Origin of the sequence: Thalassolituus maritimus (assembly GCF_900156675.1) — a bacterium.
In the GTDB taxonomy this organism is placed as follows: domain Bacteria; phylum Pseudomonadota; class Gammaproteobacteria; order Pseudomonadales; family Oceanobacteraceae; genus Thalassolituus; species Thalassolituus maritimus.
Genome location: NZ_FTOH01000005.1, coordinates 288357 through 343675, shown reverse-complemented (window position 1 = coordinate 343675; position 55319 = coordinate 288357). Strand labels below are relative to the sequence as shown.

Genomic DNA, 55319 nt, shown 5'->3' with positions numbered 1-55319 from the left:
TTCTCCGGTAACTAGTTGCCGCTAGCTACGGGCTTCACCTTATATATAAAACTGTCGAGGGAATAGCGGTTAACAATGAAATTGAACCATACAAGCCGCTGAAATTCGTTACGGCCACAAAAAGCGTGGCGGGACGCGCCCAAAGGCCGAGCGTTATGTTCTTAAAGAGATAGAAACATGAATATCAGAGAAGCTACAAAAGAAGATTGGGAATTAATCTGGCCTATTTTTCATGAGATAGTTAAAGCTGGTGAAACCTATGCCTATGAAACTAATACAACAAAAGAACAGGCAGAAAAGATATGGTTAGATGCTCCTCGTAAGACATTTGTATTTGAAGAAGATGGGGCAGTTTTTGGTACATATTATTTAAAAACCAATCAAGCTGGCCCCGGCAATCATGTCTGCAATTGCGGTTATATGGTTTCATCTTCGGCAAGAGGTAGAGGCTTAGCAACTTCAATGTGTGAGCATTCTCAACAAATTGCATTAGAGCTTGGGTATAAAGCAATGCAATTCAATTTCGTAGCATCAAGCAATGAGGGGGCAGTACGTTTATGGGGTAAGCTGGGCTTTGAAACTGTCGGTCGCTTACCTAAAGCCTTTAACCATTCTATAAAAGGCTACGTTGATGCATTGGTAATGTTCAAGTGGCTACAAACATAACAAGCACATTCAAAATAGACACCTGTATTTTGGCGCGTTTTTACCACTCCCTCATCCCTGTTTCCGGGTAGTATTTTGGCCACCTGCTGAATCTCAGTACGGATGCATTTATTACCTTAAGGGATAATCCTATGTCAGCCAGAGCCAACCAGATCGCACTCGATGCCGCAAACGACGTCGGAACTCAGTATTACTGGGCTTCTTTTATGAACGCAGGTGCTATGTATGATTGGGCAACCGGTGGGCTGGCACTCAATTTAGTTGGGCAGTCTGAAGATCACGCGATCTGTTGTTTTGAGTATCCAATGTTACTGGCAGCACGTCGTGGTTACCTGTCCGCAGACGACGCACGTAAGATTATTGGTGCGCTGATGGACTCTGGCTTTAACGCTGAGAGCTTTGAAACCACCTGGACAAAGGTTTGGAACGACTGGCCTGATTTCCCGTTTTCAGGTACCTACTGGCGTCCTCGCCGTGGTGATCTGGTGTTCTATCGCAGTAATACGGGCATTGGTGGTGATACCAACCACGTTGTTTTATCACTCGGCCCTGATAATGCGGACAATATTGAAGTTATTTCGTTTGGTGAAGGTTTGCAGAATCCTACGCAGGCTGCCGTCACTCGCTCTACGGTGAATGGTCTTCGTCAGCAAGGGCACTCTGCTGTTAAGTACGTTGCTCCGCCTTGGTATTGAAGGGTTTTAATTAGCACACTGCTACACCCTCTGCGAAAGCTGGCGAATATCTTTCATCGGCGGTGCCCCAAACAGACGGCTGTATTCTCGGCTGAATTGTGAGGGGCTTTCATAGCCAACTTCAAAGGCCGCTTTTGAGGCATCGAGGTGTTCGGCCAGCATCAGTCGACGCGCTTCATTGAGCCGCATTTTCTTCTGAAATTGCAGTGGGCTCATCGCAGTCATACTGCGAAAGTGGTTATGAAATGCAGAGACGCTCATTCCCGAGTTATTCGCCAGGTCTTCGACTTTTACTGGCTTACTGAAGTTTTCTTTCAACCATTCGATGGTGCGGGCAATCTGGTAGCCATGGTTGGCGTTCGAGGTAATGTCGCGTAGGCGAGGGCCCTGGTCGCTTTTCAGTAATCGATAAAAAATTTCCTGCTGAATCAGGGGAGCGAGAGCTGCGATATCCTCTGGCTGACTTGCAAGACTAAGAAGTCTGCAGAAGGCGTTATTCAAATTTCCGGGCAGCCGGCTGACTCCGATTCCGCAGCGGTCTGTCTGTTTCTTATTTGGCGCTACCTGGTTATCTATCATAAGTTGTGAAATCAGGCGAAGGTCGAGCTCCATGGTCAATCCCAGATAGGGCTTCTCGGGTGAGGCTTCAATAATTTGCGTGACGACAGGCAGCTCAACTGAGGTAATCAGGAAGTGCTCGGCGTCGTAGATGAAGGTCTCTTCTCCAAGGAATAAGCGTTTACGTCCCTGGCCGATCAGGCAAATGCTGGGGGCAAGCATATAACTGGTAGGGTCGGTGGGTTCGGTCCAGCGGTGAAGACTCAGTCCTGGTACATCGGTATCTATGCGGGCTTTCTGTCCGATAAGGCTGGCAATGAGGCCGCTCAGCTCGTTGTCTGAGGTACTATGTGAACTACTTATTGGGGGGCTTGTGGACATTCGCTCGCCCTGTCGGCTGCTTTCAATTCAGTCTCTTTATATTAGCACTGGCTTGAGGGCAGAGTTGAGGCTCTCTGTTGTTGATTGTAGTAATAGGCAAGGATCAGCAAGTTATTGGCAAGGTTGATTTCTTTGGATGCCTCGAATCAATTGATCTCTGTCCATCTCTTTGCATGAGTGGAGAATCAGGCAAAGAACCAACAGAATCTGGATAAAACCCTGAGGCACTCTCCCGTTTAATAAGACTCACAAAGCGTACATCAACGCATGGGAGAGTTTTATGAGTACCGGATCATCGTTTGGCAAAGCCGCTTTAATTGCCCTCACTACACTGGTCAGTGAGGGCGCTATCTCGAAGGAACAAGGTTCAAAAGGAACTGAAGGGCAGATTCACTACCCACTGGGATCTCAGCCATCATTCACCGGCCCTGAAGATAAGTTCACGGGTGATGTCAGTGTTCAGGTGTTGTTTCCGGGGACCGACGAGACCGATTACTCCGGCGCGTACGTTACCTTCTCTGCCGGTGCTCATACTGCCTGGCATTCGCATCCCGCAGGGCAGCATATGGTGGTGACTGAGGGGAAAGCGCTCACCGGCACACGTGATGGCAAGGTCTACGAGTTCTCTGAGGGCGAGACTGTCTGGTGTCCTTCCGATATTGATCACTGGCACGGTGCCACACCGCACAGTTCTATGACCCATCTGGTGATCACCAACAGCAAAGACGGTGAAAACGTTAGCTGGAAGAAGACGCTTTCCGACGACGAATATCAGGCAGCATTGAAACAGATCGCGCAAGCCACTGATATCGAAGGCCTCTCAGTGCAGGAGCATAATCTGGTTCGTGTTGCTACATACGCCGCAGCCGATCAGCAGGAGGGTCTTAAAATCGCCCTGAACGATGCGCTGGATTCAGGCGTTACGATCAGCGAGCTGCGCGAAAGCTTAATTCATCTTTACTCCTACACAGGCTTCCCTCGTTCACTGAATGCCCTGGGCAACCTGATGGGCGTGGTTGAGTCGCGTCGTGAGGCGGGCAAAAAAGACACCATGGGTGCAGAGCCATCGACCATCGCCGCGGATAAAAGTAGTCGCGAAGTCGGTGAACAGGTTCAGACTGAGCTTGTCGGCCAGAAAGTCTCAGGCCCACTGTTTGAATTCGCACCAGGTATCAATGACTACCTCCAGAGCCACCTGTTTGGCGATATCTTTGCCCGTGGTGTGCTCGACTACAAACAGCGTGAACTCCTGACCGTTGCGATACTGGCGAGCCTTGAGGGAACAGACTCGCAGTTAAATGCCCACATCGGTATCGCAACGAATACAGGTGTTTCACAAGCCCAGCTACAAGGCGTGGCAGAAACATTGGCCGTGTACAAAGGGCGTAAGTATGCCGCCCGTGTCACTGGCGCTGTGGATTCCGTTTTAGGCAAGCAGTAATCCGACAACCTTAATTGTGACAGGAGAGATTGATGAATAATCAGGATTCAAAAAGCACCAAACGTAGCACTGATCATGATAATTCGAGCCGCGAATTTATTCAGAACTCTGCACTAGTAGGCTCTGGTCTGATGATGGCCGGTGGGGCCTCATCGATGTTTGCTGCAGGTTCAAAATATGGGCCGGAAGTGCACACTCAGAATGTTCCGTCGCGGGGTTATGCTGCGTTCGATACCTCCGGCGTACTCAAGCCCTGGAAGTTTGAGCGCAGACCTGTCGGTGACAACGATGTGCTTATCGACGTGAAATTTGCCAGTATCTGTCACTCAGATATTCACCAATTGAAAGGCCACTGGGGGTCTCAGCAATACCCTCAGGTGCCCGGGCACGAAATTGTCGGCATCGTGGCGGCAGTAGGTAAAAACGTGACTAAATTTAAAGTCGGTGACCGCGCTGGTGTTGGTTGTATGGTCGATGGCTGTAAAAACGGCACCTGCTGTGAGGAACATGGAGAGCAGTACTGCCCCGACACCGTGTTTACTTATGGGTATCCGCAGGAGAGTTCGCCAACGGGTATCTCTCAGGGCGGCTATTCCAGTAACATCGTGGTGAACGATCACTTCGCTGTGCATATTCCTGAGAACATCAGTTTTGAAGAGGCAGCGCCTCTGCTTTGTGCTGGCGTTACGACCTATTCGCCTTTACTCAAATTTGATCTGAAAAAAGGCGATAAAGTCGGTGTTGCTGGTATTGGTGGTCTTGGCCATCTGGCGGTCAAGCTGGCGGTATCAAAAGGCGCAGAGGTCACAGCCTTCACCACAACGGCTGATAAAGTCGATGGCATCAAAGGCTTTGGCGTTAAAAATGTGGTCGTTGTGGATGACGAACTTAAGGCCTTAGGCGACTATCGCGGCCAACTTGATTACATGATTAATACCTTCCCTGTGGATTACGACGTTGCGGCGTATGCAGCTGCGGTGAAACCGTTCGGTACCTACACTCAGGTCGGTATGCCAGAAGGCTTCTCTGTGTCTGCCAACGCTCTTGGACTCGCCGCCAGTCGCGTTAACTTCAACGCCTCTTTGATTGGCGATATGAAAGAGACGCAGGAAGTTGTTAACTATTGTGCTGACAACAAGGTGCTCCCTGAAATACAGGTAATCAGTGCCGAGCAGATTAATCAGGCGTGGGAAGATGTTGTCGCGAAAAAAGCGCGCTATCGCTATGTCATTGATGCAGCGACATTCTGAACGCAGTTCTAAACGGCAACCTCATCGGTACAAGTGGCTTACCTTAGGAGGTCGCTTTGCTTCTCGGGGAGTAAAGGCAGTGTCTGGCAGTGTAAAACTGATTCAGGCGCTGCTTTTTCTGTTCTTTATTTCAGATCTGAGTGCTGAGGAAACAGGGAATAATTTATCGATGAAGATTCGTCTGGTTATTGGGGATAACAGTGCCATCGCGACGCTTGACGATATTGCGGCATCGCGTGACTTTTATAATATGTTACCTATGACACTCATGTTGGAAGACTACGCTAGCACCGAAAAAATAGCGTATCCCGAACGCAAACTTGCTACCACTGGCGCACCTGAGGGTTACGACCCTTCTGCCGGAGATATTACCTATTATGCCCCCTGGGGAAATCTCGCGCTTTTTTATAAAGACTTCAGTTACTCCCGAGGCTTGATACGACTGGGTGAATTCGATGACGGTGGCGCGCTGCTGAAATTCCGAGGAAAAGCAAACGCGCGGTTTGAAGCTGTACCTTAATTGAATCTGGTTTTATTTAGAGGCTTCAATCAGAGTGTATCCAGCGGATCAACATCGATGTGCCAGCGCACTTTGTTGAAGCCTTTTAATTCCTGAAGTTGTTTCAGTGCCGCATCCAGCGTCTGGTGAAGGGCCTTACGCTCGCTGCAGAAAACCTGCAACTGAAAACGGTAGCGACCGTTCCGGCGCTCCATAATTGCAGGCACCGGACCGAGCAGAGTGACGGGGGCATCTTTCTGGCCGTATTGTTTTAACCAGTGTTGCAGTATGTACCGGGCCTGTTCGAGAAAGCGTTGAGCCATCGCTCTGTCTTCGCATTCGCTGCGTAGCATGGCCATGTGGGAGTAGGGCGGCAGTTGCTGATCTAAGCGCTCGCGCAATATAGAAAGTGCTAGCGCATGATAACCGTCATCGATTAACAGGTTGAGTTGTGGGTGGTCGGCATACAGGGTCTGAATCCAGACATCGCCGGGAGACTCTGCCCGGCCAGCACGCCCGGCGACCTGTTTTATTAATTGTGCCGAGTGTTCCATTCCCCGGAAATCCGCACTGAATAATCCTGCATCGCTGTCGAGAATTACGACCAGTGTGACATCGGGAAAGTGATGGCCTTTGGCCAGCATTTGCGTGCCGACCAGAATGCACGGATCACCGGTATGAATTTCTTCAAATAAATCATCGAACGCCTGCTTCGTACGCACGGTATCACGGTCAACGCGCTTTACGGGTGTTTGAGGAAATAACGCGGACAGATGGTCTTCAATGCGTTCGGTGCCCTGACCGATGGGTTCAATATCCGGCGAGTGACATTCCGGGCACACTTTCGGCACAGGTTGCTGATAGTCGCAGTGATGGCAATGCAGGTGCGGAGGATATTGGTGCAGTGTCATGCGCGCATCGCAGCGTCGACACTCCGCATTCCAGCCGCATTGTTTACAGGCTAATAAGGGGGCAAAGCCACGACGGTTTAAGAATACCAAGACCTGCTTGCCGCGATTCAGGTGCTGTTGCATGGCGGTGAGCACGGGTTCGGCAAAGCCGTGCACCAGAGGTTGATGCAGAATACTGTGCAGTTTCATGCCCGGTGGTCTGGCATTTCCGGCACGGCGGGTCAGTTTTAAATGCAGGTATTTGCCTGTTAATGCGTTATGAAGACTCTCCAGCGACGGCGTTGCAGAGCCAAGCAAGACAGGTACCTGAGCCTGATGAGCACGCACGAGTGCAAAATCCCTTGCCGAATAGCGCAGGCCATCCTGCTGTTTAAAGGAGCCGTCGTGCTCTTCGTCGAGAATAATCAGGCCAAGGTCCGGCAGGGGGGTAAACACCGCTGAACGGGTACCGATCAGAATCCGAGCCTGGCCTTCACGGGCTTGTCGCCAGCCTTGCAGTCGTTCACGATCATTCAGACCCGAGTGAAGCAGTGCGACGGGCACATTAAAACGTTCCTGAAAGCGGCGCACAGTTTGCGGTGTCAGGCCGATTTCGGGCACCAGCAGCAGTGCCTGTTTTCCCTGTTGAATCACTTTGTCGATAAGCTGGAGGTAGACTTCAGTTTTGCCCGACCCCGTCACGCCTTCAAGCAGACAGGCCTTAAATTGCCCCAGTACGTCAGAGACTTTTTTCACCGCCGACGCTTGCTCGTCATTTAACTGCAATGCCGGTCGGACGGATTCAGGTAGTGCAGGGACTGGCAGTCGCGTCTGTTCCTCGATTAATCCGAGTTCGGCCAGCTTACGGCACTGGGCCAGCGAAAAGCCCTGAGCTGTCAGAAATCGATGAGCAATGTATTCCTGTCGCTGAAACTGCTGCCACAATGCCAGCTGCTTGCTGCCTTTGAGTGCTGGCTCTGTATTGGGTGAGGCGATACGTTGCCAACCGCTCTCATCGGCTTCGTTCAGTCCGGCTCCGCGCCGCAGCATGGTTGGTATCCAGTGTTCGAGCACGTCACCCAGGCTGTGGTGATAGTAATCTGACATCCAGCGGGCAAGACTGAGGTCACGCGGAGCCAGTAACGGTGCGTCATCCAGCCGTGCTAACAAAGGTTTGAGCTTATTCGTGGGAACTTCACTGCTGTCACGAGTGCCCAAGACAATGCCAGTGAGCAGCTGTCTGCCAAAGTCTGCACGAACCCGCTGACCGGGTTGGTAGTTTTCTCGGGCGTCACCCTCTACCGGCAGGTAGTCGAAGGTGCGTAACAGGGGGACGGGCAGAGCGACGTCGACAACATAAAAGGACATGAAAAAGCTTGCTGATACGGAATGCTCTGGTATTATGCGCGTCCTTATTGCCCTTGCAAGGGCATATTGTATCTATAACAAGCCAGTAGCGCGGTGCATACCGATATTGGGCCCAGCCTGAGAGATCAGGCGAAGAAAGTGGTCCCCGGGATGTGGCGGCGCGAAGACTGTGAGGTGATTTATGAAAGACGGTATTCATCCTGAGTACGCTACCCTGGAAGCAACCTGCTCTTGCGGTAACGTAGTTAAGACTCGCTCGACCAAGCCAGGCACTATGTACCTGGACGTATGTTCTGCATGCCACCCGTTCTACACTGGTAAGCAGAAAGTTCTGGATACTGGCGGTCGTATCGACAAGTTCCAGAAGCGTTTCGGTGGCTTCGGCGGTAAGAAGTAATCGACGCGTTCTGAAAAAGCCCGCTTCTGCGGGCTTTTTTGTGCCTGCTATTTCTTCTATATCTATCTTTTCGTTCGTCATCTTTTCTTAGCCACCTTTTGTAAGCGCTTACTGACCACTTTGCGCTCTGGTATCTGAGTCTTCTGATTTGATACTCTGAAACACAGTCGGGACGGCCCGGCCAGCATTCTGCTGAACACCACTGGACGGCCAGTCACCCTGAAACCTATGGGAGACTGATATGCAAAGCCGCACCAATCTTCACAAGCAAACACCCCTCCGTCGATTCTCATCCATTCCTGTGATTGATATTTCAGGTTTGTATTCCGCTGTGCCTGCTGAGCGTCAGGCGGTAGCAGACAATATCCGTGATGCCGCAAGAGACGTTGGTTTTTTCTATGTCTGCGGACATCGCGTTCCCGAGGCAGCGACCGATGATCTGGTCGCGTCTGCTGAGCGGTATTTTGCTCAGCCATACGAACAGAAAATGCAGAACTACATCGGTTTGTCACAGAACCACAGTGGTTACGTTCCAGAGGGCGAAGAAGTCTTCTATAGCCCGGGTTCAAATGCAGATGTGAATAAACCCCGGGATCATAAAGAAGCGTATGACGTTAACTACGACCTGGGTGATCTCAGGTATCGGAGGCCGATGCTTGGCCCAACGCTCTGGCCCGACGATGCCGATTTCAAAGCGAAAGTGAGTTGTTACTACGGCCACGGAACAGAGCTCGCAAAGGTTCTGTTCAGGGGCTTTGCTCTTGCACTAGGGCTGGAGGAGACCTTTTTCGATGGCAAGCTGATTCGCCCACCGAATCAACTGCGCTTGATTCATTACCCTTACGACCCGGGCCTGCAAGATGCGCAGGGTATTGGCGCGCATACGGATTACGAGTGCTTCACCTTACTGCTACCCACCGCCGATGGCCTTGAAGTGTTGAATGGTGAAGGTCGCTGGATTGATGCTCCGGTCATACCCGGGAGTTTTGTCGTTAATATTGGCGACATGATGGAAATACTGAGTAACGGCCATTTCAGAGCAACGACCCACAGGGTGCGTAAAGTGAAAGAGGAGCGTTATGCATTCCCGCTCTTCTGTACCTGCGATTACGATACGGTCATTGAGCCCGTGATGGCTCCTTGTGAAGGGGCTGATAAACAGTATCAGCCGGTCAGGTGCGGTGATCACTTGTACGCTCAGACCATAGATACATTTGACTACCTTCAGAAGCGACTGCGTTCGGGTGACATTGAACGCCCGGAGACTCAGCCAGACGTTGGTTTTGGCCGGGAGGAGCGGGCTCTATGAAGCGTAAACGATGGATAGAAAGCCTGGTGGATATCGCTTGCGCGCAGGGCGCCGTCTGGCCAAAGGATTCGGTTCCTGAGTGGATGTGCGGTGCTTTCAGGCGGCGGTGCATCAGCTTTGCTAATGGGTTAACTGATACAGACACACGGGTGTTCTGGCTTCAGTCTGGCGCGCTGACGATAGATCTGCGTTTGCCGCTCGAATACGAACAGCAGGCGGAGCCTGATAATAAGGCGGATTACGAAGGCTGGTACGCGCACAGTGTCTGGCAACATAACCTGCTCGACTGGCAGGGAGGCGTGTCTTCGCTGAGTGAAAACCGTTGGCCCGAGCCCGCAGAGCTAAGGCGTGTGGGCAATTGCATGATGGAGTTCGCGCCAAGCGGCGCCTATGTTGAAGACTGGCGCTTGTTAAACAGTGTGCCGGGGTTATTCGTTGGTCTGGAGTTGATCGGTGAAGAAGACCTTACGACCGGTGCCAGCCGCGAATTACAGGGAGCGCTTATCCTTGCTGGTGACTGCATGGGCGCTGTTTTAAACAGATCAGCGGAAGAGTTTATTACGGACATCGGCGAGCTTGAGGGCGATGAGTTCGTCGTCCGCCACTCCCGCGACATTCATAGAACAGGGAAGCTGATGTTCAGCGCTCTGTTCGAGGCTGACGACGGAGAATTTTTCTACGATACAAGTCAGCCCGAACAGATACGGCTGGTGGCTGGTCAGAAGTCCTGGTCGTTTCGTATTGATACTCTTGTTGGTGACTTTCACTTCGCCCCCGGTACATCTCAGTCAGAGAGTGCAGCGCGCTGGTTTAAACAATTTCAATCAACGCTTGGCCGTTACCTGAGACGGGTTGTCTGAGTGCTCTGTCCGGATGACCTGTCGGGGTCAGTTAGCCCATGCCGGGCAATTCTTCCAGCGGCTGCTATGCTTAAAAGTCAGGTAAAGCAGTTGGGTTCTGGAGCCTCCAATGGAAGACGAAAAAGAGTTTGATCTCAGTGAAGGGCAGCGTATCTCGCTGCTGGAGCGAACGGTGTCTTTCAATCGAAAGGTTGTGATTGTACTTGTGGTGCTCTCGGTCGTTGGGTTATCAGCGTTGTCGACATTGGGCATTGTTTCGTTACTGAAAGAGGATATCGCCTACGCGAAGGCCGCAGAGCTTGAACTGGTGAAAAAAGAAAACGAAGCGTTGCGCATTCAGATGGCGGCCTTTGAAAAATCATTGGTGCAATACCGTAAGATTATGGACACCAGTCAGGCGTCTGGCTTTAAAGAAATTCTTCTCGATCAGGAGCAGAGCTACCAGACGCATCTCAGTGCGTTAAAACAGGGGATGCGTGATCTCGCGAAAATGATGCCGGGTTCTCGTACCTGGTTGGAGATGTATGACGAACAAATGGATATCGCATTGGAAGAAAGCCGCCAGCGGGTTCAGGAACTGGCGGCCATTCAGACATCTGAGCTCAGGAAGAAACCTGCAGCAACGACGCCCTGAATAAAGATAAGTACTCAGCCGCGATGGTCAGAGACAAAAGGGTTGTGCTGACGTTCGTGGCCGAAGGTTGAATTCGGGCCGTGCCCACAAATAAATTCAATATCGTCGCCCAGCGGAAACAGCTTCTCGCGGATGGAAGAGACCAGCTCTTCGAAATTTCCTTTTGGAAAGTCAGTACGACCAATCGACCCATTAAAAATAACGTCGCCGACCAGGGCTTTTTTGCTGTCTTTATCGAAGAAGACAACATGCCCTGGTGTGTGGCCGGGCGCATGGATAACCTCAAGTGTCACGTCACCCACTGTGACCGTATCGCCATCGTTCAGCCATTGATCGGGAGTGAACGACTCAACGTTGGGAAATCCGAACATCATAGATTGCTGCGGCAACGATTGAATCCAGAAGTCGTCTTCCTTATGAGGACCAATAATAGGGAGGCCGAGGTCACGAGCTAAAGCCGCAGTGCCTCCTGCATGATCAATGTGCGCATGCGTCAGCAGAATTTTGGTGGGGTTCGCACCCATTTTTTCAATCTGCGCTTTGATTTTATTAATTTCACCGCCGGGGTCTACGATGGCGGCTTCTTTGGTGTTGTCACACATCAGAACAGTGCAGTTCTGCTCAAAAGCAGTGACAGGAACAATGGCGATCTGCAAAGCCATGAAGGCCTCCTTAAAATACTTCTACTACGTCAGGTGACTGGCCCGCGAACTGCGGCATGGTCATTCCTGCACGCGCGTTAATATAGGTCGGGTCAGTCACTGTATATTGGCGGCCATTATAAACGACTGCGTCGCCTTTCACTTGACCTGTAAATTCAACGGCTGCGGCCACGTGCCCCGGATAATCCAACAGTACGACGGGCAGGCCCAACAGGTCATGCACCAGCAGCGAGAACAATGCGGCTCTGTCTTCGCAGTCTGAGGCAGCATAGTGCAGGGTTTCGAGTGGGAACAGGTAGTTTTCAGTATTAAACTGCTGCTCATCGGTCTGATATTCGAAGGCGTTCTGAACAAAGTTGAGCAGTCGATTGACCGCGACTTCTTCAGAGTGCCCCTGTAACAATGGCTTCAGTTGTCTAGTGAGCTCGGCCCGTGTCGCAGCGGGCAGATCCAGAATCGGATAGCGTGGCAGGTTCAGCTGGGGCATGGAATCCAGATAACGGATCTGCTCCGCTGGGTAACTGACGACAACATTCACTGTTTCTTCGCCCTCCTGATAACTGAGCGTCCGCTTGCGGATATCTCCCGCACCGTTGAAGCGTTCAGGCACTTTGAAGGCCACCGCACGTGACGCTGTCTCGTGTTGCTTGCCGTAGGTGTAGACCTTTCCTGCAATTCGTACATCACCATTGAGTGGCAGGGCGTAGTAGCGTTCACCACTGAGAGTAAAATACGTGACGCCATACACATCGTCGTCAGCAGGCATTAGCAGGTAAAGGCGGTCGTTGTAGGCAAGGCGGGCGTCATAGCCGAGTTTTACGAGCATAAACCAGCTCAACATAATGCGGCTGTCGGCATTTCTCGCTACGGCCTCAGAGTAGTCGGAGACAAGCCGTGCTGTTGCCCAGTCGCTGAGCGACAGAGACGTCTTAGTGGCACTGAGCTGCTCTAAGGCGGGTTTGAAATCACTCCGTGCTAACGCTTCCCACGCTGAGGCAATAGCGTCGGAGGAGGGCCTGGATGAAAATGCACGTGGCATGGCTTTGTTGTAGGGCAGACGTAAAGCGTGACCATAAAAGTTAATACTGGCGGCAGGGCCTTTAATTTGCGGCTGCGGGGCAACTTTGACCGGCGTTTGCTCTGGCGTTGTGTTGTCGGGTTCGCGCGTCGGTGTCGGAACAGGCACACTTACGACTGGCGTAGGTTCGGTTGCTATGTCTTTAGGCTTCTCTTCTGGCGCATCAACAGGCGAATAAATCGGCGGTGCTTTTGGGATGTTTGTGGGTTTTGGGGCCTGATCTTCTTCCTCGCCTGATTCGGTATCGACGGGTTCCCAACGCTGCTTCAGAAATCCGATAAAGGCTTTGTCGTTTTCGTCGAGATAGCTCTGAAATTCTTGCTGAGTCGTGGCGCGCCAGCGTTCGTAATCGCTCATACCTGGGTTCGCGACGACAGAAAGAGTAGCTGCGCTGGCGACGACACCGCTGGCTATCAGGGTGCAACGGATAAGATGTTTCATTGGATCTCCCCCAAAACAAAAAACCGGTACAGAGTTACCCCGGTACCGGTCTGGATATCATACGCTGAGCTGACTCAGTTCATGTTCAGCATTTCTTCGCGCATTTCGTCGAAAGACTTCTGAGCCTGAAACTTCTGCCACAGAGCTTTCTCGTTGTTCATTGAGGTTTTCAGGGCCTCTTCTGCCAGCTGGTTAACGGTGTCGGCGTCGAGACCAACGAGAACCACCATGCCGCCGCTAGGGGTTGGCATCTGACGGAAGATCTTGCTGCCAGTCAGTGTCTGCTTGGTGATCTGCTTGGTTGTCACAGAGTTAACCTGATCAACGGTTTCGTCGTCAGCTGTACCCGTGGTTTCAGCGTATTGTTTGATCATGTTCTGAACTTCTACCTGCATGGTCTGAGCAAGTTCAACGCGCGCGGCGGTTGCTGCCATTTGCTTCATGAAGTTTGCGCCAGCGGCAGATTTATCGGCGTAACCGACGGCGGTCAGGTCAACGCCATCAACAGGGGCACCACAGACCCACGCAGGAGCAGGCTGCATGCTGCCATCGGCGAAGACACACTCAGCAACTTGAGGTGCCGGTTCGTTAGAAGAACACGCAACCAGCAGAGTGGCGGCAGCGGCAGTGAACAGGTGACGGATATTCATCCTTAATCTCCTACAGGTATTTTCAAAAGACTCATTCGAGAATAGCCGAAGCAATATTAAAATACTACCGCACTCCGGCGACCATTCTCGCTGCTTGTGACCTGAGTCAGAATCAGTGCTGATGGCCGCCAATGCCGTGGGCGTGGCCGTGATCAAGCTCTTCTGCAGTCGCTGTACGAACGTCCAGAATCTCGACGTCAAAATGTAAGGTTTTCCCGGCAAACGGATGGTTAGTATCAACGTCTGCCATGAAACGACCGACCTTAACGATGGTCACCTGACGCTCGCCCTGATCTGTGTGTACAGAAGCGACCATGCCTTTGCTCCATTTCTTTGAGCCCTGCAGGTGCTTGACTGGTACGCGCTGCACCGAACCTTCAACGCGGTGCCCGTAGCCATTTTCTGGTGTTACTGTGATTTCGAGTTTGTCACCGGCCTGCTTGCCTTCGACAGCCTCTTCAAAGCCCGGGATCATGTTGTTGTGGCCCTGCAGGTAGGCAATCGGATCATGGCCCGCAGTGGACTCAATCTGTTTGCCATCGGCATCTTTAAGGGTGTAATGCAGCTGAACAACCGTATCTTTGGCGACAATCATGAGCGTTTCCGTAGTCTGTGTATGGTGTGGTTAACTGTGATCATTAAGGCGCGAAGTATCCGGTATCCGCGTGTTTACTGCAACGCTGGCGCCTCTGTGCGATAATCCACCCCTGTCCGGACTGGCAAATTTGTCTTGCCAGTCTCAGGAGGGGAACCCGGTGAAAATCCGGGGCTGTGCCCGCAACTGTAAACAGTGGCTTTTATCCGGTCGACTGTCAGCCAGATTGCCTCCCGGACGTGCAAACCAATTTCTATGATCGAGCGGGTTACTCGATGATGAGCTCTCTGTTCGGGCGGCTTAGGCTGCGTTCCCGAAGTGCGTCCATCATCCGTATTCCGCCCATAATGTGACGATTAGCGTGACAATATTTGTACCGATGCGCGGATACCAATGGTGAATCAGTCCTCAAACAACAGCTACACCTCTGGCGATGCTGAACTCGCGCATATCGCTGTTGAGCACTTATCGCTGACTATCGGTGCGAAAGCTACGAACGCTATTCTGCGGGATATTTCGTTCGCTGTGGAATGCGGTAGCCTGGTTGGTATTGTCGGGCCGAATGGTGCAGGTAAATCGTCGTTACTCAGAGCAATCTATTGCCATCGCTACGATCAACCGGCCTCGCTGGCGGGGCAGGTGATGATTGCCGGGCACCCGGTACACCTGATGAGCAGACGCGAGCGAGCCTGTAAAATCGCGGTTGTGCTGCAGGAATCGGCACTGCCTTTCGAGGTGACTGTGCGCGAAGTTCTTGCAACCGGCCTGACGCCTCGTAAGCCACTGCTGTCGTTTACCAGCAAAGATGACACCCGGTTAATAGAAGGTATAGCAGCCGACCTCGACCTGACGCGTTTTATTGATCGTGATTTCGGCTCTCTTTCAGGTGGAGAGAAGCAGCGGGTGTTGATCGCCCGCGCACTGGTACAACAACCTCAGATTCTTCTTTTAGACGAACCTACCAACCACCTCGATATTCAGCATCAGATAGAGACGCTAAGCCTGGTCCGGTCATTGGGTGTTACGGTACTTCTTACCATTCATGATCTGAACATGGCCGCGGCTTACTGTGATCAATTGCTGGTATTGAATAAAGGTCAGCTGGTGGCCAACGGTGAACCCTTCCAGGTGCTTACCAGCGAATTAATCCAGGATGTATTTCAGGTTGCCGCAGATGTTGCTGTGATCCGTAACACTTATACGCATGAACGCCGTATTCGTATTGCCTACGATATGCCTCCGAGTCGGACTATTGCTCCCGGATCAGCTGGAGAGCGCAGGAAATGAAAATGCCGTACGGGTTAACTGTTGCAATAACTTTCTCTGTGCTTTGCCTTTCGGTCATTGGCGCAGCGGCGCAAGGCGCCTTCGATCTGTCGCTTCTGAATGTTTTTCAGGGCGTCATTATCTGTCCATGGACGAATGATTGTGCGTTGTCGCCGATCGAACAGCAGATTCTTACGGATATTCGCCTGCCGCGGATTTTTATGGCTTTACTAACGGGCGCTGGTCTGTCGATTACTGGCGCTATTCTGCAATCAGTAACCCGTAATCCGCTGGCTGATCCTTATTTATTTGGTATTTCATCCGGGGCCGCTTTAGGTGCGGTGTTGGCCATGTCTGCTTTCACTGGGGCCTTTTCTGGGTTTCTGGCGGCGACGGGCCTGAGTGTCGTATTTAACGTGACCACCGGGGCGCTTGCGGGCGGAGCGCTGTCTGTTTTTCTGATGTTGACGCTTGCGGGGAAGTCGGCGGTTCAGGTCGAAAAGCTGCTGCTTTCCGGGGTGGCAGTTTCTTTTATGCTCAGTGCATTTACCAGCCTTGTGATTTATTACTCAACGCCAGAAACTGCGGCCACGTTATTGTTCTGGCTGATGGGCAGTTTTTCGGGCAGCAACTGGGCTGATCTTATTTTGCCTCTTTTGGCTGTGGTGCTTGGCAGTGGTTTGTTTTTCATATTTTCGCGCTGGCTCGTTGTGATGCAGCTGGGCGAAGAGAGTGCCGCCACATTGGGAGTGCCCGTGCATAAATTGCGGTTGGGGATGTTGCTGGTGTGTTCAGCAGTGACTGCAATTCTGGTTGCTGAGGTTGGTGGCATTGGCTTTGTCGGACTTATGATTCCTCATATCGTGCGACTGCTGGTCGGCGGGCAGCTGCACAGGGTATTGCTGATGTCTCTGTTGATCGGTGCGACCTTTATGATCTGGGTTGATGTCCTGGCTCACTCTCTACTTCAGGATCAGGTTCTGCCCGTTGGTATTGTGACATCAGCGCTCGGCAGTCTTTTCTTTTTTATTATTCTTAAGCAACGACAGAGTCGTTGATGGCAGGTGTTATGTTTTCCGTTTCTCCGGTGTCCCGCTCAAGGGATGCTGCCATTCAGCAGCGTATTGATATGAAAACCAAGCCGCCCGGCAGTCTGGGGCAGCTTGAATCATTAGCGGCTCAGCTGGCAGCGATCACCGGTGTCGAAAAAATCCGGCTGCAAAAGCCTGTCATGATGGTCTTTGCCGCAGATCATGGCATCGCAGAAGAGGGGGTAAGTATTGCGCCTCCGGCGGTGACGCAGCAGATGGTTAAGAATTTTATTAATGGCGGTGCGGCAGTGAACTGTTTCTGTCAGGTTGCCAGCATGGCTTTGTACGTTATTGATGCAGGCATCCTTAATGCCGTTGAGAGTAGCCGCGTTATAAATCAGCGCCTGGGAGCGGGCACTAAGAATATTGCTAAAGCGCCGGCAATGGCACGCGAAACCGCAGAATCAGGACTAGTATTGGGGGCTGAAATAGTGCGTCAGCGAATCGCAGAAAGCAGTAATGTTTTTGCGTTTGGTGAGATGGGAATTGGTAATACGTCGGCGGCATCGGCGGTGCTCGCTGCTATTCTTGGGCGCTCAGTCGAAGAGACTTGTGGTCGTGGTACAGGCATTGATGATGATGCCTTTGAACGCAAAAAATCGCTCATCGCTGAGGCACTTGAGCGTCATCAGTCGACGCCTGAACCCGAGGATACGATGAATATTCTGGCTTCTCTTGGTGGCTTCGAAATAGTTCAGATTACCGGGGCTATGTTGGCCGCGGCTGAGAAGCAATGCATCGTTATGGTTGACGGATTTATTGCTTCAGTAGCGGCGCTGGCCGCGGTCAGAATAGCCCCGGAAGCACGGTATTATATGGTCTTCTGTCACCACTCAGAAGAGCAGGCTCACACTCTGATCCTGGAGGCTCTCGATGCCAGGCCATTACTCGATCTCGGATTGCGACTGGGAGAAGGAACCGGCGCAGCGCTGGCATACCCGCTATTGCAATCGGCACAGTCTTTTTACAACTATATGGCCAGCTTTGATGATGCAGGTGTCACTGCGGTATGAACAGGTTGGGTGAACAGCTGAACCTGTGGTGGATTGCCTTGGCCTTTTTTACGCGGATACCGGTGCCGGCCTCGGTCGAGTTCAGTCAGGCGAGCCTTAACCGCGCCAGCCGTTATTTTCCTGCCGTTGGGTGGTTGATCGGCGCTCTCTGTGCGACGGCCCTGTGGTTGTTGATGTTGGTCTTTCCTCAGGATGTCGCTGTCTTGATTTCCATCGCAATCAGTTTGCTGCTTACCGGGTGCTTTCATGAAGATGGCCTGGCAGACACCAGTGACGGGCTGGGAGGCGGATGGACCCGCGAGCAGAAGCTCAGCATTATGAAGGACTCCCGCATCGGCACGTACGGCGCTGCTGCTTTATGGGTGTCGCTCACGCTGAAATTCGTTGTTTTATCCCAGTTGATCAATCCGGTTCTGGCACTTCTGGTCGCGCACCCTTTGAGTCGAATTATTCCGACAGTATTTATCGCTGCTATGTCTTATGTCTCTGACGTTGATACCTCAAAAGCCAAGCCTTTGGCTGAGTCAGGCTCGGGTGCGGATACGGCTATTGCGATAATCACAGGTTTAATCGCGCTTATGTTTATCAACAACCCGTTCATTATTCTGTTCGTCTTACTCGTGTTGGCAGGCGTTGCGTACGTATTTCTTAAGCGTCAGATTGGCGGGTTTACCGGCGATGCCTTAGGAGCAGTTCAGCAGGTCAGTGAACTGGCTATTTATCTCTCGTTACTGGCTCTGAGCGGGAGCTTCTCTTGATTCACTTAGTGACGGGCGGAGCCCGATCCGGAAAAAGTCGTTATGCCGAACAGCTTGCTAATGAGCGGGCTGAGGTTACCTATGTGGCGACAGCGACACCGGGAGATGACGAAATGGCGGCGCGCATTCAGCGTCACAAGAAAGATCGACCGGCGCACTGGGCGCTGGTTGAGGAGCCTTTTGAGCTGTCCTCGGTCGTGAGTGCGTCGTCGTCAACGCTCCTGATTGACTGCCTGACGTTATACCTCACTAACTGGCTCTGCAATGAACAGCGTTGGCCCGACTTTGAGCAGGAAAAATCCGAATTGCTGAGCGCATTGAAAAAAGCCTCGGAAGTACCAGGGCAGGATATTTTTATTGTCACCAATGAGGTGGGGAGCGGCATTGTTCCCCTTGGTGAATTAAGCCGCCGGTTCGCTGATGAGGCAGGGTGGCTGAATCAGGCCGTAGCCGCCATCGCCGATGACGTTACTCTGGTCGTTTCCGGGTGCCCACTGGCATTAAAACGTAATGGAGTACTGCTTCATGGCTGATGCTCATACTTCGTTGCCGGTAAAAGGCTGCCTGATGGTTCAGGGCACAACGTCTGATGCTGGCAAGAGCCTGTGTGTGACCGCGCTATGTCGGATACTTAAGCGCCGGGGTATTTCGGTGGCGCCATTTAAGCCTCAGAACATGGCATTGAACAGTGCGGTAACGAACGATGGCGGAGAAATCGGGCGGGCTCAGGCGCTTCAGGCCGAAGCCTGTGGTTTGCCTCTGTCGACGGACTTCAACCCGGTATTGTTGAAGCCGAATTCGGATATGCGCTCTCAGGTCATTATTAATGGTAAGGCCGTCAGCGAGCTCGACGCACGACGTTTTGGCAACATTAAAGAGCTCGCATTTGATCATGTATTGGCGGCATTTCAGCGACTCAAAGAACAGTACGATGTGGTGATTGTTGAGGGTGCAGGCAGTCCGGCAGAAGTGAATCTTCGCAAAAATGATATTGCCAACATGGGCTTTGCCGAGGCGGTAGATTGTCCTGTCGTTCTGATATCGGATATCGATCGCGGCGGTGTGTTTGCGCATCTTACAGGTACGGTAAATATTCTTGCGGCCAGTGAACAGGCAAGAATTAAGGGCTTTCTGATCAATAAATTCCGCGGCCGGATCGAGTTACTCCAGGACGGCCTCGACTGGCTGGAAGACTACAGTGAGAAACCTGTACTGGGAGTACTGCCGTACATTATGGATCTGCGTCTTGATGCTGAAGACGGAATAAACCGGGCTCTGCATGAAGAAAATCTTAATCAGTCAGACCAACAGCGCATTGTTATTAAGGTGCCGGTGCTGCCACGTATCAGCAATCACACCGACTTTGAACCGCTACTTCAGCATTCTGGCGTTGTGCTTGAGTATGTCACTGCTGGTGGTGATCTGTCGGGCGCTGATCTCATTATTCTTCCGGGCAGTAAGAGTGTTCAGGCTGATCTGGCTTACCTGAGGGAGCAGGGGTTCGATCGACAGATTCTTAAGCACCTGCGCTACGGTGGCAAAGTGCTGGGTATCTGCGGTGGTTTTCAGATGCTGGGTCAGAAAATTTCTGACCCGGAGCAGGTCGAGGGCACGATCACAGAGTCCGAAGGTCTTGGTTTACTTGATGTCAGTACTCGACTCACCGCAGAAAAGCAGCTTAAGAACGTAGACGGTGTGCTGGTTAACTTCGGGAATAAGATCAAAGGGTATGAAATTCACTGTGGTATCAGTGAGGGGGCGGGCCTGCAATCTCCCTTTTGTTGCCTGACTGATCAGCAGGGCAATTCATACACAGACGGTGCTATATCCGATGACGGCCAGGTGATGGGGACATATGTACATGGCGTATTTGACCACCCGGAAACCTGTGAGTTTATTCTGGGGTGGGTGTCTGGCTCACCGCTGTCTGGCTCACCGGTAAGGGCAGAAGATTGGCAAGCACTGCGTGAACGTGAAATTGAACGTATCGCTGATATTTATGAAGAGCATATCGATATGGACGCCCTGTTGAATATCATTCGGTAGGGCAGCTATCACAGATCATTTTTTTAAAATAGAAATTATCAAATATACGAGGTCGGGTAATGTCGAAGTCAGAAGAAGAGTTGAAGCAGGAACGCCATAAAAAGAAAGCGCAGAAACAAAAAGAAAAGGTTGATGCCAGTATTGCGAAAGCGACGGAAGAGCGTGGCATCGTAATCGTCGTAACGGGCAATGGCAAAGGCAAATCAACCTCTGGCTTCGGTACGGTTGCACGCGCTGTGGGCCACGGATACAAAGCGGCGGTTGTTCAGTTTATTAAGGGGCAGTGGGACTGTGGTGAAAGAAACCTACTCGAGAATAATGGCGTACCTTTCGCCGTCATGGGCACAGGCTTTACCTGGGAAACTCAGGACCGAACGTCTGATATTGCCGCAGCCGAAGAGGTCTGGGCGCATGCTAAGGAGTACCTGGCTGACCCTCAGTACCATGTTGTTCTGCTTGATGAGCTGACTTACATGCTCGGTTACGATTACCTCAATAAGGAAGAGGTGTTGAATGCCATCCGCAATCGTCCTGAAAATCAAAGTGTTGTTGTTACCGGGCGTGGCGCAATCAAAGAACTACGAGATCTGGCAGATACCGTCAGCGAAGTAAAAGATGAGAAGCACGCATATCGCGCGGGAATAAAAGCCCGTAAAGGTGTGGACTGGTGATCCGCTGCATCCTTGCTTTCGCACTTATGCTTTGTGCGTGCTGTGCTGTAGCATCCAAACCGATAGAGCGAATCGTTGCCCTGTCCCCGTCTTCGACCGAGATGCTGTTTGAAATGGGGATTGGCAGCAGGGTTGTAGGTACGGTCGAATGGGCAGACTTCCCTGAAGCGGCAAAAGCTATTCCGCGCATTGGCAGCTACGCCGGTATTAATATCGAGGCGCTTATCGCCGTGCAGCCGGACCTGGTTGTCGCATGGAAAAGTGGCAATAAAGAGTCTGACCTAAAGAAGCTTGAAGCGCTGGGGGTGAACGTTCTTTATATCGACCCCAAAACGATGGATGCCGTAGCCGATGATATGGAGCGGCTTGGGGAAGCGGTCGGAGAAGCTCGGGCCGGCAAAGAAGCGGCAGATCGCTTTCGTGACCGCTACAGCGCACTAAAGCGTCAGTTTGCTAACGCCGATCCTGTCCGGGTTTTTTACCAGTTATCTTATGAGCCATTGCGCACGGTCGGACAGGGCAGTTGGGTTGATGCTCTGATCAAGGATTGCGGCGGAGATAACGTGTTTGGAAAAGCACCGGCACACTACCCGGTTGTGGCTTTTGAGAGTGTGATTGCTCGCGACCCTGAGGTCATCATTATGTCGAGCCACACGAACGTGGTGAACTCGAAAGAGGCTTTATGGAGTGAATGGCCATCCGTCGCTGCTGTCAGGGAGGGGCACCTTATCCCCGTAAACAGCTCAGCGCTGCTACGTTCTGGCCCGCGGGCGACGGAAGGCCTGGCGCTACTCTGCAACGCGATCGACCAGGCGCGCTGACCTGTCTAACTGTTACCGGCAGATCTTCTGCTTGAAATGCCGGTTTCCGCCCCCATCTGTATCGAGAGCGACACATCATTTACATCTGAGACACAAGGTACAGAGTCATGACAACGATTGTATCCGTGCGCCGTGGCGACGAAGTCGTCATTGGAGGCGACGGTCAGGTTTCACTGGGCAATACCGTAATGAAAGGCAATGCCCGCAAAGTCCGCCGCTTATACGACGGTAAAGTCCTCGCGGGTTTTGCTGGTGGCACGGCTGACGCTTTTACCCTGTTTGAAAAGTTTGAAGCCCAGCTACAGCAGCATGGTGGTCAGTTGACCCGTGCAGCCGTTGAGCTGGCAAAAGAGTGGCGCTCAGACCGTGCTCTGCGCAAGCTTGAAGCTATTCTGGCGGTGGCAGACCACACGGCCTCTCTGATTATTACCGGTAATGGCGATGTACTGCAGCCTGAAGACGACCTGATCGGTGTGGGATCGGGTGGTAATTATGCACTGGCTTCGGCTCGTGCCTTGCTGGAAAACACTGAGCTTGGCGCTCGTGATATCGTCGAGAAGAGCCTCAATATTGCTGGCGAAATCTGCGTGTTCACCAATACCAACCTGACCATTGAGTCGCTGAAAGAGAGCGATGTTACCGGCGACACTTCAGGAGCAAATGCATGAGCCAGATGACACCACGCGAAATCGTCCACGCACTGGATCAACACATCATCGGTCAGAATGATGCCAAGCGCTCTGTGGCTATTGCCCTGCGTAATCGCTGGCGCCGTATGCAGCTTGAGCCAGAGCTGCGTGATGAAGTCACGCCAAAGAATATCCTGATGATCGGCCCGACCGGTGTGGGTAAAACTGAGATTGCCCGCCGTCTGGCGAAACTTGCGAATGCGCCATTTATCAAGGTGGAAGCCACCAAGTTTACTGAGGTAGGTTACGTCGGTAAGGACGTAGAATCCATTATCCGTGACTTAGTCGAAACCGGGATCAAGCTTCTGCGTGAGCAGGAAATGAAAAAGGTACGGACCCGCGCCGAAGAACTCGCTGAAGAGCGTATTCTTGACGTGTTATTACCACCGGCTCGCTCGACCACCAGCTGGGACACTACTGAAGAACCTAAGCAGGAAGACAGCTCTGCGCGCCAGGTTTTCCGTCGTAAACTGCGCAACGGTGACCTTGATGATAAAGAAATCGAGATCGATGTTGCTCAGGTGAATACTGCCGGTGTAGAAATCATGACACCTCCAGGTATGGAAGAGATGACCAGCCAGTTGCAGAACATGTTTGCGAATCTGGGCGGTGATAAAAAGTCCAAGCGTAAGATGAAAATTGCGGATGCCTTTAAGCAGATCTGCGATGAGGAAGCCGGCAACCTATTGAACATGGAAGAGCTGAAAGTCCGTGCGCTGGAGTTGGTCGAACAGAACGGTATCGTCTTTATCGATGAAATCGATAAAGTCGCTAAACGTCAGGACAGTGGTTCTGGTGGCGATGTTTCGCGTGAAGGCGTGCAGCGCGACCTGCTGCCGTTGATCGAAGGCTGCACCGTCAGTACCAAGCACGGTATGGTGAAAACAGACCATATTCTGTTTGTTGCCTCGGGCGCGTTTCATCTTGCACGTCCTTCGGACCTGATTCCCGAACTTCAGGGTCGTCTGCCTATCCGTGTTGAACTTGCGGCGCTCACTCCGCACGATTTTGAACGCATTCTGACCGAGCCTAACGCGTCTTTAACAGTGCAGTACAAAGCGCTGATGAAGACCGAAGGGTTGGACATCGACTTCACTGCGGATGGTATTAAACGCCTGGCGGAGATCGCTTATCAGGTCAATGAGAGCACCGAGAACATCGGTGCCCGCCGCCTGCATACACTAATGGAGCGCTTGCTTGAGAGTGTGTCGTTTGACGCAACGGATCTGACCGAACAAGTGACCATTGACGGCGCTTACGTCGATCAGAAGCTGGGTGCTCTGGCACAGGATCAGGATTTGAGTAAGTTTATTCTCTGATAATGCAGCACTTATAAAAAAGCCCCCGTTTAAACGGGGGCTTTTTCGTTATCTATATTCTGAAACGAGCAATCTGCTCAGACAACCTGTCGCTGCATTCCGCGAGTCTTTTGCCCCTATCATCCGAGCGCGACATATTATTACTGATGTCATTGGATGAGCCAGCAATCCGGTTAATGCTTTGACTGATTTCGTTTGCAGCAACACTTTGTTGTTCTACTGCACTGGCCACGCTTAAGTTCATCTCTGTCAGAGTCACGACGGCATCACTGATGCGTGCAATAGCCTCGCTGGCTGATTGAGACATCTCGCTGGTTTCTTCAGAGTGGTTGGCGCTGTTTTCCATCGACTGAACGGTTGCTTCGGCTTGCTCCTGTAAGCGCGAAATCGTGCGATGAATTTCTTCAGTAGATTCCTGAGTGCGTGATGCCAGTGTTCGTACCTCATCAGCAACCACGGCGAAGCCTCGACCCTGCTCACCAGCCCGTGCAGCTTCGATGGCAGCATTCAGGGCCAGTAGGTTGGTTTGTTCTGCAATGCCACGAATGACTTCAAGTACAGTCCCGATGCTTTCTGTTTCAGAGCGAAGGCTTTGGATAGAGGCGCGTGACGCCTGAATCTGATCCGCCAGGTCGGCAATGTGCGCCTGCGTATTCTGCATGGTCGTTAAGCCAGCTTTCGAGTTACCTTCGACCACTTTCACCGCATCAGCAGCCTTGTCAGCGTTATCAGCAATTTCCTGAATGGTCTGACTCATCTCGGTTGCGCCTGTGGCGACGTGGTCGCTTTCCTGCATCTGTTCGTCGGTCAGTTTTCGTGTCTCTGAGCCCATTGCCGCGATCTCACGTCCCAGTGATGCGACTTCGTTGGTGGCATTCACACTTTCACGGATAATGTCGTGAATCTGACTGATAAACTGGTTGAACGACTGGCTCAGACGCGTAATTTCGTCATCGCCCGTAATAGGAATCCGTTGGGTAAGATCACCGTCTCCTTTGGCAATACTACTCATGGTGTGACGCAGTTGGGTGAGCGGCACTTCAATACTGTTACTGATCAGGCGAATAATGATGGCCATTAAGCCTGCAAAGATAAGAGTCATAACGGCGGCGGAAGCCGCTGACGCCCAGAACGCTCCTGCGATATCGCTCGGGTAGGTGCCAGAGCCGATGTACCAATTCCAGTGGTCAAACTTTCTGACATAGCTGACTTTTGTACTGGCGTCGTTCTCGCCCGGCCTGGGCCAACTGTATTCGACAGTTCCACCTTCAGATGATGCGTCTGCGACCTGAATCACTTCGCGGAATACCTTCTTACCGGCTTTGTCTTCGAAGTTTCCGACATTTGTCCCTTCGAGTGATTCGACGACCGGATTGAGCAGCATCACCGGGGTACGGTCGTGCACCCAGAAATAGACATCGCCATCGCGCAGAGAGCGCAGGGCATCTAAGGCAGCTTCTTTGGCTCCCTCTTCCGTCAATACGCCTTCCCGAACCATACGTTGATACCGTTCCAGCAGGCTATGGGCACTGTTCACGAGTGACTTAGCGGTGTTTTCTTTGGCGGTGTATTCGGCAGCGAACATAACGTCGTACTGACTGCTCAGTGCTTTTGCTTCGAGTAGTACGATACAGATCAGTGCAGCGGCCATTATCAGCCATAAGCGGGCGCGAATGGACAGGTTTCGCAGAAATGTCATGGCGTAGCATCTCCGGGATAGTAAACTTAGGGGGTGAAATGAGTATAGAAGTTGAAACCAGGTCTGCTGGTTAAATTGTAATTTGGAGTCTATGTGATCCCAGAAGCCATTAAAGTAAAGAAATCCAGCCGCTGCGTTGCACTGACTTACGCCGGAGTTGAGTATCAGCTCAGCTTTGAAATGTTGCGCGTGCTGTCACCGTCAGCCGAAGTGCGTGGGCATGGTGTCGGCAATGAAGTGCTGCAGTTTGGCAAGAAAGACGTGGGCTTGTTGAGCATGGAACCAGCGGGCAACTATGCACTCAAGCTGAATTTTGACGACGGGCATGACTCCGGGCTGTATGACTGGAAATATCTGCATCATCTTTGTCTCAATCAGGATGCGCTCTGGCAGGACTACCTTGACAGGCTGGAGGCCGCGGGTAAGAGCCGTGAATCTTCACAGATCAATTTCAAGGCGTTATGAACCCGGACGTAGCTTGTTGAGCCTTCTGTGCCTGCATGGGGCCTTTGAACACTGCGCCCGTGCTGTATACTGACCCAAACTTTTCCTTCCAGGAGTGATCGCTTGAGCGATACCAAGAAGACAAAAACCTTCAAAGACCCGAATGCTGCCGCTGAGGCTGAAAAATACGACAACCCGGTGGCGAGCCGCGATGCACTCTTGATGGTGCTCGAAGATGCGCCCAGCCCCCTGACACACCCTGAAGTCTGTGAAGTACTTGGGGAAACCGACGAGGACCGCGTTGAAGCAGTGCGTCGTCGTCTGATCGCCATGTGTCGGGATGGCCAGCTGATCAGCAATCGTCGTAATCAGTTTATGCCGATGAAAAAGGTCGACCTGGTACAGGGAACCGTCATGGGACATCGTGATGGTTTCGGTTTCGTACTACGCGACGAAGGTGATGATGTCTATCTGTCGAATCGACAGATGCGCAAGGTCTTTCATGGTGACAAGGTCGCTGTGCAGATACTGGGGCTGGATCGTCGTGGTCGCCCGGAAGGAAAGATCGTTGAGGTTTTACAGCGCAACACGCAACAGATCGTTGGGCGTTACTTCGAAGAGTCGGGCGTCGGCATTCTGCAACCCGACAACAAACGCATTCCGATGGAAGTTCTGATTCCGGCGGATGGCCGTAACGGCGCCGAGCACGGTCAGTTCGTTGTTGCGAATATTACCCGCCAGCCGTCGCCGAAAGGCCTGCCGGTGGGCGAGGTGATTGAGGTGCTGGGCGAACATCTGGCGCCGGGTATGGAAATCGACGTGGCGATCCGAAGCCACAATATTCCTCATGAATGGCCAGAGGAAGTCGAGGCTGAAACTAAGAAAATTCCGGATCAGGTAAAAGCAGCAGACAAGAAAAACCGCATCGATCTGCGTCATTTGCCATTCGTCACTATCGACGGTGAAGACGCCCGCGACTTCGACGATGCTGTGTACTGCGAGCGTAACAAGAACACTGGTGGCTGGCGCTTATGGGTGGCCATTGCCGATGTCTCGCATTATGTGAAGGTGAAATCCCCCCTCGATAATGAGGCGTATCAGCGCGCGACGTCGGTGTATTTTCCGGGCTTCGTTGTGCCTATGCTGCCAGAGAAACTGTCTAACGGTTTGTGCTCTCTGAACCCGCACGTTGACCGCCTGACCATGGTCTGTGAAATGACCATCTCCAAAGCCGGGCGTATTTCAGGCTACAAGTTCATGGAAGGGATTATTCACTCCCATGCCCGCCTGACGTACAACAAAGTCTGGGACATGATTAATCCGGACGCCGACAACGAGATTCAGGGCCAGTGGCGCGAACATTACGCCGACGTAGTGCCTCACGTTGATGAGCTGTATCGCTTATTTCATATTCTTCGCGAGCAGCGTGAAGTCCGTGGTGCGATGGACTTTGATTCGGTCGAAACCCGGATCGTGTTCGATGCTGAACGCAAAATTCAGGAAATCGTACCGACCGAACGCAACCATGCTCACATGCTGATTGAAGAGTGCATGCTGGCGGCGAACGTCTGTGCCGCTGATTTCTTCAGCCGTTATGAGATTCCGGCGCTGTACCGTGTACACAAAGGTCCGAGTGCTGAAAAGCTCGAAAACCTCGGCGCTTTCCTGGGTGAAATGGGCCTGACCATGCCGAACGGTAAAGACCCAGCGCCTAAGGATTACCAGACGCTACTCAGCCAGATTGAAAAGCGCCCGGATTCGCACTTGATACAGACGGTGCTACTGCGCTCACTTAGTCAGGCGAAGTACGAGCCTGAGAACGAGGGTCACTTTGGTCTGGCGTACAAAGCGTACACGCACTTCACGTCACCGATCCGTCGCTACCCGGACCTTCTGGTTCATCGCGGTATCCGCAGCGTGATCCGCAGTGAGCAGGAGTGTAAGCACGTACTTCGCGCAGAAGGCACGAAGAACATGGCCAAACGTACGATTTATCCATACGACCTGCAGGCCATGGTCAATATGGGCGAGCACTGCTCGATGGCCGAGCGCCGCGCAGACGATGCCACCCGAGATGTCACCGACTTCCTGAAGTGTGAATATATCCGCGACAAGGTGGGTGAAGATTTTGAAGGTGTAATTTCCGCCGTGACAGGGTTCGGCCTATTCGTTGAACTTAAAAATGTTTATGTCGAAGGTCTCGTTCATGTCAGCACACTGCAGAATGATTTCTATCAGTTCGATGCGGTTAAACATCGCCTTATCGGCGAGCGCACCCGTCGCAGCTTCCGTCTCGGTGACAATATCTGGGTGAAAGTGGTTGGCGTTGATCTGGATGATCGCAAGGTCGACTTCGAATTAACTACCGCACCTGTTAATGCCGGACGGAGCGCTGATAGCCTGGATATGCCGAAACCCGCTCGCTTACCGCGCAAGCGCCCTGCTGGTGGCAAGGCGGGCGAGAAAAAGGGCATGACCAAAGAAGAGCTGATGAATCCGGGTAAAAAGATAGCCGGTTCAGGTAAATCAGGCGGGCCGGGTTCGACCCGAGCCGACAGTAAAAAAACATCGAAGAAAAAGCCCAGTAAACGCCAGAAGCTGAACGCTAAGAAAAGTGCAGGAGCATCGGGCAAAGCTGCTTCTAAATCGACCGCTAAAAAGAATCCACGTAAGAAAAAATAAATGAAGCTTGAATCGGTTTACGGCATCCACGCCGTTACAACACTGCTGCAACGATCTCCTGATCAAGTGGTGGAAATCTGGGTTCAGAAAGGTCGGGTTGATGCAAAAATGCAGAAAATCCTCGATCTGGCAGAGGCCGAAGGCTTGTCCGTTATGGAAGCCGATAAAGGGTTGCTTAACCAGAAGGCGGAAGGCAACCATCAGGGCATTGTGGCACTGAGGAAACCCGTACAGGGGAAGTCAGAAAAACATTTGCCGGATATTCTCGATAACATCATTGGCGACCCGTTTGTCTTGATCCTTGATGGCGTGACAGACCCTCATAACCTGGGGGCGGTATTACGCACCGCCGATGCCGCGGGTGTTCATCTTGTGATAGCTCCGAAAGACAAGTCGGCACCGTTGACGGCAGTGGCTGCGAAAGTCGCTTGTGGCGCTGCAGAAGCGGTGCCGTATATTCAGGTAACGAACCTGGCGCGCACTATGAAAGACCTGCAGGAGCGTGGCATCTGGATTATTGGTACGGCGGGCGAAGCGACCACCACGATTTACCAGCAGGACTGCAAAGGCCCTCTGGCGCTGGTCATGGGCGCTGAAGGCCCGGGCATGCGTCGTCTGACGCGAGAGCATTGCGACCACCTTGTGAATATCCCCATGGCCGGTGAGGTCAGCTCACTGAATGTGTCGGTAGCAACAGGTGTCTGTCTGTTCGAAGCGGTGCGCCAGCGTGGCAGTGCCTTGGGTAATACGTCCGGATAAGTCAGGAAGACAAAGCAATGGAAATATACATGAGCTGGTGGAACGAACTGGCGAGCCAGGACTACGAGTGGTTCTGGAATGTCGGTATCGCCCTGACTCTGACAGTGATAGCAGGCCTGTTCTGGCGCATGTTGCGTAAGCGTCTGGTACAGCTTGTCGCCAGCACAGAGAACCACTGGGACGACGTGGTCATCAATGCGATTGCAGTGCCAGTCAACTGGATGATTGTCGCGGTTGGCTTGACCTGGGCCGGAGACATCACCGCCGCGTATTACGATAAAGAGGTGCAGGGCAGCATCTCGGTGGTACGCCAGTTATCGCTGATTATTCTTGCCGCCTGGGCCATGTGGCGCTTAATTAATCGCGTCGAAGAAAAACAACTCGAAGGTGGCATGGACCCGACGACGGTTCAGCTGGTCGGAAAACTGGCCAAGCTCGCCGTGACCATCCTCATCATACTGCCGGTATTTCAGTTGCTGGGGATTTCAATCTCCGGGATTCTCGCCTTCGGTGGTATGGGCGGCCTGATTGTTGGTCTGGCAGCGAAAGATTTGCTGGCGAACTTCTTCGGCTCGCTGATTATCTATCTCGATAAGCCATTCAAGGTAGGTGACTGGATACGTTCACCGGATCGTTCCATTGAAGGTACGGTCGAGAGCATTGGCTTTCGCGTCACGCGGATTCGTACCTTCGATAAGCGACCGCTATACGTACCTAACTCTGTATTTACCAGTATCTCAGTAGAGAACCCGTCGCGGATGCTGAATCGTCGCATCTATGAAACCATTGGTGTGCGCTATCAGGATGCGCAAGTCGTACGGGGCATCATGGAAAAAGTACGCGACATGCTGCGCCAGCATGATGAGATCGACCAAGATCAGACCATGATTGTAAATTTTAATGCGTTTGGTGCGTCGAGCCTTGATTTCTTTATTTACACCTTCACTAAGACTACTGACTGGGTGCATTACCATGAGGTGAAGCAAGACGTACTGCTCAAAATAATGGATATCATCCATGAGAGTGGTGCTGACTGTGCCTTCCCGACAAGGACATTGCACCTCGAAAGCATGCCTGCGGAACTCTCACGCAGAGAGACTGCCGCACAGGGTGTCACACAAGGGTAATCCTGTGTTGGTAGCTTGATAGGCTATTGCTATCAGATGGTTTGAAAAGATCAATTTAACGTATAAGCTCCATGCTTCTAGTATGGAGCTCGTTCAAACATAAACCTAATGGAGAAACACCATGATCGATACAGAAATTAAGCCATTTAGCGCAACGGCATTCAAAGATGGCGAATTCGTTGACGTAACTGACGCTGACGTAAAAGGTAAGTGGGCTATCTTCTTCTTCTACCCAGCTGACTTCACTTTCGTTTGCCCAACTGAACTGGGTGATGTGGCTGACAAATACGAAGAATTGCAGAAGCTGGGCGTAGAGGTGTTCTCTGTTTCTACCGATACTCACTTCGTACACAAAGCATGGCACGATGCTTCTGAAACCATCGGTAAGATCAAGTACTACATGCTGGGCGACCAGAACGGCACTATCACCAACAACTTCGGTGTAATGCGTCCAGGCCAGGGTCTGGCAGACCGTGCTACTTTCCTGATCGATCCAGACGGTGTAATCCAGGCAATGGAAATCACTGCTGAAGGTATCGGCCGTGACGCTGACGATCTGATGCGTAAAGTGAAAGCAGCTCAGTACGTTCGCAACAACCCAGGTCAGGTTTGCCCTGCTAAGTGGAAAGAAGGCGACGAGACTCTGGCTCCTTCACTGGATCTGGTTGGCAAGATCTAATTCTGGCCTCGCTGAGACGCGATCTGCGGTGTTATTTTTTCGCTCGTCCCTGCGCCTACCAATCTGGTATGTCTTGGGTACTCGCTCAAAAATGCCTTGCAGCTCATCGCCTCAGCTGTGCCAGATGATCTGAGTTAGCGCCTTGTCGCTAACGCTCAGATGTGTGATGAAAACCCTGGCTTCTGCTGGGGTTTTTCTTTTTGGGTACTCGCTCAAGGATGCCTTGCAGCTTATCGCCTCAGCTGTGCCAGATGATCTGAGCTAGCGGCGTTATCGCTAACGCTCAGACTGAACTAGCTGAGTTGCCTGCGCGGTGTTAAAAGTTGGTTTCGGAATGCTCATTTAGGTGAACTAAACTCCGCTTCCTCAACCAACTTTTGCCTTGCGCAGCCTGCCTCGCAAACGCTCAGATAAAAGACTGAAACCCTGGCTTAGCCGGGGTTTTTCGTTTCGGTTTTTGACATTGCGGATGATGAGTACCAATATATACCAATAATTGGTATTGAGGGGCGAGGTTATGGCTAAGAACACCAGCGTTACGCTTGGCGATCACTTTGATGGTTTTGTTGCTGAGCAGGTACAGAGCGGCCGTTATGGCTCGGTCAGTGAGGTTATTCGTGCCGGTTTGCGCAAGCTCGAGGATGATGAGCAGGCATTAGCGATGCTGCGCAGCGAGATAGCGAAAGGTCTGAACTCGTTAGAAGATAATGGCAGTAAGCCACTGGATATGAATTCGGTGAAGGCTCGGGGAAGAGCAATGCTGAAGAAAGATAGTTAGTATCTGATTGCAGTTAAGCCAAACGATAGGGAATGTCCGATGCTTAATATTGAAGTTTCTCCTGAGGCTGAAAACGATCTGTTGTCGGTCTGGCTGTATATCGCAGAAGATCAGCTAGCTAATGCTGATCGCTTTCTGGATAAGTTATTGAAGGTTATTGAACGGCTCGCTGAGTTTCCTTTGATGGGGATTGTGCGGGAAGAGTTGGCGTACGGGCTCCGTAGCTTCAGTGTTGACCGCTATGTTCTGTATTACCTGGTGTCTGACGAGTCGCTGACGATCGTCAGGGTCTTGGCTGCGGATATGGATACTCGTCAGCAGTTTGATGCAACATCCTAGGGCGGTGACTTCAGTCTCTAACTTTAATTGAATGCTATTGGGAGTTTGACTCCCGTTGCTTGTTTACCGCTTTGAATTTTACTTTTCCTTTTGGTGTCGACACCATTGCGATTAACGCAATGGTAATCAGCGCCGCAGTCGCTTTGGTACCAGTGTCGAACCCCAAGTGATAACAGAGTCCGACCCAGAACATGCCCGTTGCTCCCAGGCCAAACCAAACGATAAACCTGAGGGATCGCTGCTTTCCCAACACCCCGGTTTCTTGAATAGGCTGGTTAAGCTTCTTTCTCAAACGACCATTCTTCACAGTCACTCCTTAACTTCTCTGGTCTTGAGCGGGATCATCACCTTGTGCTCCCGTCATGCTAGCTTAAATCGCACTATAGGTTATAACTATGGTCGGGCTTTAGATAATACCTATCACCCTCTTAGAAAAGATTGATTTATCTTATCAATACTGAGGCGCTACTATAATCCTGTACTTTGAATTAAGGCGCTTCCGGCACCATACAAGTAGCAGCCAGAAGCCGAATCTACATAAAGGAAACCATCATGCTTGATGCAAACATGAAACAACAGCTGGGCGCATACCTTGATAACCTGCGTAACCCGATTTCACTGCTGGTCGCTGTGGATGGTTCGCCTAAGTCGAATGAACTGGAAGAGCTGGCGCGTGAAATCGCAGAGCTGAACGATAAGATTTCTGTCAGCACGACTGAAGACAAAATTAATGGTCGTGCACCGGTGATGGCGATTGCGAAAGAAGACAACGCTCCGCGTGTATTCTTCGCGGGTATTCCTCTGGGCCATGAGTTTACGTCTCTGGTTCTTGCACTGCTGCAGGCAGGTAGCCACCCATCGAAGGAAGACCAGGCATTACAGGATCAGGCGAAGGCACTGACTAAAGAGCTGAACTTTGAAGTGTACGTGTCGCTTTCGTGCCACAACTGCCCGGATGTCGTTCAGTCGATTAACCTGATGGCGGCTCTGAATCCGAACATTACCGCAACCATGATTGATGGCGGTGTATTCCAGGAAGAAGTGACCAGTAAAGACATCATGGCGGTGCCTGCGCTGTACCTGAATGGTGAGCCACTGGCGAACGGTAAGCAGACTCTGGCAGACATCATTAACCTGGTTGATGACGATGCCGACGAGAAAGCCGCCGCTGCACTGAAAGACAAAGATCCCTTCGACGTTCTCGTTGTCGGTGGTGGCCCTGCAGGCGCGTCTGCAGCGATTTATGCGGCTCGTAAGGGTATCCGTACCGGTGTCGTTGCAGACCGCTTTGGTGGGCAGGTCGCAGACACTGTGGGAATTGAGAACTTCATCTCTGTACCTTACACCGAAGGTCCGAAGTTGGTGGCGCACCTCGAAGAGCATGTCAAAGAATATGACGTTGATGTGATGAAGGCCCAGAAAGCCGTTGGTGTTCGTAAAACAGACAGCGGCCTGACCGAAGTTGAGCTGTCGAATGGCGCTGTGCTCAGTGGCAAGTCAGTGATTCTGGCTACAGGAGCTCGCTGGAGAGAGATGAACGTTCCGGGTGAGCAGGAATACCGTAATAAAGGTGTGGCGTACTGCCCACACTGTGACGGTCCTCTGTTCAAAGGCAAAAAAGTGGCTGTGATTGGTGGTGGTAATTCAGGTATTGAAGCTGCAATTGATCTCGCAGGTATCGTTGAGCATGTAACTGTACTTGAGTTTTCAGACACACTGCGTGCAGACGCCGTACTGGTGAAGAAAGCAGAGTCTCTGCCGAATGTTGAAATCATCAAACAGGCAATGACCACAGAAGTACTGGGCGATGGTCAGCGTGTTACCGGTCTGCAGTATAAAGACCGCGAAACAGACGAAACTCATATCGTCGAGCTCGCTGGTATCTTCGTACAGATCGGTCTGGTGCCAAACACTGAGTTCCTTAAGGACACAGTGACACTGACTGAACGCGGCGAAGTGGTGATTGATGACCACGGACAAACCAGTATTCCGGGCATATTTGCCGCGGGTGACTGTACGAATGTACCGTACAAGCAGATCATCATCTCGATGGGGGCCGGTGCAACGGCCGCGCTTGGCGCATTCGATCACCTGATTCGTAACTGATTTTAATTAAAGCACCCTGGCCACCGTAAAGTGGCCTTCCTCTGAAAAAGAGGGAAAAAGCCGCAAGACATGAAGTCTTAGCGGCTTTTTTTATGCGTGCTGATTCAAGCTAAATGATTCAAGCAAAATATAGTTCCTTAAAATTCAAAAAATATAATTCGAACTATTTTCGATATGAGCTCTCCGATTACGTACTCGTTTTTTATTACGGAGATGTTTTTATGAAAATGGTCATGAACACACTGACAAAGAAAATGGCAATTCTTGGTATCGCTGGCGCCTGTGCCGCTCCGGTAATGGCGGATCGTGCAATGTATGCCGGTGGTGGTCTGGGAATGGCAGAGCTGGGAGACGACAATGACGTCACCATGCCATACGGTCGTTTTGGCATGTACATCAATGAGAACTTTTCCGGTGAAGTTCGTGCTGGTTTTGGCCTTGATGACGATGGCGTGGAGCTGGACAGCCTGCTGGGCGGTTATGTCCGTGGTGGTATTGCCTTATCTGACGTATTTTTTCCATACGCTATCGTCGGTCTGACCCGTGCGGATTACAGCTATGACAATGGCGCCTTCAGTGATTCTGACGATGAAATGGGCCTTTCTATGGGTATTGGCGCAGACTTCAACATCAATGAGCGATTAGAAATTAACGCCGAATATATGAACTACATCGACGACGATGATGTGGAACTGGATGCTCTTGGTGTTGGTCTGGCCGTGAACTTCTGAGGTATGCTCTGGGGTATGACTGAATCGCATACCTCTCATAATTCGCATGCCTCTTCACCTCGGCCTGAGCACAGCTGCCCGCTGTGCGGCGCTGACAACCACTGTCAGCCCGCCGCTGCGGGCTCTTTCGATACTCTATGCTGGTGTATGACTGAGACAATCAGTCAGCACGCTCTCGACCAGATCCCCGCTTCAAGCCGGAATAAAGCCTGTCTTTGTCCCTCCTGTGCCACTGATGGCAATCAAATCCAGCAAAAGTCCCGACATACGTAAAACTGTCATAGTTCACTGGTATCCCTGACCACTGGTGGAATAGCTGGTTTGGCGTATCAGGTTCGGCCAAATAGCTGCATTGTTCAGACCCTTGGCTTAGGGTGACATTAGCAGTACTGACGAAAGGGCCTTCGGGTTCTATAGAATAATGACAGTGGCAGCTGAGTTCTGTAGCGATGCCACTCTGAATAGGCAGGGATACTATGTCTGGTACACACTCAGTTCTGGCGCACGTGCAGGAAGCAGAAAACGCGCCGGTCAACACAACTTTTCTTAACGATGTTCTGCGTGGGCTTAGTCAGCCTCAGAAGTCACTGTCATCCAAATACTTCTACGATGAAGCCGGAGATCATTTGTTCCAGCGTATTATGCGTTGTGACGACTACTATCTGACCCGCTGTGAGATGGAAGTGTTTCGCGAGAAAGCGAACGAGCTGGTGTCCGAGCTGAATATCGACGGAGCTGAATTTGACCTTGTAGAACTTGGGGCCGGTGATGGAATAAAGACACGTCATCTGCTGCGGTACCTGTCAGAAGCGAATGCTGACTTCCGATATTTACCGGTCGATATTTCCGGTCACATTCTCGATGTGTTGTGTGCGGGTATTCAACAGAATATTTCAGATGTCGATATTCACTCGTTCGAAGGCGATTACTTTGCTGCGTTAGGGGAAATTGACCGGTTTTCTCAACGTCGAAAGGTTGTGCTGTTTCTCGGCTCGAACATCGGAAACATGCCCGTCGAGGACTGCCATACATTCTGCCTGCGTCTTGGTGAGCACATGCACCCGGGGGATTTATTAATTACAGGTTTTGATCTGAAAAAAGACCCCCGCACGATACTAAGAGCATACGACGACAGTGACGGGCTGACACGGGAATTCAATCTTAATTTACTCCGCCGGATTAATGGTGAATTAGGAGCCGACTTTCGGTTAGAAAACTTTGAACACTTCCAGACCTATAACCCTGTCAGTGGCGCATGCCAGAGCTATCTTATCAGTCAGAAAAACCAGACGGTGAGCATCGCAGGGCGCTCAATATCATTCGAGAAGCACGAGCCTGTATTTATGGAGGTCTCGCGCAAATTCAGTCTGACAGAGGTCGATGATCTGGCGGTGACAACCGGATTTTCACCAGTAAAACACTGCCTGGATAGCAAGGGATGGTTCGTTAACGCCGTCTGGATGAAGAACTGATGTCAGACCTGTTGAATCAATATCGCCTGGTCCGGGCTGCCTCTGAGTCGATATGTCGGAATCTCTCGGCTGAAGACTATGTTGTTCAGCCTGTTGTGGATGTGAGTCCGCCGAAATGGCATCTCGCTCATACCACCTGGTTCTTTGAGACCTTTATTCTTTCACCGCACTCTTCCGGCTATCAGGTATTTCATCCGGCGTGGGGATATCTGTTTAACAGTTATTACGAAACGGTTGGCGAGCGCGTGCCGAGAACAGACCGGGGAAACTTGAGCCGTCCAACGGTCGATGAAGTCTACGCGTACCGGAGTTACGTTGATGACGTCATGGCTCAGTTTCTGGAGCGTAATGATCTCTCTCCTGAGCTCGAAGCATTGGTGATACTGGGCCTGAATCACGAGCAACAGCATCAGGAACTGTTGATTACGGATATTAAATACATCCTTGGCCATAACCCCTTATACCCATCTCTGGAAGTATCTGAACTGCGATCGGCTCAGGCTGTCGCCTCCGAGTTAACAGAGCAATGGGCTGCCGTGGGAGGTGGTGTTTATTCGGTGGGCGTCCCGGCCAGTCATAAAGGGTTTTCGTTTGATAACGAACATGGAGCACACAAGCAGTACATCGAAGATTTTGAAATACGTCGCTCTTTAGTTACCAACCGTGAGTACCTGGCTTTTATAGAAGACGGTGGGTATCAACGCTTTGATCTATGGCATTCCGACGGATGGAGTTGGGTGCAGGAAACAAATGCAGAAGCGCCTCTGTACTGGCAGAAGCCTGAACAGGAATGGATAGTTTATGACTTCAATGGATTGCGTCCTGTTCAACCTGACCTGCCAGTGGCGCATGTGAACTTTTATGAGGCATCAGCGTTCGCAGCATGGAAAGGCTGCCGCTTACCAACCGAGTCTGAATGGGAAGTCGCTTCTCATAAGATTCAGTGGGGTGAGCGTTGGGAGTGGACTAACAGTGCCTACTTACCTTACCCGGGTTTCAGTACAGCCAGCGGCGCTGTTGGCGAGTATAACGGCAAGTTTATGGTGAACCAGATGGTGCTGCGCGGTGGTTCAGTCGCGACACCAGAAGGACACAGCCGGAAAACCTACCGTAACTTCTTCCAACCCTGGCTCAAATGGCAATATATGGGAATCCGTCTGGTGCGCTGAGCTGTGTTTGTCGCGCTTGCTTCTTTACCGGCTTGGTGTAATCTCACGCTTCGAAATTCGTTAACTAAGAGCTAGTTTTCATGCCTAAGGCCAGTGAAATTAAAAAGAATGCTGCGGTTGAGTACAACGGCAGCGTGTACTTCGTAAAAGACATCGAGCGTTCTGTGCCCCAAGGCCGTGCCGGTGGTTCTATCTACCGTATGCGTATGTACGATGTGGTGACTGGCGCTAAGCTGGATGAATCTTTCAAAGACAGCGATATGCTGAATCTGGCGGATCTGGTACGTCGCCCGGTGACTCTGTCGTACATTGATGGTGACGAGTACAACTTTATGGACTCTGAAGACTTCACCATGTACCCGCTGAACAAAGAGACCATCGCTGAAGAGTCGATGTTTATCAATGAAGAGACTCAAGGGCTGCAGGTGGTTGTTCTTAACGAGTCTGCGGTAGGTGTTGATCTGCCAACTATCGTTGAGCTGGTGATCGTTGAGACTGCGCCAGCAATGAAAGGTGCGTCTGCGACATCCCGTACTAAGCCTGCGACATTGAGCACAGGTTTGGTCGTGCAGGTGCCTGAGCATATTGCAGAGGGCGACCGTATTAAGGTGAATACCGATGAAAGCAAGTTCACAGGTCGTGCGAACTGATCTGAGTTTCTTTCATATTGAGCCCGGATTATCCGGGCTTTTTTGTATCTGAGACGTGGACATACTTTGGCTTCAATATTTCTTAAAAAGCCGCCAATGCAGGCGGTGCGTGATGACTTGCGTCTCGGTGACTTTTTAGACCTTCCACCTGAAATACGGTTTCCCGGACGGTCGTTACTTGTTTTTGTGCGGCATATCGGATGCCCTTTTGCTGAGCGGGATATCAAACGCGTGAGTGGCTGGGCGGCAGAGAACCCAGAGGTTCATGTGGTTGTCGTTACGCATGGCGATGAGGCGTTACGCGACGTTTGGCTGGAAGACATAGGCGGCGCCGAGGGGCTGACCTTCTATCATGATCCCGATCGTCGCCTTTATGGTCAGGCAGGCCTGGGTTTCAGTACTGCGTCTCACTTTATGGGGTTGCCCTCGCTATTGGGAGTCATGCACTTATGGCGAGAGGGCATCCGCAACCGGAGCGCATCAGGCACCCGCTGGCAGCGTGCGGGCGTCTTGCTACTGGAGGATGGCAAACTGATCTGGAGGCATATTCCTGAATCTGCCGAAGGCTTCCGATTGCCTTAGAAATCCTCGTGTGGAAAGTAGTGGCTCTGTTTATCGAACTGCCGGCTGAATTCTCCGGCGTTTTTCTGAATATACTCAACAAATGCCCGTGCTGCTGGCGTCAGACTTTTATTTGCGGGGTGCACAAGACACCAGCTTCGGCGCAGCGGAAAGTGCTCGATGGGCAGAATCTGTAAGGTACCCAACTCAAGCTCGGGCAATATACTCAGCTTAGGCAAAACCGCAACGCCAAGACCGGCAATGACGGCATGCTTAATCGCATCGTTTGAGCCCAGAATCATAGCCTCAGGTATCTTCAGTCGGGTTTCATGGCAGTGAACTTCAAGTGCGAGCCGGCTACCTGAGCCTGCTTCCCGCATAAGTAATCGGCTGTTGAGGAACTCTTCGGCACTGACGGTTGGTTGGCTGAGCAATGGGTGCTCTGCCGGTGCGACTGCTACCAGTTCGTTATCGAGGAAGGGGATCGAGATTAACCCTTTGCCATCTGGCACCATTCCCATAATGACAAGGTCGTCGACGTTATCACTTAAGCGCTCGATTGCTGTTGCTCTGTTAACCACCCGTACACTGATCCGCACGTCAGGGTTTTTATCGAGAAAGGGACGCATGAGGTATGGCACAACGTATTGCGCAGTATTTACTGCGGTAATGCGCAATTCGCCGGCGACCCGGCCTTCCAGAGCTGCAAGCTCTGTTTGCAGATCGAGGATCTCTGCGAAGATGCCTTTCACTGCATCGTACATACGCTCGCCAGCCGCTGTGGTGTAAAGCTTGCGGCCTATGTATTCGAACAGCGATGTGCCCAACGCTTGCTCAAGCTGTCGTACCTGACTGCTCACCGCCGGCTGGGTCAGACCGAGCAGGTCGCCTGCCTGGCTGTAACTGCGCAGTTCATAGACGGCTTTGTATACCTGGAGCTGGCGGAATGTCAGGCGACTGGCAAGTTTCTGGATGGTGAGCGGCATCAGGTTTCTCTATAAGATTCAGCTTATGGATGGTATTAAATATATCAGTTTTGATTTTGTTGTACGGACTTATAATGTTGCTCTGGCGACAGATGCAGCAGAGCAGCTTGTTTGGGCTATGTTGTGATGTGGCTAAATCATTTAGGCTACGCAACCCTGAAGAAGAGGAATGACAGTGAAAGACGTTATCAATGGTGTGCTCAACTTCCGTAAGAATGTTTATCCAGAGCGGAAAGACCTGTTTGGTACCCTCGCGGGTGGGCAAAGCCCCGAGTTCCTCTTCATCACTTGTTCGGACTCGCGTATTGATCCTAATCTGCTGACAGGGTCCGATCCGGGTGACCTGTTTATCTGTCGTAATGCCGGTAACATCATTCCTCCACACTCTAACGAAACGGGCGGTATGACGGCCTCTATCGAGTATGCAGTTGCTGTGTTGGGTGTACGCCATATTATTGTGTGTGGCCATACAGACTGTGGTGCGGTGAAAGGTGCTCTGGACATGGATGGCCTGAATGGTCTACCTCACGTTAAAGAGTGGTTGGGGCATTGTCGCTCGGCGATGGAGATTGTGCGCGAGCGAAACGGCATTGAAAGTGGCGCGTGTCTTGGCCATGAGCACTTGAATGAAGCCATTGAAGAGAACGTTCTTCAGCAGGTTCAGCATCTGCGTACACATCCCGTTGTCGCTGCCAAACTTGCCACAGGTAAGGTAGAGATTCACGGTTGGGTGTACAATATCGAGACTGGTGGCATCCGTTGTTCAGTAGAGACCGGTACTTCCTTCGAAAATTTCGAGTCTCGATACCAGAAAGAGATTGCTGAAATTAAGTGACTAAAGTCACTACATTATGTAACAAAACGGGCCATTGTTTCTGTGGCTCGTTTTACCCATTGGCTATGGCCTGAAAAGGCGTAAACTCCTCAGTCAGTTAATAGACAAATTTTAGTTTACTTAACGGTTGTTTATTTTCTTGTCATCACAGTGATGACGTCAGATGGTGGGGCACTGCCCCGATAATAAAAATAATAAGAACATAATTCACACTACGTCTGCGCGCCATTGATGGCGATTCCCGTGGTGGTGTTTCTGACTCTCTTATTATTTTTTGTCGCATTGGGACACCTCCCTTTTGCCACCTTTCTGACACTGCTTGAACAATAAAATAAATGAGCCCTATGAAAAGGGACAGGAGTTCTCACTATGTCAGCGAACAAAGCAGCGCAGAAGAAACTGCCTCCGATCAAAATGCGCTTCAAAAAGCGTGAAGACATTACTCTCGACGAGTGTCTGGGAATGTACGAACTGTTTAAGGTGTACTACCAGAACACGCCGTTTGAACAGTTCCTGGAAGACTTCTCGAATAAAACCGGTGCTCACATTGCTAAGCGCAAAACCGACGGCAAGGTCGTGGGTTTCTCGACGGGTGTTGCCCGCACCATTGAAGTCGACGGCAAGCCAGTCCGAATTCTCTTCAGCGGTGATACTGTGATGGCAAAAGAATACTGGGGGCATTCTGCATTCCCTCAGTCATTTTTCCGCTGGTTGCTTTCAGAGCGTCTCCGTCATCCGACTCTGCCGATGTACTGGTTCCTGATTTCTATGGGCTACCGTACCTACCTGATTCTGGCAAACAACTTCTACAAGTATTACCCGAACATTGACGGTGATGATCCGCACCTGAAGAATGTTGCTTTTACTGCTGCGGATAACATCTTCCCGGGCGCACTCAATCGTGAAACGGGCCTTCTGGACTTCGGTGAGGACGCCTGTACACTGTCAGACTTCGTAACACCGATCACTGACAAAGAGCGTGCTGTGCCTAAGATCGCTTTCTTTGAAAGCCGTAACCCAAGCTGGCATAAAGGCGATGAAATGGCCTGTGTTGGTTCTCTGGACTGGGGTTCGTTTGGTCGGGTTATTCTGGATGCGCGTCGCACCCTCTTTAAGAAGGGAACACGCAAGACCCAGAAACAGGCAAGTTCGGCTGTGGTTAACCACAAACCTGAGAACATTGAGGTGACCGTAGACGATATTTACAACAAAGAATCTGACAGTAAGACTGCCTGATAACGTTGTGAACTCCTGAAAAAGCCCGGCTGTTTTGCAGTCGGGCTTTTTTATTTCTCATTTACTTAGTTCGGATAGCGCTGACGCAGATATTCGAACATGGCTCTCATGCCCATAGCTTCACCACCGACAGGTTTCCCACGGAGTGCTCGGCGATTCCAGGCCATAACGTCGAAATGCACCCATGGAGTTTCTTCGACGAATGCTTCCAGATACAGCGCGGCTGTGATTGCTCCCCCGAATGGGCCGGGAACAGAGTTGACCATATCGGCAACTTCGCTGTGCAGGGCTTCTTTGTACATACGGAATAATGGCAGGTTCCAGACAGGGTCTGATACTTTTTCACCGGCCTGCATAAGGTCGCCAGCCAGCTGCTTCTGATTGGTGAAAAAGCCGGGCAAATCGGTCCCGAGCGCAACACGGCATGCGCCGGTCAGTGTTGCAAAGTCGATCATCAGGTCAGGCTTTTCGCTGGCACCTTCGAACAATGCGTCACACAGTACCAGGCGGCCCTCTGCGTCAGTGTTGTCGATCTCGACGGTCAAACCTTTGCGAGTCGGAATAACATCGCCGGGTCTGAAAGCATTGCCACTGACTGCGTTCTCAGCGGCGGGGATAAGCAGACGCAGGCGCACTGGTAGCTTATTGGCCATGATCAGGTAGGCCAGACCAATCGTGTGGGCTGCACCACCCATGTCTTTCTTCATAAGACGCATGGAGTCGCCAGGTTTCATATTCAGACCGCCACTGTCGAAGCAGATACCTTTACCTACTAACGTGACCTTAGGGTGGTCTGGATCTCCCCAGGTCATATCAATCAGGCGAGGGTCATGCTCGCTTGCGCGGCCTACCGCATGGATCATAGGGTAGTTCTGTTCAAGCAGTTCTGAACCCACGATATCCCGGACTTTTGCGTCGAATTCATCGGCCATTGAATGAACTGCTGATGATATGTTCTGCGGCATCATGTCAGACGCAGGTGTATTGATCAGGTCGCGAACGCGTTTGGTGCCTTCTGTTAGACGGCGTGCTTCTTCAATAATGGCTTCGTTATTCAAAGCCAGTTTTGCGGTGATAGCAGGCTTCTCTGTATAGCGATCGAAGCGGTAGGCACCGACGCCCCAGCCGAAGGCAAGAGCCAGCAGGCTTTCATCGGAAAGGTCAGAAACGGGAGTGTATGTTCCAGCTGGCAATGCACTGGAAAGGTTGCCACAGACGAAGAAATCTTCGGTAGATTCAACCACGCACAAAACGCTATCAATGCTTCCGTCTGTTGCTGGAATGATGGTGTGGCCGGAGCCAGCATAGCCCGAATGCAGAAGCCATTGTTTGACGTGTTCCGGCTGACTATCGAGCCAGTTGGCGTAGTACTCTTTCTCGATCAGGTGAAGGGGCGTACCCTCCTGGCTATGCATCAGTACTGCAGACATCGTTATTTCCTGTTTCTGGGTATTCGCTTAGTAGTATAGGAGTATAACAAGGCTAACAGAACCGGACAGATATCCTGGGCTCAGGTAAACTAAGTCGCTTTTATTCTGGGCCTTGGGAGGCAGAATGTGGGATGAAATTGGCGGTGGCTTTCTGATCGGTGCCGCCGCGTCTTTGCTCTGGGTGGGTATCGGCCGCATCAGTGGTATGACCGGGGTACTTTCCAGTTTGTTTCTGGTTATGGATTCAGGGCGCCATTGGGCGCTTGCGTTTCTGGTCGGGCTATTGGCTGCCTGGCCGGTGATGCAGGCGATAGGTTATTCAACTCCGATAAACATTACTGACAACACTGGGCTTCTGATTGCTGCGGGGCTCCTTGTGGGGTTTGGTACCTATATTGGCAATGGCTGTACCAGTGGTCATGGAGTGTGCGGCATGGGCCGGCTTTCGTTCCGCTCATTCGTCGCGACACTGACCTTTATCGCAGCCGGTATTGTGACCGTCGCCATGATGAATGCAGTGGGGCTGAGTCTATGAAGTATTTTACCCCTTTCCTGAGTGGCCTCCTTTTTGGACTTGGCCTGCTGGTTTCAGGCATGAATGATCCACAGAAAGTCCGGGCATTTCTGGATGTATTCGGGAGCTGGCAGCCGGAATTAATCGCAGTGATGGGCGCCGCAGTGGTGACCTTCTTCATCGTCTTTCAATTAAGCAAATCCCGGAATAAACCTCTGTTCGCTTCGAGTTTTCACCTGCCAAGCCTGCAGGAAGTTGATCGTCGACTGATTACTGGTGCCGTTATGTTTGGAACAGGTTGGGGACTGGTCGGGCTATGCCCGGGGCCAGCGCTTGTGGACGTATTGTCTGGTAATGAGAGTGTACTTATTTTTGTTGGTGCGCTGATTGCCGGCAACCGGTTGGCTCACTATTTTGTTGGACCGGTAAAAAGTAGCTAAGAGTAGCCAGGAATAAGCAAAAATAACTAAGAAGCCTTGATCAGAATTTGCTATCGGGCCAGTAGTTAATATCTGTTTCTGTTTGGTGCTGACACACGGTTAACTGTGAATATCGTTAATTGAGGGCCAGCACCATGCATCGCTTATCTGATTCCGCTTTATTCATCCTGTCTGTCTTCGGCCAGCCTCATCTTTGTATTGATGAGGCGGCCGTCGCAGATTCAGAGAACGCGTGACAGAAACTCTTCGGCGTCTTTCACAGACTGTTCCGGAATTTCTTCCATCGGTACATGACCGACACCAGGGTAAGTAATCAATTCTGACCCTTTGATGTCCCGATGAAACAGTGGCGCGTTCTTCGGCGTGATCCAGATGTCTTTCTCACCCCACTGAATCAGAGTGGGGGCGGTTACGTCAGAAACTCTCTCAGGCGTCATATTGTCGAGCTCCTCAAAGATTTTCAGCAGCGATAACGGATTGCCTTTGTGCAGCATCATATCCTGATAACACGGGATTTTTTCTTCCGCTATGCGTCGCTTGTCCCCGTAAACCTCGCCGAGAATGTATCTGACAACAAACTGAGGCGTTGCTACCCGCACCAGGTGGCGAAGGTAGGGCGTTGTGAAAAGCTTCATGATCAGAGGAAGCTGCATCGGGTAGCCCGCTGCATCCAGAAGTACGAGCGCCTGAACTTTTTCAGGGTGCTCTGCCGCGAAGCTCCAGGAGATATAGCCACCTAGCGAGTTTCCTACCAGTACAGCCTTCTCCAGCTTCAGGTGCTCCAGCAGCGCATTGATACGGTCGACAATTCCTTCGATGGAGGTATCACCGTCACTGATAGCACCGCTGAGGCCGAAGCCAGGCACATCAAGGCGAACAATCCGGTACTTCCCCTTCAGGTGTTCAACCCAGCCATCCCAGGTCTGGAGCGAGGCCATGATGCCATGCAGCATGATGAGGACTGGTGCGTTTTCGTCCTGACTGCCCTCAACCCGGTAGTGAATATTGTCACCACGGTAATGGAAGAATCGGGAGTTATCGTTGGTATAGATCTCGGCCAGCTCTGCTGTACTCAGTTTCGTCAGGCCCAGGTAACGCATCAATGACATGCTGCTTTCCTTTATTTTCTGTTCTGCAGAAGAATGCCCGTCTCTTGGTGTGACCGGTAGGTTGAATAGCGACAGCATTGACTGCGAAATTGTCATCGTTTTGTCAGATGGGGGCCATCTGACTGTCATTTGCAGAGGGTTTACTGTGCGCGTCAGTCACAGAATGAGCCGACGATATGCCTCTGTCTCGCAGGGAGTTTCTGATTGATAGTCTCGCCAGTGGTTTTCTGTTCCCCGGCGGTAAAGATCAGAGAAAACAGGCTGGATTTCCTTTTCGCCACGGCATTGCCAGTGGTGACCCTCTGACCGACGCTATTATTCTCTGGACGCGAATCAGCCCTGACGGCGACCGGGATCTTGTGCCATATCGGTGGGTAGTAGCAACCGATCGCTCTCTTCAGGGTATTGTTGCCTCAGGAGAGGGGCTGGCTTCAGCAGAGCGGGACTTTACTGTTAAACATGATGTTCGTGGTTTGCTCCCGGGCAAAACCTACTTCTATGCGTTTTACGCCCGCGGGCACTGGTCTGATACCGGTCGATTCCGGACCCTGCCAGAAGGGAACGTCGATCACCTCAGGCTTGCCTTTACCTCCTGTTCAAATTACGCCGCAGGCTATTTCAATGTATATCGCGAACTGTCACATCGTCATGACCTCGACGTCGTACTTCATCTGGGCGACTACATCTACGAATACGCCAATATTGAAGAGTCGCTGGCATCCGGTCGGGTAAATGAGCCTTTGGGCGAAACCGTGTCGCTGGAAGATTACCGGGCCCGGCATGCCTGTTATAAGGCGGATAAAGATCTTCAGGCAGTGCACCGCCAGCATGCTTTTATTGCCATCTGGGACGATCATGAAGTAGCGAATAATGCGTGGCAGGGCGGTGCTGCTAATCACTCGTTAATACAGGGTGAGTGGGGGCAGCGCTTAAGTGCAGCGGTACAGGCTTATTACGAATGGATGCCGGTTCGCGAAATCAGCCACACCGGCCGACTGGCTCTGTATCGCGGATACCGCTTCGGTAACCTTCTGGATCTCTCGGTGCTGGACACCCGCCTTGCAGGACGGGATGCACCGGCGGAAACCCCCGACGCAATCAATGCGGAGGAAAGAACCTTACTTGGCGCAGAGCAGGAAGCCTGGCTGGAGACCCGATTGGCTTCAGCACAGCAGGAGGGGGTCACCTGGAAGCTGCTTGGTCAGCAAGTGATGATGGCGCAATTCGGACTGGCGGAGCAGCCATTTAATTACGATCAGTGGGATGGTTATCCTGCGGCACGTCGTCGCTTATTCGATTGTATTCGCCGGCACAATGTAGAAAATTTTGGTGTGCTGACCGGCGATATTCACTCAGGTTGGGCTATGACACTGAATGATGACCCATTCACTTCAATCGACACTCCGATAGGCTTCGAATTAGTCACACCCGCGGTGACATCGCCGGGAATCAGTAATAAAACAACGGCTGCGTTAGCGGGCTCTTCGTTAATGCAGGTGATGCCTCATCTGGAATTTATCGATTTTTATTATCGCGGGTTTGTCTTACTCGACATTACCCATGACCACTTGCAAGCCGAGTGGTGGGTGGTTAACCGTGTTGATAGCCCACGTTATGACTCCGCTTGTCTGAAAGCATTGAAACTGAAGCGTGGTGAATATCGATACATCGAATCTCAGCCTGTTAAGCCTGTGACATCGTCGATCGGATTGGCTGATTTTTCAGAAGACCTTTCGTACCTGAGAAACTGGTCGGCAGGCGATGAGCGGGCAGCAACCGATATGATCGCCGCCCTTCACTCTGGAAATTAATTCGCTCTTTAGCGTGCTGGTTTCAGGGTCTCAATAAAAATTCGCGGGCATCTTTGACACTGATTTCCGGAATTTCTTCCATTGGCATATGACCTGCGTCGTCATAAATAACAGACTCTGAATTACGGATTTTCTTCATGAAAGATTTTACGTGGCGGAGAGGAATCCAGCGGTCTTTTTTACCCCACATAATCAGTGTCGGTTGATTCATGTTTTTCATATAGCCGGTACGGAAACCACCAATATTTCGTATGTAATGAACAACACGTGCAGAAGCAGCCCGGTTGCCTTCCCGCATCGACAGGTCGTAATAGAGATCTACTTTTTCTTTTTTGACCTTAGAGCGATCACCGTACACATCTTTGATTACCGCCCAGAATGCAGCTTTAGGATACTTCACGGTCTGGCTTAAGAAGGTTGCACCGGGCAAGGCCAGCGATATCAGGAGCCAGGGAGTGACAAACAGAAAACCGGCCGAATCGATAAGAATAACTTTTTTGACTTTCTCCGGATAACGGCCCGCAAACTCCCAGCTCATCCAGCCGCCCAGCGAGTTACCTGCAAGCATGCACTCACTGATGCCGAGAGCATCGGTAAAGTCGTTCAGGAAGTCACTGTAGATATGTTTAAACATGCCTTTAGGGTGCGCACCAGTTAAGCCATAGTTTGGTGCATCGAGAGCGATTACCCGGAAGTCTTCTTTCAGGGTATCAATCCACTCTTCCCATGTGTGCAGTGATGAAAACATGCCGTGTAACAGAATGAGCACAGGGCCTTCACCAACATCACGGTAATGCACATCCATTCCCTGAACCTGAATGAACTTAGAATCAGCGTAAGCGTGGCGACGCTTGATCTCATCCAGTGGAATGCCGTACTTCTCTTTAAACAACGACTGCAGCATGTTGGCCTCTGATATCCGCAATGTTGGCGACCGTAGACGCCCTGACTGGTAAAATTGGGTCTTATTTTATCAGACACCTGTATTATCACTATGGTCGAAAGGGACTTTTTTGAAGTTATGACAGAAGCCAGCCTTATGTTTTTGCTGGCGTTTGCCGCGGGCTCAATCCTTCCCGTCGGGTCTGAGTGGTATCTGGTGTTATTGCTGGAGCAAGGCGCGGTTGCCTGGCTGGTGACTACTGCTGCGATTATCGGGAATACATTCGGGGGCTGGCTAACCTTTGCGTTGGGGGTGGGTGGAAGGAAGCTCTATGAGCGTTCACACGAGTTACCGCGCCGCTTCCAAGTTGCCGAGAGCCTTTTTGCGCGTTACGGCCGTTGGTCGTTATTGTTCAGCTGGGTGCCTTTGCTGGGTGATATCCTCGTTGGGCTGGCCGGTGTCGCGAAGCTGCCGTGGAAGTCTTCTTTTGTGCTTATTTTTATCGGTAAGGCACTGCGCTACCTTCTTATCTACAGTGTCTGGGCTGGGCTTACCCATCTATGAGTTATCTATTGAAGGCGACTTTGTGCGCGGCGGACGAAGGGCGTACACCTGATGACTTTCTCTTCTGGCTTCTCCCCCGACATTCGGAGTACGAACGTACTCAGCTTCTTGTCAGGGCCACTCTGGGCAGTACGCCTTTGAGCGAAATTGAGTACTTACCAGGTAGCGGCGAGCTTTCAGTGCTCCTGGAGGATCATCAGGAGGATGCAGTAGCGAGCGGTTGGCAGATCGTCTGGGAACGTCACGACCTGATGGTGATATGTAAACCCCACCAACTGCCCGTAAGCCGCACCACCCGTAACTTGTTCGGTACTCTGATCTCAGAAATACGCAGGCATACCCCGTGGCGGGATGCGCGCCTGATGCATCGGCTTGATGCAGAGACTGCAGGACTCATTCTTATTGCAAAACATGAGGCTGCAGACCGACGTTGGAAGAAGCGGCTGAACCGGCTGGTGGGTGTTAAGGAGTATTATGCGCGCGTTTGGGGAGCACCTTCCTGGGAGCACCTGGAAGACTTTACTCCCTTGTCAGAGCGAGTAGACAGCGAAATCCGGACACGTATGTATCCTGTCTCTGACGCTGATTCTGCTGTATACCGAAGCGTGAAACAGTGTCACTCGGAGTTTGATGTCATCGAAAAAGAGGAGGAGAGCGCTTTAATCCGGTGTCGGATCCATACCGGCCGCAAGCACCAGATTCGTGCTCACCTCGCAGCGCAGGGGCACCCCATTGTGGGCGATAAGATCTATTCGCACGATGGCAGTTTTTACCTGAAGAGATTGGATGCTCCTCTATCGGCTGAGGATCTTCGGGAACTCGGTGCCGATTACCAATTGCTGGTGGCGAGCAAGTTGGTACTCAACCTCCCGGGTGAGCAAGTTACCCTTACTCTACCTTCAGCGCTTGATCATCCAACAGAGGTTGAGCTGGCACGAGAATACTTTTCGTGTATGTGACCGGGGATACTGCTTCACCTTTTACCATGTACTTGAGTTGTTCATAAACAAGGCGTCCCATATCTTCGAAGTCGATACTTACTAATCCTTGCAGTAATCCCTGACGCAACATCTCTCTGTGCCCTGTGCTGATCTTGCCGACACCCGCAATAATCTGCGTATTTAGCTGTTCGTCTCCGAGAGCGGACATCGTTGCAATAAATGCACGTTCGTTGACGATTGGCCAATGCCCTACTGATACTAACAAGTCGGGTCGGACATCCAGCAAAATACCCGTTAGCTGGTGCAGGGCCTCCCGATGATTAGCGCTGGGTAGTTTGGGGCAGCGGGTCGGTTCCGTCCAGCCACCTTCTCCCGATAAACGCTGCCCGGACTTAAGCGGGTGATCGCCAGCGAGATAGCGACGCAGCGCATCGACACGAATTGCGAGGTTAGGGTCGTGATCTACTGTCATGATACAGATGCTGCCCGCCCCGGGAGCGGCTGCAAGCGCAAGTCTGCCCAAGTCCCGGCCAAAGGCTTCGTTGTCAGCGCCGACGTACGGGAGTGAGGCGAGCTTCTCCTCCTTTTTGAAGGGGGAGTCAAACGTCATCACTGGAATACTGGCTTGATCCAGGCGATCTGCAATGAAGGATGACTGTGTCACTGAAACAGCAATCGCAGCGTAGCGATCACTGGTGAGCGCCGATTCAATAGCTCTGGCCTGTAAGTGCGCGTTCGCTGGCTCTGAGGAGCCCAGCAACTCGCAAAAGTCTCCATTTCCCCGGGCTGCTTTGTCGCATGCCTGCCACGCCAGCACGAAGTTTGGGTCAGACGTGCTCTTAGCAACCAGCCCGAAGATCTGCGCCTCAGCGACAACCTGAGCAGAACAAGCCGCGAGCATAAAAATAAGAAAATATTTCATTGATAACGTTATCAATTATCATTAGCCAGTATTCATTCAAGATATACCCTGTGGCCTGTTTAGCAAGGGGTGGGAAAGCAGTATTTTTGTGCGGGTTGATTAAAGAGGGTTGCTGACTGGTTCTGTCAGTGTAAAAACCGGCAGGCATAAAAAAACCGGGCGAATTGCCCGGTTTTATAACAGTTTGCTTGCGGTCTCAGACTGTTGAGCGCCGACGTGCCAGCAGGCTAAGATAAGCGAGTACCAGCCAGAAAAGGTTGACCGCGCCACCACCATTACCTGATGAGGCCTCTGGCTCAGTTGTTCCTGTTTGTTCTTCATCCGGCAGTGCTGCCGCAATTGCCTCAACATCAACGCGACTGTTGATTTTATAGTCGACCAGGTTCATGTAATGCGTGCCGTAAAGCCCGATATCTTTGAGGTATATGTAGTACACATTTTGACTAAAAGCTCGAGACGCCAGCGTGACATATTCATGGAGTTCACCCTGAAACTCCATAGTGCCCTTATCCAGCATGACCAACCAGTGGTGCACGCAATCTTCCTCTATAGTGCAGCCCTCGGGCCTGTCTGTTGAAACCATACCACCCTCCTGAATCTCGAAAGGAAAATGTGGCATATCTATAATCTCAACTTCTCTCGTGTATGGGTTATCGACACTATGAAAGTAGATACCATTTTTACCTACGGAGTAGGTCATACTTGGTTCACCGAAATATGTGAGCGTAGAATCTTTATATTTATTTTCATTTTCGGATGACACGGTTTCATTATATTCGACGAGGTACTCCGGCAAAATAGTCGGATAATTTGATCGATAGGTATACGTTATTTCTCCCAGAGGTAAATAATCAACGAGCGACACTGTATTAAACTCATCGGGCGTGAAAGGGTCTGTCCCTGTGTTAATCTCATAGATATCGTGGGCGCCGTCGTTATCGGAGTCGAGGCCGAAATCGTACATAAACCCACTCCAGGGGAGAGGAATCAGATCCCCGCCCCGTGAGTCCCGGTAATCCAGCTGATCTTCAATAGAATCTGGAATACCATCAAAGTCGTCATCGGGGTTACAGGCATCGCCAAAGAAATCGTAATCTTCAATTAAGGCTTCCTGAAGTGGATTGTATACGTTAGGGCAATTATCACCGCCATCAGGAACCCCGTCTGAATCTGAATCTGCGTCGTCGTAGTCGCACTCGTCTTGCAGACCGTCGCCGTCGCTGTCTGTTAAGCCAGACTGCACCATCGGACATGTATCCAGAGGAGCAACGAGATTATCAAGTTCATCGTAGTAAGGCTCCGTATCTTGTCCACTAACGAGGCGTTTTACACTCAGGTATGGTGGTGTCTCGCCATCCACTAGCTCATAAGAGAAAGAGACCGAGATTAAACGGGGTCCGTCCGTTATCAAAACTGCAGTTACTGATGGGTCATAAGTAGGTAACAATGTCTCACCATCAATGGATAGCTCGGTAATTGCAACGGTATCTGGGGCAGTTTCGATCGTAATAAGGAGGTTGATGATTTGCGTTTCAGTAAAGTTAGTTGCGAAAACAAATCGGCCGTTTGCTGAGGGATTTGAAGAATAGTCTTCTTCTAACTCATATGGGGGCAAAAAGAAGTCAACATCATTGTCGTTTGTTATCAGAACCCCTCCCTGGCTCACCATAAGGAAGGACTGTGCTGTACTTCCGAATTTTACGTCTAGATTGTCTTTCGTCTCTGGTGTTGAAGCCGCTGACATGGGGTCAGACTGCAATAGCACTTCGATAAGATTGCTTACCCCATCGCTATCGCTGTCCATAACGTAGTCGTTAGAATTGTACGAATCGGCCCCGAAGTTGTCTTCTTCCTCATTCGTGAGTCCGTCGTTGTCTATATCACTGTCGCAGGCGTCTCCTTCGCCATCTGAATCATAATCCTGTTGCTCAGCGTTCGCGATATCAGGGCAATTATCGGTGACGTCCCATATGAGATCTCCATCACTATCAGTATCTGAAAGTACGAAGGGTGAACTAAGAAGGGAGAGAAGTATTGTGAGGCTGATGACTCTGGACACGGATATTTCCTTATTAGTGTTTGAGTAGAGCTTATCACGGCAGTCAATACAGCTGGCTGGCTTTTGGCGACAAGGTATGGATTGACATAAAAAAACCGGGCACTTGGCCCGGTTTTTTAACGACGTTGAGACTACTTAAGTAAGCAGTTACAACAGGCCGTTTACGGCATCAACGACTGCGTCAGTGGTGATACCGAATTCTTTGAACAGTTCGCCTGCTGGTGCGGATTCACCGAAGGTATCCATGCCAACAATGGCGCCGTTCAGACCGACAAACTTGTACCAGTAGTCTTTGTGCAGTGCTTCAACCGCAACGCGAGCAGAGACTGCTGCTGGCAGTACCTGCTCCATGTATTCAGCACCCTGAGCACAGAAGACTTCGGCTGAAGGCATAGAAACAACGCGGATGTTCTTATCGCTCAGTTTCCCAGCCGCTTCCATCGCCAGTGAGACCTCAGAACCGGTGGCGATGATGATGGCATCCGGCGTGCCTGCACAGTCTTTCAGGATGTAACCGCCGCGGGCGATCGCTTCAACCTGCTCGGCGTTGCGTTCCTGATGTGGCAGGCCCTGACGAGAGAAAATCAGGGCTGAAGGACCGTCTTTGCGTTCAATCGCTGACTTCCAAGCCACTGCAGATTCAACGGTGTCGCACGGACGCCAGGTCTGCAGGTTTGGCGTGTTACGCAGGTTGGCTACCTGTTCAACTGGCTGGTGAGTCGGGCCATCTTCGCCCAGACCGATGGAGTCGTGGGTGTAGACGAAGATTGAACGCTGCTTCATCAGGGCAGCCATGCGTACGGCATTACGTGCGTATTCCATAAACATCAGGAAGGTGGCGCCGTACGGTACGAAACCTTTGTGCAGGGCAATGCCGTTCATCATGGCGCTCATGGCGAATTCACGCACGCCATAGAAAATGTAGTTGCCGGACGCGTCCAGACCGCTGACGCCTTTGCAGCCATTCCAGAGGGTCAGGTTAGAGCCTGCGAGGTCTGCTGAGCCACCGAGGAATTCCGGCAGCATAGGGCCAAAGGCGTTGAGTGTGTTCTGAGACGCTTTACGCGAAGCAACGGTTTCGCCTTTTTCCTGACATTCGCGGATGTAGGCATCGGCCTGCGCCGCGAAGTCTGCAGGAAGGTCTCCCGCGATACGACGCTTATACTCAGCTGCAAGTTCTGGATAGGCAGCTTCATATGCCGCGAACTTGTCATTCCATGCGAATTCTGCGGCAGCGCCTTTTTCTTTCGCGCTCCAGCCTTCGTATACGTTTTCAGGAATTTCGAAAGAACCGTGTTTCCAGCCCAGACGCTCGCGGGTCAGCGCGATTTCGTCATCGCCAAGAGGCGCGCCGTGGCACTCTTCTTTACCTTCTTTGTTCGGTGAACCGAAACCAATGATGGTTTTGCAGCAGATCAGGGTTGGCTGATCGCTGTTCGCGCGTGCGGTGTCGATGGCCTGCTTGATCTCTTCCGGATCATGGCCATTCACCTTAGGAATCACCTGCCAGCCGTAGGACTCGAAACGCTTAACGGTATCGTCAGTGAACCAGCCTTCCACTTCGCCATCAATAGAAATGCCGTTGTCATCGTAGAAGGCAATCAGCTTGCCCAGACCCAGTGTGCCGGCCAGGGAGCAGGCTTCGTGGGAGATACCTTCCATCATGCAGCCGTCGCCCAGGAACACGTAGGTGTTGTGATCAACGATCTCGTGGCCTTCACGGTTGAACTGACCTGCCAGAACTTTTTCTGCCAACGCCATACCGACACCATTGGCGATACCCTGACCCAATGGACCCGTGGTGGTTTCGATGCCCGGTGCGTAACCGTATTCCGGGTGACCCGGAGTTTTGGAGTGCAGCTGACGGAAGTTTTTCAGATCGTCGATCGACAGATCGTAACCGCTCAGGTGCAGCAGGGAGTAAATCAGCATAGAGCCGTGACCGTTAGACAGAATAAAACGGTCGCGGTCGGCCCATTCCGGATTCTCCGGGTTGTGTTTCAGATAGTCGTTCCAGAGAACTTCGGCGATGTCTGCCATGCCCATCGGGGCGCCTGGGTGTCCTGACTTGGCTTTCTGCACGGCGTCCATGCTGAGTGCGCGGATGGCATTTGCCAGTTCGGTACGGGTGGTCATGTAACGACTCCTGATCACGATTGCTTAGCATTGTCGGCAACCATCATCAGGGGCAGCCGAAAAAGGGGCGCTATTGTCCCTCAAGTACCGGAAATGGGCAACGCCGTCGGGCGGATTATGATCAGATAAAACTGTAAAGAGTCAGAGACGGTTGATCTCGTACGCCGCCATATTAACCGCTGTTGCAAGATTCAGAGATTCGATGGCGC

Annotated in this window: 56 protein-coding genes and 1 riboswitch (1 of these 57 only partly in view); of the genes, 40 read left to right on the top strand and 16 right to left on the bottom strand. The window is 51.5% G+C overall.

Features of this window, described 5'->3' with window-relative positions:
- Window positions 1-177: 177 nt before the first annotated feature.
- Together BW941_RS10160 and BW941_RS10155 are read left to right on the top strand one after the other, a co-directional pair.
- Window positions 178-666, top strand: a complete 489-nt coding sequence (locus tag BW941_RS10160) for a GNAT family N-acetyltransferase (protein WP_076515744.1) — start codon at window positions 178-180, stop codon at window positions 664-666.
- 131 nt (window positions 667-797) lie between these two features.
- Window positions 798-1361 carry a hypothetical protein gene (locus tag BW941_RS10155; RefSeq protein WP_076515742.1) on the top strand — a complete coding sequence of 188 codons (564 nt, stop codon included), beginning with the start codon at window positions 798-800 and terminating at the stop codon, window positions 1359-1361.
- Window positions 1362-1382: 21 nt separating this feature from the next.
- On the opposite strand, the gene BW941_RS10150 is transcribed toward BW941_RS10155, so the two are convergent.
- Window positions 1383-2300 carry an AraC family transcriptional regulator gene (locus BW941_RS10150; protein ID WP_076515740.1) on the bottom strand — a complete coding sequence of 306 codons (918 nt, stop codon included), beginning with the start codon at window positions 2298-2300 and terminating at the stop codon, window positions 1383-1385.
- A gap of 280 nt (window positions 2301-2580) precedes the next feature.
- Between BW941_RS10150 and BW941_RS10145 the strand changes: the two genes are divergently transcribed.
- The 3 genes from BW941_RS10145 (at window position 2581) to BW941_RS10135 (ending at window position 5511) form a co-directional block, all read left to right on the top strand.
- On the top strand, window positions 2581-3741 hold the full coding sequence (locus BW941_RS10145; protein WP_076515738.1) for a (R)-mandelonitrile lyase: 1161 nt from the start codon (window positions 2581-2583) through the stop codon (window positions 3739-3741).
- A gap of 32 nt (window positions 3742-3773) precedes the next feature.
- Window positions 3774-4991, top strand: coding sequence for an NAD(P)-dependent alcohol dehydrogenase (locus BW941_RS10140; protein ID WP_076515735.1), 1218 nt, complete (start codon window positions 3774-3776; stop codon window positions 4989-4991).
- 79 nt (window positions 4992-5070) lie between these two features.
- Window positions 5071-5511: a cyclophilin-like fold protein gene (locus tag BW941_RS10135; RefSeq protein WP_217693589.1), complete on the top strand. Its 441-nt coding sequence runs from the start codon at window positions 5071-5073 to the stop codon at window positions 5509-5511.
- Window positions 5512-5540: 29 nt separating this feature from the next.
- Here BW941_RS10135 and BW941_RS10130 read toward each other — a convergent pair whose 3' ends face one another.
- Window positions 5541-7748, bottom strand: coding sequence for a primosomal protein N' (locus BW941_RS10130; protein WP_076515733.1), 2208 nt, complete (start codon window positions 7746-7748; stop codon window positions 5541-5543).
- Window positions 7749-7929: 181 nt separating this feature from the next.
- Between BW941_RS10130 and rpmE the strand changes: the two genes are divergently transcribed.
- The 4 genes from rpmE (at window position 7930) to BW941_RS10110 (ending at window position 10948) form a co-directional block, all read left to right on the top strand.
- Window positions 7930-8145: a 50S ribosomal protein L31 gene (gene rpmE / locus BW941_RS10125; protein WP_068435180.1), complete on the top strand. Its 216-nt coding sequence runs from the start codon at window positions 7930-7932 to the stop codon at window positions 8143-8145.
- 241 nt (window positions 8146-8386) lie between these two features.
- Window positions 8387-9454 carry an isopenicillin N synthase family dioxygenase gene (locus tag BW941_RS10120; protein WP_076515732.1) on the top strand — a complete coding sequence of 356 codons (1068 nt, stop codon included), beginning with the start codon at window positions 8387-8389 and terminating at the stop codon, window positions 9452-9454.
- Window positions 9451-10314 (top strand): hypothetical protein, encoded by an 864-nt coding sequence (locus tag BW941_RS10115; protein WP_217693588.1) that lies wholly within the window; start codon window positions 9451-9453, stop codon window positions 10312-10314. Before BW941_RS10120 ends, BW941_RS10115 begins: the two co-directional genes overlap by 4 nt.
- Window positions 10315-10423: 109 nt before the next feature.
- Window positions 10424-10948, top strand: coding sequence for a hypothetical protein (locus tag BW941_RS10110; RefSeq protein WP_076515729.1), 525 nt, complete (start codon window positions 10424-10426; stop codon window positions 10946-10948).
- A 14-nt stretch (window positions 10949-10962) separates the two neighbouring features.
- Here BW941_RS10110 and BW941_RS10105 read toward each other — a convergent pair whose 3' ends face one another.
- The 4 genes from BW941_RS10105 to BW941_RS10090 form a co-directional block, all read right to left on the bottom strand.
- The gene (locus tag BW941_RS10105; protein WP_175607890.1) at window positions 10963-11604 is read right to left on the bottom strand and encodes an MBL fold metallo-hydrolase; all 642 of its coding nucleotides are present in this window, start codon (window positions 11602-11604) and stop codon (window positions 10963-10965) included.
- 16 nt (window positions 11605-11620) lie between these two features.
- Window positions 11621-13129, bottom strand: coding sequence for a transglutaminase-like domain-containing protein (locus BW941_RS10100; protein ID WP_076515725.1), 1509 nt, complete (start codon window positions 13127-13129; stop codon window positions 11621-11623).
- 74 nt (window positions 13130-13203) lie between these two features.
- Window positions 13204-13779: an LPP20 family lipoprotein gene (locus BW941_RS10095; protein WP_076515723.1), complete on the bottom strand. Its 576-nt coding sequence runs from the start codon at window positions 13777-13779 to the stop codon at window positions 13204-13206.
- Between the two features lie 112 nt (window positions 13780-13891).
- A complete protein-coding gene (locus BW941_RS10090) occupies window positions 13892-14374 on the bottom strand; it encodes an FKBP-type peptidyl-prolyl cis-trans isomerase (protein WP_076515721.1) in 483 nt (160 codons plus the stop codon).
- Between the two features lie 100 nt (window positions 14375-14474).
- Window positions 14475-14626: riboswitch (cobalamin riboswitch) on the top strand.
- A 141-nt stretch (window positions 14627-14767) separates the two neighbouring features.
- Here BW941_RS10090 and BW941_RS10085 point away from each other — a divergent pair.
- The 10 genes from BW941_RS10085 to hslU all read left to right on the top strand — a co-directional run bounded on the left by BW941_RS10085 (window position 14768) and on the right by hslU (window position 24048).
- Window positions 14768-15661, top strand: coding sequence for an ABC transporter ATP-binding protein (locus BW941_RS10085; RefSeq protein ID WP_076515719.1), 894 nt, complete (start codon window positions 14768-14770; stop codon window positions 15659-15661).
- A gap of 2 nt (window positions 15662-15663) precedes the next feature.
- Window positions 15664-16698 carry a FecCD family ABC transporter permease gene (locus BW941_RS10080; protein WP_217693587.1) on the top strand — a complete coding sequence of 345 codons (1035 nt, stop codon included), beginning with the start codon at window positions 15664-15666 and terminating at the stop codon, window positions 16696-16698.
- Window positions 16698-17744 (top strand): nicotinate-nucleotide--dimethylbenzimidazole phosphoribosyltransferase, encoded by a 1047-nt coding sequence (cobT, locus tag BW941_RS10075; RefSeq protein ID WP_076515714.1) that lies wholly within the window; start codon window positions 16698-16700, stop codon window positions 17742-17744. Before BW941_RS10080 ends, cobT begins: the two co-directional genes overlap by 1 nt.
- Complete coding sequence (locus tag BW941_RS10070; RefSeq protein WP_076515712.1) at window positions 17741-18502, top strand: adenosylcobinamide-GDP ribazoletransferase; 762 nt, start codon at window positions 17741-17743, stop codon at window positions 18500-18502. The genes cobT and BW941_RS10070 overlap by 4 nt, the downstream gene beginning before the upstream one ends.
- Window positions 18499-19035, top strand: a complete 537-nt coding sequence (cobU, locus tag BW941_RS10065) for a bifunctional adenosylcobinamide kinase/adenosylcobinamide-phosphate guanylyltransferase (RefSeq protein ID WP_076515709.1) — start codon at window positions 18499-18501, stop codon at window positions 19033-19035. Before BW941_RS10070 ends, cobU begins: the two co-directional genes overlap by 4 nt.
- The gene (locus BW941_RS10060; RefSeq protein ID WP_076515707.1) at window positions 19028-20548 is read left to right on the top strand and encodes a cobyric acid synthase; all 1521 of its coding nucleotides are present in this window, start codon (window positions 19028-19030) and stop codon (window positions 20546-20548) included. Before cobU ends, BW941_RS10060 begins: the two co-directional genes overlap by 8 nt.
- 59 nt (window positions 20549-20607) lie before the next feature.
- Window positions 20608-21219 (top strand): cob(I)yrinic acid a,c-diamide adenosyltransferase, encoded by a 612-nt coding sequence (gene cobO, locus BW941_RS10055; protein ID WP_068436697.1) that lies wholly within the window; start codon window positions 20608-20610, stop codon window positions 21217-21219.
- Complete coding sequence (locus BW941_RS10050) at window positions 21216-22040, top strand: cobalamin-binding protein (protein ID WP_084188825.1); 825 nt, start codon at window positions 21216-21218, stop codon at window positions 22038-22040. The genes cobO and BW941_RS10050 overlap by 4 nt, the downstream gene beginning before the upstream one ends.
- A 107-nt stretch (window positions 22041-22147) precedes the next feature.
- On the top strand, window positions 22148-22708 hold the full coding sequence (gene hslV, locus BW941_RS10045) for an ATP-dependent protease subunit HslV (RefSeq protein ID WP_076515703.1): 561 nt from the start codon (window positions 22148-22150) through the stop codon (window positions 22706-22708).
- Window positions 22705-24048: an ATP-dependent protease ATPase subunit HslU gene (hslU, locus tag BW941_RS10040; protein ID WP_068435395.1), complete on the top strand. Its 1344-nt coding sequence runs from the start codon at window positions 22705-22707 to the stop codon at window positions 24046-24048. Before hslV ends, hslU begins: the two co-directional genes overlap by 4 nt.
- Window positions 24049-24100: 52 nt before the next feature.
- Here hslU and BW941_RS10035 read toward each other — a convergent pair whose 3' ends face one another.
- Complete coding sequence (locus BW941_RS10035) at window positions 24101-25747, bottom strand: methyl-accepting chemotaxis protein (RefSeq protein ID WP_076515700.1); 1647 nt, start codon at window positions 25745-25747, stop codon at window positions 24101-24103.
- Window positions 25748-25840: 93 nt separating this feature from the next.
- Here BW941_RS10035 and BW941_RS10030 point away from each other — a divergent pair, with 93 nt between their 5' ends.
- The 7 genes from BW941_RS10030 to BW941_RS10000 all read left to right on the top strand — a co-directional run bounded on the left by BW941_RS10030 (window position 25841) and on the right by BW941_RS10000 (window position 32555).
- Window positions 25841-26212 carry a gamma-butyrobetaine hydroxylase family protein gene (locus BW941_RS10030; RefSeq protein WP_076515698.1) on the top strand — a complete coding sequence of 124 codons (372 nt, stop codon included), beginning with the start codon at window positions 25841-25843 and terminating at the stop codon, window positions 26210-26212.
- 102 nt (window positions 26213-26314) lie between these two features.
- Window positions 26315-28873: a ribonuclease R gene (rnr, locus tag BW941_RS10025; RefSeq protein WP_076515695.1), complete on the top strand. Its 2559-nt coding sequence runs from the start codon at window positions 26315-26317 to the stop codon at window positions 28871-28873.
- Window positions 28874-29632 carry a 23S rRNA (guanosine(2251)-2'-O)-methyltransferase RlmB gene (gene rlmB / locus BW941_RS10020; protein WP_076515693.1) on the top strand — a complete coding sequence of 253 codons (759 nt, stop codon included), beginning with the start codon at window positions 28874-28876 and terminating at the stop codon, window positions 29630-29632.
- Window positions 29633-29649: 17 nt separating this feature from the next.
- Window positions 29650-30759: a mechanosensitive ion channel family protein gene (locus BW941_RS10015; protein WP_245820083.1), complete on the top strand. Its 1110-nt coding sequence runs from the start codon at window positions 29650-29652 to the stop codon at window positions 30757-30759.
- Between the two features lie 121 nt (window positions 30760-30880).
- Window positions 30881-31438 carry an alkyl hydroperoxide reductase subunit C gene (gene ahpC, locus BW941_RS10010; RefSeq protein ID WP_068435382.1) on the top strand — a complete coding sequence of 186 codons (558 nt, stop codon included), beginning with the start codon at window positions 30881-30883 and terminating at the stop codon, window positions 31436-31438.
- A gap of 517 nt (window positions 31439-31955) precedes the next feature.
- A complete protein-coding gene (locus tag BW941_RS10005; protein WP_068434620.1) occupies window positions 31956-32216 on the top strand; it encodes a type II toxin-antitoxin system ParD family antitoxin in 261 nt (86 codons plus the stop codon).
- A gap of 39 nt (window positions 32217-32255) precedes the next feature.
- Window positions 32256-32555 (top strand): type II toxin-antitoxin system RelE/ParE family toxin, encoded by a 300-nt coding sequence (locus BW941_RS10000; RefSeq protein WP_076515691.1) that lies wholly within the window; start codon window positions 32256-32258, stop codon window positions 32553-32555.
- Window positions 32556-32589: 34 nt separating this feature from the next.
- On the opposite strand, the gene BW941_RS09995 is transcribed toward BW941_RS10000, so the two are convergent.
- A complete protein-coding gene (locus BW941_RS09995) occupies window positions 32590-32862 on the bottom strand; it encodes a hypothetical protein (protein ID WP_076515689.1) in 273 nt (90 codons plus the stop codon).
- A 245-nt stretch (window positions 32863-33107) separates the two neighbouring features.
- Between BW941_RS09995 and ahpF the strand changes: the two genes are divergently transcribed.
- From ahpF to BW941_RS09960, 7 genes are all read left to right on the top strand, one after another.
- The gene (ahpF, locus tag BW941_RS09990; RefSeq protein ID WP_076515687.1) at window positions 33108-34661 is read left to right on the top strand and encodes an alkyl hydroperoxide reductase subunit F; all 1554 of its coding nucleotides are present in this window, start codon (window positions 33108-33110) and stop codon (window positions 34659-34661) included.
- Between the two features lie 221 nt (window positions 34662-34882).
- A complete protein-coding gene (locus BW941_RS09985; protein ID WP_068434630.1) occupies window positions 34883-35392 on the top strand; it encodes a porin family protein in 510 nt (169 codons plus the stop codon).
- Between the two features lie 3 nt (window positions 35393-35395).
- Window positions 35396-35665 (top strand): cysteine-rich CWC family protein, encoded by a 270-nt coding sequence (locus BW941_RS18090; protein WP_366370734.1) that lies wholly within the window; start codon window positions 35396-35398, stop codon window positions 35663-35665.
- A 203-nt stretch (window positions 35666-35868) separates the two neighbouring features.
- Window positions 35869-36864, top strand: coding sequence for an L-histidine N(alpha)-methyltransferase (locus BW941_RS09975; protein ID WP_076515685.1), 996 nt, complete (start codon window positions 35869-35871; stop codon window positions 36862-36864).
- Complete coding sequence (egtB, locus tag BW941_RS09970; protein ID WP_076515682.1) at window positions 36864-38033, top strand: ergothioneine biosynthesis protein EgtB; 1170 nt, start codon at window positions 36864-36866, stop codon at window positions 38031-38033. The genes BW941_RS09975 and egtB overlap by 1 nt, the downstream gene beginning before the upstream one ends.
- A gap of 80 nt (window positions 38034-38113) precedes the next feature.
- A complete protein-coding gene (gene efpL / locus BW941_RS09965) occupies window positions 38114-38683 on the top strand; it encodes an elongation factor P-like protein EfpL (protein WP_068434639.1) in 570 nt (189 codons plus the stop codon).
- A gap of 66 nt (window positions 38684-38749) precedes the next feature.
- Window positions 38750-39265, top strand: a complete 516-nt coding sequence (locus tag BW941_RS09960) for an AhpC/TSA family protein (protein WP_076515679.1) — start codon at window positions 38750-38752, stop codon at window positions 39263-39265.
- Here BW941_RS09960 and BW941_RS09955 read toward each other — a convergent pair.
- Complete coding sequence (locus BW941_RS09955; protein WP_076515676.1) at window positions 39262-40230, bottom strand: LysR family transcriptional regulator; 969 nt, start codon at window positions 40228-40230, stop codon at window positions 39262-39264. The genes BW941_RS09960 and BW941_RS09955 overlap by 4 nt on opposite strands.
- Before the next feature lie 169 nt (window positions 40231-40399).
- Here BW941_RS09955 and BW941_RS09950 point away from each other — a divergent pair, with 169 nt between their 5' ends.
- Both BW941_RS09950 and BW941_RS09945 read left to right on the top strand, forming a co-directional pair.
- The gene (locus BW941_RS09950; protein WP_068434646.1) at window positions 40400-41065 is read left to right on the top strand and encodes a carbonic anhydrase; all 666 of its coding nucleotides are present in this window, start codon (window positions 40400-40402) and stop codon (window positions 41063-41065) included.
- A gap of 369 nt (window positions 41066-41434) precedes the next feature.
- Window positions 41435-42301, top strand: coding sequence for a hypothetical protein (locus BW941_RS09945; protein WP_076515672.1), 867 nt, complete (start codon window positions 41435-41437; stop codon window positions 42299-42301).
- 65 nt (window positions 42302-42366) lie between these two features.
- Here BW941_RS09945 and BW941_RS09940 read toward each other — a convergent pair whose 3' ends face one another.
- Window positions 42367-43731 carry a leucyl aminopeptidase family protein gene (locus tag BW941_RS09940; protein WP_076515669.1) on the bottom strand — a complete coding sequence of 455 codons (1365 nt, stop codon included), beginning with the start codon at window positions 43729-43731 and terminating at the stop codon, window positions 42367-42369.
- A 124-nt stretch (window positions 43732-43855) separates the two neighbouring features.
- Between BW941_RS09940 and BW941_RS09935 the strand changes: the two genes are divergently transcribed.
- Window positions 43856-44266, top strand: coding sequence for a YeeE/YedE family protein (locus BW941_RS09935; protein WP_076515667.1), 411 nt, complete (start codon window positions 43856-43858; stop codon window positions 44264-44266).
- Window positions 44263-44685: a DUF6691 family protein gene (locus BW941_RS09930; RefSeq protein WP_076515665.1), complete on the top strand. Its 423-nt coding sequence runs from the start codon at window positions 44263-44265 to the stop codon at window positions 44683-44685. Before BW941_RS09935 ends, BW941_RS09930 begins: the two co-directional genes overlap by 4 nt.
- Window positions 44686-44906: 221 nt before the next feature.
- On the opposite strand, the gene BW941_RS09925 is transcribed toward BW941_RS09930, so the two are convergent.
- Entirely contained in the window at window positions 44907-45794 is an 888-nt protein-coding gene (locus BW941_RS09925) for an alpha/beta fold hydrolase (RefSeq protein ID WP_068444051.1), read from the bottom strand.
- A gap of 176 nt (window positions 45795-45970) precedes the next feature.
- On the opposite strand from BW941_RS09925, the gene BW941_RS09920 reads away from it, so the two are divergent.
- Window positions 45971-47605, top strand: coding sequence for an alkaline phosphatase D family protein (locus BW941_RS09920; protein ID WP_076515663.1), 1635 nt, complete (start codon window positions 45971-45973; stop codon window positions 47603-47605).
- A 22-nt stretch (window positions 47606-47627) separates the two neighbouring features.
- Here BW941_RS09920 and BW941_RS09915 read toward each other — a convergent pair whose 3' ends face one another.
- Window positions 47628-48509, bottom strand: coding sequence for an alpha/beta fold hydrolase (locus BW941_RS09915; RefSeq protein WP_076515661.1), 882 nt, complete (start codon window positions 48507-48509; stop codon window positions 47628-47630).
- 117 nt (window positions 48510-48626) lie between these two features.
- Here BW941_RS09915 and BW941_RS09910 point away from each other — a divergent pair, with 117 nt between their 5' ends.
- Together BW941_RS09910 and BW941_RS09905 are read left to right on the top strand one after the other, a co-directional pair.
- Window positions 48627-49052 carry a YqaA family protein gene (locus BW941_RS09910; RefSeq protein WP_076515769.1) on the top strand — a complete coding sequence of 142 codons (426 nt, stop codon included), beginning with the start codon at window positions 48627-48629 and terminating at the stop codon, window positions 49050-49052.
- Window positions 49049-50011, top strand: coding sequence for an RluA family pseudouridine synthase (locus BW941_RS09905; protein WP_076515659.1), 963 nt, complete (start codon window positions 49049-49051; stop codon window positions 50009-50011). The genes BW941_RS09910 and BW941_RS09905 overlap by 4 nt, the downstream gene beginning before the upstream one ends.
- Here the strand turns inward: BW941_RS09905 and BW941_RS09900 are convergent.
- The 4 genes from BW941_RS09900 to BW941_RS09885 all read right to left on the bottom strand — a co-directional run.
- Window positions 49941-50915: a substrate-binding domain-containing protein gene (locus BW941_RS09900; RefSeq protein WP_076515657.1), complete on the bottom strand. Its 975-nt coding sequence runs from the start codon at window positions 50913-50915 to the stop codon at window positions 49941-49943. The genes BW941_RS09905 and BW941_RS09900 overlap by 71 nt on opposite strands.
- 196 nt (window positions 50916-51111) lie before the next feature.
- On the bottom strand, window positions 51112-52974 hold the full coding sequence (locus tag BW941_RS09895) for a thrombospondin type 3 repeat-containing protein (RefSeq protein ID WP_076515655.1): 1863 nt from the start codon (window positions 52972-52974) through the stop codon (window positions 51112-51114).
- Between the two features lie 147 nt (window positions 52975-53121).
- A complete protein-coding gene (tkt, locus tag BW941_RS09890; RefSeq protein ID WP_076515653.1) occupies window positions 53122-55110 on the bottom strand; it encodes a transketolase in 1989 nt (662 codons plus the stop codon).
- 141 nt (window positions 55111-55251) lie between these two features.
- Window positions 55252-55319, bottom strand: the 3' end of a protein-coding gene (locus tag BW941_RS09885) for a TrmH family RNA methyltransferase (protein ID WP_076515651.1). The gene runs 661 nt beyond the window's last position; the window shows 68 of its 729 coding nt (coding positions 662-729); its start codon lies beyond the right edge, outside the window; its stop codon occupies window positions 55252-55254.

Excerpts from the sequence above, each read along its gene's own strand:
- BW941_RS10160 (WP_076515744.1), top strand. The coding sequence starts at position 178 with ATGAATATCAGAGAAGCTACAAAAGAAGATTGGGAATTAATCTGGCCT.
- BW941_RS10155 (WP_076515742.1), top strand. The coding sequence starts at position 798 with ATGTCAGCCAGAGCCAACCAGATCGCACTCGATGCCGCAAACGACGTC.
- BW941_RS10150 (WP_076515740.1), bottom strand. The coding sequence starts at position 2,300 with ATGTCCACAAGCCCCCCAATAAGTAGTTCACATAGTACCTCAGACAAC.
- BW941_RS10145 (WP_076515738.1), top strand. The coding sequence starts at position 2,581 with ATGAGTACCGGATCATCGTTTGGCAAAGCCGCTTTAATTGCCCTCACT.
- BW941_RS10140 (WP_076515735.1), top strand. The coding sequence starts at position 3,774 with ATGAATAATCAGGATTCAAAAAGCACCAAACGTAGCACTGATCATGAT.
- BW941_RS10130 (WP_076515733.1), bottom strand. The coding sequence starts at position 7,748 with ATGTCCTTTTATGTTGTCGACGTCGCTCTGCCCGTCCCCCTGTTACGC.
- rpmE (WP_068435180.1), top strand. The coding sequence starts at position 7,930 with ATGAAAGACGGTATTCATCCTGAGTACGCTACCCTGGAAGCAACCTGC.
- BW941_RS10120 (WP_076515732.1), top strand. The coding sequence starts at position 8,387 with ATGCAAAGCCGCACCAATCTTCACAAGCAAACACCCCTCCGTCGATTC.
- BW941_RS10115 (WP_217693588.1), top strand. The coding sequence starts at position 9,451 with ATGAAGCGTAAACGATGGATAGAAAGCCTGGTGGATATCGCTTGCGCG.
- BW941_RS10110 (WP_076515729.1), top strand. The coding sequence starts at position 10,424 with ATGGAAGACGAAAAAGAGTTTGATCTCAGTGAAGGGCAGCGTATCTCG.
- BW941_RS10100 (WP_076515725.1), bottom strand. The coding sequence starts at position 13,129 with ATGAAACATCTTATCCGTTGCACCCTGATAGCCAGCGGTGTCGTCGCC.
- BW941_RS10095 (WP_076515723.1), bottom strand. The coding sequence starts at position 13,779 with ATGAATATCCGTCACCTGTTCACTGCCGCTGCCGCCACTCTGCTGGTT.
- BW941_RS10090 (WP_076515721.1), bottom strand. The coding sequence starts at position 14,374 with ATGATTGTCGCCAAAGATACGGTTGTTCAGCTGCATTACACCCTTAAA.
- BW941_RS10085 (WP_076515719.1), top strand. The coding sequence starts at position 14,768 with ATGGTGAATCAGTCCTCAAACAACAGCTACACCTCTGGCGATGCTGAA.
- BW941_RS10080 (WP_217693587.1), top strand. The coding sequence starts at position 15,664 with ATGCCGTACGGGTTAACTGTTGCAATAACTTTCTCTGTGCTTTGCCTT.
- cobT (WP_076515714.1), top strand. The coding sequence starts at position 16,698 with ATGGCAGGTGTTATGTTTTCCGTTTCTCCGGTGTCCCGCTCAAGGGAT.
- BW941_RS10070 (WP_076515712.1), top strand. The coding sequence starts at position 17,741 with ATGAACAGGTTGGGTGAACAGCTGAACCTGTGGTGGATTGCCTTGGCC.
- BW941_RS10060 (WP_076515707.1), top strand. The coding sequence starts at position 19,028 with ATGGCTGATGCTCATACTTCGTTGCCGGTAAAAGGCTGCCTGATGGTT.
- cobO (WP_068436697.1), top strand. The coding sequence starts at position 20,608 with ATGTCGAAGTCAGAAGAAGAGTTGAAGCAGGAACGCCATAAAAAGAAA.
- hslV (WP_076515703.1), top strand. The coding sequence starts at position 22,148 with ATGACAACGATTGTATCCGTGCGCCGTGGCGACGAAGTCGTCATTGGA.
- hslU (WP_068435395.1), top strand. The coding sequence starts at position 22,705 with ATGAGCCAGATGACACCACGCGAAATCGTCCACGCACTGGATCAACAC.
- BW941_RS10035 (WP_076515700.1), bottom strand. The coding sequence starts at position 25,747 with ATGACATTTCTGCGAAACCTGTCCATTCGCGCCCGCTTATGGCTGATA.
- rlmB (WP_076515693.1), top strand. The coding sequence starts at position 28,874 with ATGAAGCTTGAATCGGTTTACGGCATCCACGCCGTTACAACACTGCTG.
- BW941_RS10015 (WP_245820083.1), top strand. The coding sequence starts at position 29,650 with ATGGAAATATACATGAGCTGGTGGAACGAACTGGCGAGCCAGGACTAC.
- ahpC (WP_068435382.1), top strand. The coding sequence starts at position 30,881 with ATGATCGATACAGAAATTAAGCCATTTAGCGCAACGGCATTCAAAGAT.
- BW941_RS10005 (WP_068434620.1), top strand. The coding sequence starts at position 31,956 with ATGGCTAAGAACACCAGCGTTACGCTTGGCGATCACTTTGATGGTTTT.
- BW941_RS10000 (WP_076515691.1), top strand. The coding sequence starts at position 32,256 with ATGCTTAATATTGAAGTTTCTCCTGAGGCTGAAAACGATCTGTTGTCG.
- ahpF (WP_076515687.1), top strand. The coding sequence starts at position 33,108 with ATGCTTGATGCAAACATGAAACAACAGCTGGGCGCATACCTTGATAAC.
- BW941_RS09985 (WP_068434630.1), top strand. The coding sequence starts at position 34,883 with ATGAAAATGGTCATGAACACACTGACAAAGAAAATGGCAATTCTTGGT.
- BW941_RS18090 (WP_366370734.1), top strand. The coding sequence starts at position 35,396 with ATGCTCTGGGGTATGACTGAATCGCATACCTCTCATAATTCGCATGCC.
- BW941_RS09975 (WP_076515685.1), top strand. The coding sequence starts at position 35,869 with ATGTCTGGTACACACTCAGTTCTGGCGCACGTGCAGGAAGCAGAAAAC.
- egtB (WP_076515682.1), top strand. The coding sequence starts at position 36,864 with ATGTCAGACCTGTTGAATCAATATCGCCTGGTCCGGGCTGCCTCTGAG.
- efpL (WP_068434639.1), top strand. The coding sequence starts at position 38,114 with ATGCCTAAGGCCAGTGAAATTAAAAAGAATGCTGCGGTTGAGTACAAC.
- BW941_RS09955 (WP_076515676.1), bottom strand. The coding sequence starts at position 40,230 with ATGCCGCTCACCATCCAGAAACTTGCCAGTCGCCTGACATTCCGCCAG.
- BW941_RS09950 (WP_068434646.1), top strand. The coding sequence starts at position 40,400 with ATGACAGTGAAAGACGTTATCAATGGTGTGCTCAACTTCCGTAAGAAT.
- BW941_RS09945 (WP_076515672.1), top strand. The coding sequence starts at position 41,435 with ATGTCAGCGAACAAAGCAGCGCAGAAGAAACTGCCTCCGATCAAAATG.
- BW941_RS09940 (WP_076515669.1), bottom strand. The coding sequence starts at position 43,731 with ATGTCTGCAGTACTGATGCATAGCCAGGAGGGTACGCCCCTTCACCTG.
- BW941_RS09935 (WP_076515667.1), top strand. The coding sequence starts at position 43,856 with ATGTGGGATGAAATTGGCGGTGGCTTTCTGATCGGTGCCGCCGCGTCT.
- BW941_RS09930 (WP_076515665.1), top strand. The coding sequence starts at position 44,263 with ATGAAGTATTTTACCCCTTTCCTGAGTGGCCTCCTTTTTGGACTTGGC.
- BW941_RS09925 (WP_068444051.1), bottom strand. The coding sequence starts at position 45,794 with ATGTCATTGATGCGTTACCTGGGCCTGACGAAACTGAGTACAGCAGAG.
- BW941_RS09920 (WP_076515663.1), top strand. The coding sequence starts at position 45,971 with ATGCCTCTGTCTCGCAGGGAGTTTCTGATTGATAGTCTCGCCAGTGGT.
- BW941_RS09915 (WP_076515661.1), bottom strand. The coding sequence starts at position 48,509 with ATGCTGCAGTCGTTGTTTAAAGAGAAGTACGGCATTCCACTGGATGAG.
- BW941_RS09910 (WP_076515769.1), top strand. The coding sequence starts at position 48,627 with ATGACAGAAGCCAGCCTTATGTTTTTGCTGGCGTTTGCCGCGGGCTCA.
- BW941_RS09905 (WP_076515659.1), top strand. The coding sequence starts at position 49,049 with ATGAGTTATCTATTGAAGGCGACTTTGTGCGCGGCGGACGAAGGGCGT.
- BW941_RS09900 (WP_076515657.1), bottom strand. The coding sequence starts at position 50,915 with ATGAAATATTTTCTTATTTTTATGCTCGCGGCTTGTTCTGCTCAGGTT.
- tkt (WP_076515653.1), bottom strand. The coding sequence starts at position 55,110 with ATGACCACCCGTACCGAACTGGCAAATGCCATCCGCGCACTCAGCATG.